Origin of the sequence: Streptomyces sp. NPDC058678 (assembly GCF_042714835.1) — a bacterium.
GTDB lineage: Bacteria > Actinomycetota > Actinomycetes > Streptomycetales > Streptomycetaceae > Streptomyces.
On record NZ_JBHXSG010000017.1, the window covers coordinates 55,466 to 113,136 of the forward strand.

At 70.8% G+C, this 57,671-nt stretch carries 44 protein-coding genes, 1 other RNA gene and 1 pseudogene (2 of these 46 running past the window's edge); 20 read left to right on the forward strand and 26 right to left on the reverse strand.

All coding sequences use genetic code 11. The features are described 5' to 3' along the window. From ACFWWR_RS17830 to ACFWWR_RS17875, 10 genes are all read right to left on the reverse strand, one after another. A protein-coding gene (locus ACFWWR_RS17830; protein WP_383859513.1) for a HelD family protein crosses the window boundary here: on the reverse strand, positions 1–545 show its 5' end (the start). It extends 1,882 nt beyond the left edge of the window; 545 of the gene's 2,427 nt are visible here — the first part of the coding sequence; the start codon lies at positions 543–545; its stop codon lies beyond the left edge, outside the window. An 80-nt stretch (positions 546–625) separates the two neighbouring features. Then, a complete protein-coding gene (locus ACFWWR_RS17835; RefSeq protein WP_383859515.1) occupies positions 626–1,456 on the reverse strand; it encodes an anti-sigma factor family protein in 831 nt (276 codons plus the stop codon). After that, the gene (locus ACFWWR_RS17840) at positions 1,456–1,977 is read right to left on the reverse strand and encodes a sigma-70 family RNA polymerase sigma factor (protein ID WP_010039908.1); all 522 of its coding nucleotides are present in this window, start codon (positions 1,975–1,977) and stop codon (positions 1,456–1,458) included. Before ACFWWR_RS17840 ends, ACFWWR_RS17835 begins: the two co-directional genes overlap by 1 nt. A gap of 319 nt (positions 1,978–2,296) precedes the next feature. After that, positions 2,297–2,890, reverse strand: coding sequence for a CGNR zinc finger domain-containing protein (locus tag ACFWWR_RS17845; RefSeq protein ID WP_383859520.1), 594 nt, complete (start codon positions 2,888–2,890; stop codon positions 2,297–2,299). Positions 2,891–3,042: 152 nt separating this feature from the next. Beyond that, positions 3,043–4,194, reverse strand: a complete 1,152-nt coding sequence (locus ACFWWR_RS17850) for a uroporphyrinogen-III synthase (protein ID WP_383859523.1) — start codon at positions 4,192–4,194, stop codon at positions 3,043–3,045. A 120-nt stretch (positions 4,195–4,314) separates the two neighbouring features. After that, positions 4,315–5,700, reverse strand: a complete 1,386-nt coding sequence (locus ACFWWR_RS17855) for a nitrate/nitrite transporter (RefSeq protein WP_383859525.1) — start codon at positions 5,698–5,700, stop codon at positions 4,315–4,317. 203 nt (positions 5,701–5,903) lie between these two features. Next, positions 5,904–7,097 carry an acyltransferase gene (locus ACFWWR_RS17860; RefSeq protein WP_383859528.1) on the reverse strand — a complete coding sequence of 398 codons (1,194 nt, stop codon included), beginning with the start codon at positions 7,095–7,097 and terminating at the stop codon, positions 5,904–5,906. Beyond that, positions 7,094–9,286, reverse strand: a complete 2,193-nt coding sequence (locus ACFWWR_RS17865; protein ID WP_383859532.1) for a glycosyltransferase — start codon at positions 9,284–9,286, stop codon at positions 7,094–7,096. The genes ACFWWR_RS17860 and ACFWWR_RS17865 overlap by 4 nt, the downstream gene beginning before the upstream one ends. Positions 9,287–9,436: 150 nt before the next feature. Further along, on the reverse strand, positions 9,437–10,576 hold the full coding sequence (locus ACFWWR_RS17870; RefSeq protein ID WP_383859535.1) for a hypothetical protein: 1,140 nt from the start codon (positions 10,574–10,576) through the stop codon (positions 9,437–9,439). Between the two features lie 146 nt (positions 10,577–10,722). After that, complete coding sequence (locus ACFWWR_RS17875) at positions 10,723–11,697, reverse strand: LysR family transcriptional regulator (protein WP_383859538.1); 975 nt, start codon at positions 11,695–11,697, stop codon at positions 10,723–10,725. Positions 11,698–11,814: 117 nt separating this feature from the next. Here ACFWWR_RS17875 and ACFWWR_RS17880 point away from each other — a divergent pair, with 117 nt between their 5' ends. From ACFWWR_RS17880 to ACFWWR_RS17905, 6 genes are all read left to right on the forward strand, one after another. Continuing rightward, positions 11,815–13,092 carry an MFS transporter gene (locus tag ACFWWR_RS17880; RefSeq protein ID WP_384304127.1) on the forward strand — a complete coding sequence of 426 codons (1,278 nt, stop codon included), beginning with the start codon at positions 11,815–11,817 and terminating at the stop codon, positions 13,090–13,092. Positions 13,093–13,394: 302 nt separating this feature from the next. Continuing rightward, positions 13,395–14,690, forward strand: coding sequence for an ABC transporter substrate-binding protein (locus ACFWWR_RS17885; RefSeq protein WP_384304131.1), 1,296 nt, complete (start codon positions 13,395–13,397; stop codon positions 14,688–14,690). Further along, positions 14,687–15,655 (forward strand): carbohydrate ABC transporter permease, encoded by a 969-nt coding sequence (locus ACFWWR_RS17890; protein WP_384304134.1) that lies wholly within the window; start codon positions 14,687–14,689, stop codon positions 15,653–15,655. Before ACFWWR_RS17885 ends, ACFWWR_RS17890 begins: the two co-directional genes overlap by 4 nt. Continuing rightward, the gene (locus ACFWWR_RS17895) at positions 15,652–16,476 is read left to right on the forward strand and encodes a carbohydrate ABC transporter permease (protein ID WP_383859551.1); all 825 of its coding nucleotides are present in this window, start codon (positions 15,652–15,654) and stop codon (positions 16,474–16,476) included. Before ACFWWR_RS17890 ends, ACFWWR_RS17895 begins: the two co-directional genes overlap by 4 nt. An 11-nt stretch (positions 16,477–16,487) precedes the next feature. Beyond that, complete coding sequence (gene yicI, locus ACFWWR_RS17900) at positions 16,488–18,737, forward strand: alpha-xylosidase (protein WP_383859554.1); 2,250 nt, start codon at positions 16,488–16,490, stop codon at positions 18,735–18,737. After that, complete coding sequence (locus tag ACFWWR_RS17905) at positions 18,737–19,744, forward strand: LacI family DNA-binding transcriptional regulator (RefSeq protein ID WP_384304137.1); 1,008 nt, start codon at positions 18,737–18,739, stop codon at positions 19,742–19,744. The genes yicI and ACFWWR_RS17905 overlap by 1 nt, the downstream gene beginning before the upstream one ends. A gap of 21 nt (positions 19,745–19,765) precedes the next feature. On the opposite strand, the gene ACFWWR_RS17910 is transcribed toward ACFWWR_RS17905, so the two are convergent. The 8 genes from ACFWWR_RS17910 to ftsE all read right to left on the reverse strand — a co-directional run bounded on the left by ACFWWR_RS17910 (position 19,766) and on the right by ftsE (position 30,534). Next, a complete protein-coding gene (locus ACFWWR_RS17910; protein ID WP_384304139.1) occupies positions 19,766–20,761 on the reverse strand; it encodes an alpha/beta hydrolase family esterase in 996 nt (331 codons plus the stop codon). A gap of 131 nt (positions 20,762–20,892) precedes the next feature. Beyond that, the gene (locus tag ACFWWR_RS17915; protein WP_383859563.1) at positions 20,893–21,495 is read right to left on the reverse strand and encodes a contact-dependent growth inhibition system immunity protein; all 603 of its coding nucleotides are present in this window, start codon (positions 21,493–21,495) and stop codon (positions 20,893–20,895) included. A 14-nt stretch (positions 21,496–21,509) separates the two neighbouring features. Further along, positions 21,510–25,880, reverse strand: a complete 4,371-nt coding sequence (locus ACFWWR_RS17920; protein WP_384304214.1) for a ricin-type beta-trefoil lectin domain protein — start codon at positions 25,878–25,880, stop codon at positions 21,510–21,512. 647 nt (positions 25,881–26,527) lie between these two features. Further along, positions 26,528–26,914: a transfer-messenger RNA gene (gene ssrA, locus ACFWWR_RS17925) on the reverse strand. 117 nt (positions 26,915–27,031) lie between these two features. After that, entirely contained in the window at positions 27,032–27,574 is a 543-nt protein-coding gene (gene smpB, locus ACFWWR_RS17930) for an SsrA-binding protein SmpB (protein WP_383859569.1), read from the reverse strand. Positions 27,575–27,639: 65 nt separating this feature from the next. Beyond that, on the reverse strand, positions 27,640–28,812 hold the full coding sequence (locus tag ACFWWR_RS17935) for a S41 family peptidase (RefSeq protein WP_384304142.1): 1,173 nt from the start codon (positions 28,810–28,812) through the stop codon (positions 27,640–27,642). 67 nt (positions 28,813–28,879) lie between these two features. Then, on the reverse strand, positions 28,880–29,800 hold the full coding sequence (ftsX, locus tag ACFWWR_RS17940; RefSeq protein WP_383859575.1) for a permease-like cell division protein FtsX: 921 nt from the start codon (positions 29,798–29,800) through the stop codon (positions 28,880–28,882). A 44-nt stretch (positions 29,801–29,844) separates the two neighbouring features. After that, positions 29,845–30,534, reverse strand: coding sequence for a cell division ATP-binding protein FtsE (gene ftsE, locus ACFWWR_RS17945; protein WP_217238635.1), 690 nt, complete (start codon positions 30,532–30,534; stop codon positions 29,845–29,847). Between the two features lie 223 nt (positions 30,535–30,757). Here ftsE and ACFWWR_RS17950 point away from each other — a divergent pair, with 223 nt between their 5' ends. Next, the gene (locus tag ACFWWR_RS17950) at positions 30,758–30,949 is read left to right on the forward strand and encodes a hypothetical protein (RefSeq protein ID WP_217238634.1); all 192 of its coding nucleotides are present in this window, start codon (positions 30,758–30,760) and stop codon (positions 30,947–30,949) included. A 98-nt stretch (positions 30,950–31,047) separates the two neighbouring features. Here the strand turns inward: ACFWWR_RS17950 and ACFWWR_RS17955 are convergent, their stop codons facing one another. From ACFWWR_RS17955 to ACFWWR_RS17970, 4 genes are all read right to left on the reverse strand, one after another. Then, the gene (locus tag ACFWWR_RS17955) at positions 31,048–31,710 is read right to left on the reverse strand and encodes a hypothetical protein (RefSeq protein ID WP_384304145.1); all 663 of its coding nucleotides are present in this window, start codon (positions 31,708–31,710) and stop codon (positions 31,048–31,050) included. A 303-nt stretch (positions 31,711–32,013) separates the two neighbouring features. Next, a complete protein-coding gene (gene prfB / locus ACFWWR_RS17960; protein WP_217238632.1) occupies positions 32,014–33,120 on the reverse strand; it encodes a peptide chain release factor 2 in 1,107 nt (368 codons plus the stop codon). Positions 33,121–33,276: 156 nt separating this feature from the next. Continuing rightward, positions 33,277–34,518, reverse strand: coding sequence for a serine/threonine-protein kinase (locus tag ACFWWR_RS17965; RefSeq protein ID WP_383859583.1), 1,242 nt, complete (start codon positions 34,516–34,518; stop codon positions 33,277–33,279). Between the two features lie 125 nt (positions 34,519–34,643). Beyond that, on the reverse strand, positions 34,644–36,329 hold the full coding sequence (locus ACFWWR_RS17970) for a serine/threonine-protein kinase (RefSeq protein WP_384304148.1): 1,686 nt from the start codon (positions 36,327–36,329) through the stop codon (positions 34,644–34,646). Between the two features lie 439 nt (positions 36,330–36,768). Between ACFWWR_RS17970 and ACFWWR_RS17975 the strand changes: the two genes are divergently transcribed. From ACFWWR_RS17975 to ACFWWR_RS18005, 7 genes are all read left to right on the forward strand, one after another. After that, positions 36,769–40,461: an FHA domain-containing protein gene (locus ACFWWR_RS17975; RefSeq protein ID WP_384304217.1), complete on the forward strand. Its 3,693-nt coding sequence runs from the start codon at positions 36,769–36,771 to the stop codon at positions 40,459–40,461. Between the two features lie 246 nt (positions 40,462–40,707). Next, entirely contained in the window at positions 40,708–42,084 is a 1,377-nt protein-coding gene (locus ACFWWR_RS17980) for an ABC transporter substrate-binding protein (protein ID WP_383859588.1), read from the forward strand. A gap of 4 nt (positions 42,085–42,088) precedes the next feature. Then, entirely contained in the window at positions 42,089–43,432 is a 1,344-nt protein-coding gene (locus ACFWWR_RS17985; protein WP_383859591.1) for a carbohydrate ABC transporter permease, read from the forward strand. After that, positions 43,429–44,337: a carbohydrate ABC transporter permease gene (locus tag ACFWWR_RS17990; RefSeq protein ID WP_383859594.1), complete on the forward strand. Its 909-nt coding sequence runs from the start codon at positions 43,429–43,431 to the stop codon at positions 44,335–44,337. Before ACFWWR_RS17985 ends, ACFWWR_RS17990 begins: the two co-directional genes overlap by 4 nt. Before the next feature lie 151 nt (positions 44,338–44,488). Continuing rightward, positions 44,489–46,933 carry a CDP-glycerol glycerophosphotransferase family protein gene (locus ACFWWR_RS17995; RefSeq protein ID WP_384304151.1) on the forward strand — a complete coding sequence of 815 codons (2,445 nt, stop codon included), beginning with the start codon at positions 44,489–44,491 and terminating at the stop codon, positions 46,931–46,933. A 247-nt stretch (positions 46,934–47,180) separates the two neighbouring features. Further along, positions 47,181–48,467 (forward strand): hypothetical protein, encoded by a 1,287-nt coding sequence (locus ACFWWR_RS18000; protein ID WP_383859695.1) that lies wholly within the window; start codon positions 47,181–47,183, stop codon positions 48,465–48,467. A gap of 58 nt (positions 48,468–48,525) precedes the next feature. Beyond that, positions 48,526–48,702 (forward strand): hypothetical protein, encoded by a 177-nt coding sequence (locus ACFWWR_RS18005; protein WP_383859600.1) that lies wholly within the window; start codon positions 48,526–48,528, stop codon positions 48,700–48,702. 70 nt (positions 48,703–48,772) lie between these two features. Here the strand turns inward: ACFWWR_RS18005 and ACFWWR_RS18010 are convergent, their stop codons facing one another. Further along, complete coding sequence (locus ACFWWR_RS18010) at positions 48,773–49,186, reverse strand: organic hydroperoxide resistance protein (RefSeq protein ID WP_383859603.1); 414 nt, start codon at positions 49,184–49,186, stop codon at positions 48,773–48,775. A gap of 119 nt (positions 49,187–49,305) precedes the next feature. Here ACFWWR_RS18010 and ACFWWR_RS18015 point away from each other — a divergent pair, with 119 nt between their 5' ends. The 4 genes and pseudogenes from ACFWWR_RS18015 to ACFWWR_RS18030 all read left to right on the forward strand — a co-directional run bounded on the left by ACFWWR_RS18015 (position 49,306) and on the right by ACFWWR_RS18030 (position 51,490). Continuing rightward, complete coding sequence (locus tag ACFWWR_RS18015) at positions 49,306–49,815, forward strand: MarR family winged helix-turn-helix transcriptional regulator (protein WP_383859606.1); 510 nt, start codon at positions 49,306–49,308, stop codon at positions 49,813–49,815. Between the two features lie 169 nt (positions 49,816–49,984). Then, positions 49,985–50,977, forward strand: coding sequence for a UDP-glucose 4-epimerase GalE (galE, locus tag ACFWWR_RS18020; RefSeq protein WP_383859609.1), 993 nt, complete (start codon positions 49,985–49,987; stop codon positions 50,975–50,977). Between the two features lie 240 nt (positions 50,978–51,217). Further along, a pseudogene (locus ACFWWR_RS18025) lies at positions 51,218–51,283 on the forward strand (hypothetical protein); the annotation flags it as partial. 33 nt (positions 51,284–51,316) lie between these two features. Further along, complete coding sequence (locus ACFWWR_RS18030) at positions 51,317–51,490, forward strand: hypothetical protein (protein ID WP_384304153.1); 174 nt, start codon at positions 51,317–51,319, stop codon at positions 51,488–51,490. A gap of 220 nt (positions 51,491–51,710) precedes the next feature. Here ACFWWR_RS18030 and ACFWWR_RS18035 read toward each other — a convergent pair whose 3' ends face one another. Then, a complete protein-coding gene (locus tag ACFWWR_RS18035; protein ID WP_383859615.1) occupies positions 51,711–52,355 on the reverse strand; it encodes a LuxR C-terminal-related transcriptional regulator in 645 nt (214 codons plus the stop codon). A 49-nt stretch (positions 52,356–52,404) separates the two neighbouring features. Then, on the reverse strand, positions 52,405–53,031 hold the full coding sequence (locus ACFWWR_RS18040; RefSeq protein WP_383859618.1) for a TetR/AcrR family transcriptional regulator: 627 nt from the start codon (positions 53,029–53,031) through the stop codon (positions 52,405–52,407). 185 nt (positions 53,032–53,216) lie between these two features. On the opposite strand from ACFWWR_RS18040, the gene ACFWWR_RS18045 reads away from it, so the two are divergent. Together ACFWWR_RS18045 and ACFWWR_RS18050 are read left to right on the forward strand one after the other, a co-directional pair. Continuing rightward, a complete protein-coding gene (locus ACFWWR_RS18045; protein WP_383859621.1) occupies positions 53,217–54,140 on the forward strand; it encodes an ABC transporter permease in 924 nt (307 codons plus the stop codon). Next, positions 54,133–54,975: an ABC transporter ATP-binding protein gene (locus ACFWWR_RS18050; RefSeq protein WP_383859624.1), complete on the forward strand. Its 843-nt coding sequence runs from the start codon at positions 54,133–54,135 to the stop codon at positions 54,973–54,975. The genes ACFWWR_RS18045 and ACFWWR_RS18050 overlap by 8 nt, the downstream gene beginning before the upstream one ends. Before the next feature lie 161 nt (positions 54,976–55,136). Here the strand turns inward: ACFWWR_RS18050 and ACFWWR_RS18055 are convergent, their stop codons facing one another. After that, a protein-coding gene (locus ACFWWR_RS18055) for an NAD-glutamate dehydrogenase (protein WP_383859627.1) crosses the window boundary here: on the reverse strand, positions 55,137–57,671 show its 3' portion. It continues 2,397 nt past the right edge of the window; the window shows 2,535 of its 4,932 coding nt (coding positions 2,398–4,932); its start codon lies off the right edge, out of view; the stop codon is at positions 55,137–55,139.

The window sequence follows — 57,671 nt, forward strand, 5'->3', positions numbered from 1 at the left end:
CCCTTGGAGCGGATGACTCGGCGGCGGACGACCCGCCCCGGGTCGACCGGGGTGGAGCGGTAGAACGGGGCGGCCGCGGGGGCCCGCCAGTCGATGACGAGCGGGGCGTAGTCCTGGTCGAGGACGCCGATGCGGCCGATGTGCAGGGTCTCGGCGATGTCGGCGGTGTTGTCCGGGCGGACCGCGCCCTCCGCCGGTTCCACGGCGGTGTAGGCGCCGTCCGGCCCCTTCTTGCCGTCCTTGCCGAGGAGCAGGTCGATACGGCCGAAGAGGAAGTCCTCGAACTCGTTGTTCAACCGGTTCAGGTGGATGCCTGCCCGGAAGACCTGGGCGTCGCGCTCGGCGAGCGCGCCGGGGGTTCCGACCTGGCCGCGCTTGGCCGCGTCGTTCATGAGGAACTCGGCCTCGTGGATCTTCTCCTCGAGGCGCAGGTACACCCGGTCGAGGTGTTCCTGTTCGACGCTGATCTCTCGGTCCCGCACGGAATCGTGCGCGGAATCCTGAACCGAGTCGACCGCGATTACCTGCTGAGCCTGAGCGGCCACCGGGCCCCCTTCTGACGTGCTGGGCAGCCGTCAACCGTACGCGAAGGGGGCCCCGAGAAGCTATGTGCGCGCCCAGTCGATCACACGTTGCCCTTGACGATCACGTCGCCGTCGAGGGTCATGACCTCGAAACCCTTCATCTGGTCCGGGGTGAAGGACGCGCCGCCGACGATGTAGAGCGGGTTCTTGGCCTTTTCGGTCTTGCCGTCCGGGAGGCCGTACCCCCAGGCCGGGACGGACCAGTTGGACGCCGTCACCCGCTCGCCGTTCTCGCCGATGAAGATCAGGGAGCACTTGATCGGGCCCTTGACGCCCTTGAGCTCCAGGACCGACTCGGTGCCCCAGTCCTTCTTCGCCAGGGCCACGGTCGCGCTCACGCCCGTCGACGGGTCCGTCGCCGTGACCTTGTCGTCGATGGTGTTGAAAAGATCCTTGGCGGGGGTCGCCGAGAGGGTCACGCCGTTGGTGCCGCCACCGCCGGAGTCGTCGCCGGTCGCGCCCATCGCGACGATCGGGCCGCCGATGATCAGCGCGGCCGCGGCCGCCACCATGTAGAAGCCGCGGCGGCGCTTCTGGGCGCGTCGCTCGGCGACCTCGTCGACGAGCCTGTTCACCACCCGCGGGCTGGGCTTGGCGGACAGCGACTCGCCGATGGCCGGTGTGCCGGAGCCAGGCAGGTCCGCGAGCGCGGCCAGCATGGGCTCCATCCCGGCGAGCTCGTCGAGTTGCTGGGCGCACCATTCGCAGGTGGCGAGATGGGCCTCGAAAGCGGTGGCTTCGGCGTCGTCGAGGATGCCGAGGGCGTAGGCGCCGACGGTCTCGTGCTCGTTCGGACCCGGAGATCCCATCATGGGGCCAGACATACCCGCACCACCTGTACCGAATCCCTGGTTTCCCCCGTACACACTCATCACGCCGTCACCCCCCGCTCCTCCAGTGCCAGCTTCATCGAGCGCAGTGCGTAGAAAACTCTTGAGCGCACGGTGCCACTGGGTATGCCCAGGGTCTCGGCCGCCTCGTTGACCGTACGCCCCTTGAAGTACGTCTCGACGAGCACCTCCCGGTGGGCCGGGGTCAGGTCGTCGAGCGCGTCGGACAACGTCATCAGCCACAGCGCCTTGTCGATCTCGTCCTCCGCGGGGATGACCTCCAGCGGCGACGGATCGACCTCCTGCGGCCGGGCCTGCCGGCTGCGGTGGCCGTCGATGACGATGCGCCGGGCGACCGTCACCAGCCAGGGGCGTACCGATCCGGTCGCTCGATTGAGCTGGCCGGCGTTCTTCCAGGCACGGATGAGCGTCTCCTGCACGACGTCCTCGGCACGTTGCCGATCTCCCGCGACAAGGCGGAGCACATAGGCGAGCAGGGGTCCGGCGTGTTCTCTGTAGAGCGCACGCATGAGCTCCTCATCAGGTTCCGAGGGCTGGGACATGCGATGTCGGGCCCTCGATCCACGTTCATTGGCCACGACAGAATCCTTGCGCACGCCCACCTCCGATGTCCGGGGGTTCCCCCAGTCGGTCGCTCGTCCACGGGTACGGACGCGGAGAGTTGGATGTTCAAAGGGAGGCGACAGTTTTCTTGTGAGTGACGTGACGAGGCCGGACATGGGCGCACATACCCACCGCGCGATCTTTACATTTCCGCCACAGTGGCAAGATCACGCCGACTGCCCTCGGGCCGCCGAAGGTAAACGGCATGTAATCGAAATCACTTCGACAGCCGCTCCACAGAAGCAACATAACGGGCACTCAGGCGCGCGGAAGCGCCGCCCGACGCCGGTGCCGGGCCACCCGTTCGCGGTTCCCGCACACCTCACTGGAGCACCAACGCCTCCTGCGCCCCCGCGATGTGTCGACATAGACGATCGGGCAGTTGTCCCCTTCGCACTGCCGCAGTCCCGCCCGCGCGACCGGATCCGTGAGCAGTTCCACGACGTCCCGCGCGACCGCGCCGAGCAGCGCCGCGCACTCGGGCGGCCCGTCCAACTCCCGGACGAGCGTGCCGTCTTCGCAGGTCACGGCACGCGGAGCGGGAGGAGCCGCGCGGGCGATCTCATTGACGTGGGCGAGCGCGAGATCGTACGGCCGCTCCTCGGGCGCGAGCCCTCCGGGCACCAACTGCCCTATAAAGTCGCGCAGTTCACGGAAGCCGACGAGCCAGGACGCGTCGGCGTGCGCCAGTTCGGTGCTCGCCGGGACGAGTCCCGAACCGGCGATCCAGGCGCGCAGCACCCCTACGGAGTCGAGGCGTTCGTCGGGGTGGGTGGTCGCGAGGAGATCCAGACAGATCCGCCCGGCATCGAACCGCAGCTCGTACGCGGCCGTGGCCGTACCCAGTGCCATGTGCCTGTCACCGCCTAGCAGTCACACCGGTGAGGAACCGTTCCCTCTTACAGTGCCTGCCCGCTCGTGCGGCCGGAACCCCTCGTACCGGCGGTAAGCGGCGTGGGGCGTCCCTTCGTGACAGCGGGCGGGGCGATCGCCCCGCCGCCGCGTCACGCGTCGGCGTACTTCGTGTCCGCCGCCGGGTCCAGCGCCAGCCGGTAGCCGCGCTTCACCACGGTCTGGATCAGCTTCGGCGCCCCCAGAGCCGTACGCAGCCGGGCCATCGCGGTCTCCACCGCGTGCTCGTCACGTCCGGCACCCGGCAGGGCCCGCAGCAGTTCGGAGCGGGCGACCACCCAGCCCGGGCGTCGGGACAGGGCCCGCATCAGGGACATGCCGGCCGGCGGTACGGGCTTGAGGTCGCCGTCGACCAGGACCGCGTGGCCGCGGATCTCCACCCGGTGCCCGGCGATCGGCAGGGAACGCGCCCGGCCGGGGAGTTCCTGGCACAGGAGCTGGACGAGGGGGCCGAGCCGGAAGCGCTCCGGCTGGACCGTGTCGATGCCCTGGGCCTGCAGCGGCAGCGCGGTGACCGGGCCGACGCAGGCGGGCAGGACGTCGTGGTTGAGGGCGGCGAGCAGCTCGGGCAGCAGGCGACGGTCCTCGGCGCGGGACAGCAGGGAGGCGGCGGCCGGCGCGCTGGTGAAGGTGAGCGCGTCCAGGCCGCGCGAGACCGCCGCGTCCAGCAGACGGTCCACCGGCGCGATGTCCTCCGGCGGCATCCACCGGTAGACGGGAATGCCCAGGACCTCGGCGCCACCGGCCCGCAGCGACTCCACGAAGCCGGGCAGTGGTTCGCCGTGCAGTTGGATGGCGATACGGCGGCCCTCGACGCCCTCCTCCAGGAGCCGGTCGAGCACCTCGGCCATGGACTCGGACGACGGCGACCACTCCTCCGTGAGGCCGGCCGCACGGATCGCGCCCTTGACCTTCGGGCCGCGCGCGAGGATCTCCACCTCGCGCAGCCCGTCGAGCAGGGTCTCGCCCAGGCCCCAGCCGTCGGCGGCCTCGATCCAGCCGCGGAAGCCGATCGCGGTCGTGGCGACCACGATGTCCGGGCTCTGGTCGATGATCTCCTTGGTCGCCGCCAGCAGTTCGCTGTCGTCCGCGAGCGGCACGATCCGCAGGGCAGGGGCGTGCAGAACGGCGGCTCCGCGCCGCTGCAGAAGCGCGCCCAGCTCGTCGGCCCGGCGCGCGGCCGTCACTCCCACGGTGAACCCGGCGAGGGGTCCATGGTCAGGTCGCTGCTGTACCTCGTACATAACTCTCGTTCCCGCACTCGAGTCGTTGCATCTACCACCAGGTGATGGCACCCGCATGCCGACCGAGCCTGTCAACGGCTCGTGACAGGCTCGGTTCGGCTTCATGTCGCTGGTGTTACGTCACACCTTCGCGTAGCTGAGCTCGGGCTTTGCCTCCGAGGTGGTCGTCGCGGCCTGGGTGCGGGCCGCCGAGCGGCGAAGGTATACGGCCCAGGTGACCACGAAGCAGGCTGCGTAGAAGGCCAGGAAGGCGACGAATGCGCCGGTGCCGGAGCCGTAGGAGAGGAAGGACTGCCGGAAGGCGAGGTTGATGCCCACGCCGCCGAGCGCGCCGACCGCTCCGATCAGGCCCATGGAGGCACCGGAGAGGCGACGCCCGTAGGCGGCGGCTGCTTCGCCCTCGAGCCCCTTGGCCAGCGCCTTCGCCTGGAAGATGCCGGGGATCATCTTGAACGTCGAGCCGTTGCCGAGGCCGGTGAGGACGAACAGCACCACGAACGCGACGGTGAACAGGGCCAGCGACTTCTCCATGCTGGCGGCGATGAGGACCGAGGTCGCCACGCCCATGCCGACGTAGTTGTACAGCGTGATCTTCGCGCCGCCGTACTTGTCGGCCAGCCACCCGCCCAGGGGGCGGATCAGGGAGCCGAGCAGCGGGCCGATGAAGGTGACGTACGCCGCCTCCAGCGGGGTCCGGCCGAACTGGTTGGTCAGCACCTGCCCGAAGGCGAAGCTGTATCCGATGAAGGAGCCGAAGGTGCCGATGTAGAGGAAGGACATGATCCAGGTGTGCGGGTCCCTCGCGGAGTCCTTGGCGGCGCCGGTGTCGTTCTTCACGGACGCGATGTTGTCCATGAAGAGCGCGGCGAGGACGGCGGCGATGACGATCAGCGGGATGTAGATGCCCAGCAGTACCCGGGGGCCGCCGCTCGCACCGATGATCGCGAGCGCCACCAGCTGGATGACCGGCACTCCGATGTTGCCGCCGCCCGCGTTCAGGCCGAGCGCCCAGCCCTTCTTACGAAGGGGGAAGAAGGCGTTGATGTTGGTCATCGAGGAGGCGAAGTTGCCGCCGCCGATACCCGCCAGCAGGCCGATCAGCAGGAGGGTGTTGAAGGAGGTCCCCGGTTCCATCACCGTGAACGCGGCGACGGTGGGGATGAGCAGGAGTGCGGCGGAGACGATGGTCCAGTTCCGGCCGCCGAAGATCGCGATGGCGAAGGTGTAGGGGACCCGGACGACGGCTCCGACCAGGGTCACCACCGAGGTGAGCAGGAACTTGTCCGCCGGCGTGAGCCCGTACTCCGGGCCCATGAAGAGCACCAGCACGGACCACATGGTCCAGATCGAGAACCCGATGTGCTCGGAGAGGACGGAGAAGAAGAGGTTGCGGCGGGCGACCTTCTCTCCGGTCTCCTTCCAGAAGGTCTCGTCCTCCGGATCCCACTGCTGGATCCAGCGGCCGCCCCTGCTGGGGGGTGCGGGGGCTGTGCTAGGGGCTGTCATGACGCCTCCACGGTGTACCGGGGCTCGGGTGGTTCGAGGGAGTGGCTGAGTCCCGACGGTAGGGAGGGCGCGTTTCCGGTCTGTGGCACTGGGTGACCGGAAGGGAACTTTGCTCTCACCAAGAGTGGAGGGGGGATGAGAGGTTTCGGAACCTCATGTGACCCGGTTCATATGTGAGCGAAAATGGGCAGGACGGAAGCCGGTCACCGGTGCTTGCCGCTACGGCCCCGCTCCGCCCCGTCCGGCCACAGCTGTGGCCGGCGTTTCGCCGCCACGTCCTCCACCCAGCCGAAGGCGAGCACACAGGCGCCGATGAGGAGCCAGGCGAGGGCCAGGACCGGCCAGGGACTCTCCAGGAGCCCGGAGTACTGCTCCGACAGGGTGTCGACGCTCCACAGGTGGTCCCAGAGGGTCGCGGCGATGAGGATGCACGTGTTGTGCCACAGGTAGATCGTCACCGCGCGGGAGTTGAGCAGGGTGATCGGTCGCGCCCAGCGCCGCAGTCCGCCCGGCCACTGGGACCAGGACGGACTGATGTGCAGGAGCAGCATCACCGTGGCGAAGGACCACAGGGACTGGGCGAAGGGGATGTCGTCGAGGTCGTGGCCCGTCTTGAAGCCGTGCGTCACGGCGTACCACAGGCCCAGGCAGGCGATGGCCGGCGCGACGGAGGGGACGACGTAGCGGGGAAGCCGCTGCAGGACGCCCTCCTGGCGGGCCATGCCGAGGATCCAGCAGGCGCCGAACGTGCTGAAGTCGGTCAGCGCCGAGGGGAACCGCTCGCCGGGCAGCGTGAGGAAGCCGAACTCGAAGGCCGCCGCCAGGACGATCGGCGACAGGATCGTCATCAGGGGCAGCGCGCGCAGGGCCTTCAGCAGGAAGGGGGACAGCACGACGAACCAGAGATAGGCGCGGATGTACCAGAGGGGTCCGGCCAGTTCCGCCGCCCAGTCCTCGCCCAGCACGCCGTGCACCCCGGACAGGCCCTCGGCGTACGGCGGGTCGCTCAGCGGCAGGATCCAGTAGGTGAGGTGGAGCCACCACCAGCCCGGGTGCCCCTCGTCGCTCGGCCCCCAGCCCTGCGCCAGCATGCCCGTCACGCCGATCGCGCCGAGCAGCCACAGCGGGGGCAGCAGGCGGCGCATCCGGCCGCGTACGACCTGGAGGGCGGGGCGGCTTCCCAGGGAGCGGGCCATGAGGTTGCCGGCGAGCGCGAACATCACGCCCATCGACGGGAACACGAGCGGGAGCCAGGCCCAGCCCATGAGGTGGTAGAGGACGACCCGGAAGAGGGCGAGGGCCCTCAGGAGGTCGAAGTAGCGGTCGCGGACGGGAGCCGCCCGCTCGGGGGCCTTGGGCTCGTCCCGCGTGACGGGCTGCACGGGTGCGGTACTCATCCCACCGGCCTCTTTTCCGTGACCTGCCGGCCCTGCGCGGGCACATTCGGCGGGGCCGACACCCCGCCCATGCGCCGCAGCTTCTGCCAGCGCAGCCGGCCGCCGGTGAGGGCGGTGATCCAGGACTGGAGCAGGACGACGTACATCAGCTGGCGGTAGAGGATCTGCTGCAACGGCAGCGAGATCAGCGGGGTCAGTCGCTCGCGGTCGAGGACGAAGGCGTAGGTCGCGCAGGCCAGCTGGATGGCCAGGACGCCGAACCAGGCCACGATCGTCTTCTCGGTGGGGCCGAAGACCAGGCCGTAGACGAGGAACACGTCGATCAGCGGGGCCAGCAGCGGGGCCAGGACCATGAACAGGGACACGAGCGGGAGCCCGACCCGGCCGAAGCGGCCCGAGGGGCCACGGTCGAAGACGGCACGGCGGTGCTTCCAGATCGCCTGCATGGTGCCGTACGACCACCGGTAGCGCTGGGACCACAGCTGCTGCACGGACTCCGGGGCCTCGGTCCAGGCGCGGGCGTTCTCGGCGTAGACCACCCGCCAGCCGTCGCGGTGGATGGCCATGGTGATGTCGGTGTCCTCGGCGAGCGTGTCGTCGCTCATGCCGCCGACCCGTTCCAGGGCCGTGCGGCGGAAGGCGCCGACCGCGCCCGGGATGGTGGGCATGCACTGCAGGACGTCGTACATACGGCGGTCCAGGTTGAAGCCCATCACGTACTCGATGTGCTGCCAGGCGCCGATCAGGGTGTCCTTGTTGCCGACCTTCGCGTTGCCGGCGACCGCGCCGACGCGGGGGTCGCCGAAGGGCTGGACGAGTTCTCGGACGGTGGACGGTTCGAAGACGGTGTCGCCGTCCATCATCACGACGAGGTCGTGCCGGGCGTTCGCCACACCCCGGTTGAGGGCGGCGGGCTTGCCCGCGTTGAGCTGACGGACCACGCGGACGCCCGGCAGGTTCAGGTTCTCCACGATGCGTGCCGTGCCGTCGCTGGAGCCGTCGTCGATGACGATGATCTCGACGGGGTGGTCGCTCTCCATCAGGGAGCGGACGGTGTTCTCGATGCACTTGGCCTCGTTGTACGCCGGGACCAGCACCGACACCGGTTCGGTGATCGGCGGCCCCCAGCGGAAGTCGCGGCGGCGCACCCGGCGGGCGTGGAGGACGGAGAGCAGCAGCATCAGGCCGAAGCGGGCGATGACCAGGAAGCCGATGACCGCGAGGCCGACCACCAGGACGGCCGTGATGTTGTCCGAGGCCTGCACCAGGAAGACCCAGGCCTTGCCCTTCCACAGGTCGACGCCGGTGGCCTCGGTGTGCGCGCTGGGGGCGTCGAGCGCCTCGGTGAGGTTGTCGAACGTGTAGCCCTTGGCCTTCATCTGCGGCAGGAACCGGTCCAGCGCCTCGACCGTCTGGTGGCGGTCGCCGCCGGAGTCGTGCATCAGGACGACCGCGCCCTTGCCGCCCTTGGGCGTGACGTTGCGGATGATCCGCGCGGCGCCCGGCTTGCGCCAGTCCTCGCTGTCGACGCTGGTGACGACGGTGATGTAGCCGCGGCTGCCGATGTACTGGGTCACCGGCCAGGACCTGTTGTCCATGGACGCGGCGTACGAGGAGTAGGGCGGCCGGAAGAGCGAGGTGCGGATGCCGGCGGCACCGGTGATCGCGAGCTGGTTCTGGGACAGCTCCCAGTCGATGCGCTTCTTCGACTGGAGGGAGAGGTCGGGGTGGTTGAAGGTGTGCAGACCGATCTCGTGGCCCTCGGCCACGATGCGCCTGACCAGGTCCGGGTAGCGCGAGGTCATGGTGCCGGTGACGAAGAAGACGGCGTGCGCCTGGTGCTTCTTGAGCACGTCGAGGACCTTGGGGGTCCAGATCGGGTCCGGGCCGTCGTCGAAGGTGAGGACCATGTGGTGGTCGGGCACCTTGAGGCTGGTGGTGCGTTGGCTGCGGGTGTCGATGACGGGGCCGCCGTCGATGATCCCCTCGGGCACCTGGTCGGCGGAGGCCTCGGCCTGGATGCGGTGGTCCGCGAGGATCTCGCTGTGCACGTAGCCGCGCAGCATCAGCATCGCCATCAGCGCGGCGAGGAACAGCACGGGCAGCAGCAGGCGCATGGGCAGGCGGCGACGCCGGGAGCCGTTGGCGGCTCCGGTCGCGGCCCCGGGACGGCGGGTGCGGGTTGCCATCAGAGGTTGTGCTCCGGGGACGGGGATGCCATCGGGTGGATGTGCATCAGAAGGAGGTGCATCAGAAGGAGGTGCACACGAGCGGGGCGTGCACCGGGAGACGGGGCGTGCCGAGAGGCCCTCGCGAAGAGAACGTCCCGGCGCCGCCCCTCAGACGGTCTGCGCCGACGGCGACGGCGACGGTGCGGGCCCGGTGTCGTTCGGCTCCGTGGCGATCGGAGTGGGATCGCTGGGTCCGTCGGCCACCGTGCCGGTGCCGGGTCCGCCGGTGTCGCCGGGGCCCGTGGTCTCGGTCGGGGTGGCCGTGGGGCCGGGGTCCGTCGGTGTCGGGTCGGGCGGCGGGGTGGTGACCGGCGGGTCCGTCGTCGGCGTCGAGTTGGGCTTGGTCGGCTTGGTGCCCGGGCCCGGGACGGTGGCCGTCGGGCTCGGCGAGGCGTCGGCGGACGCGCCGGGCTTGCCGGGGCTCGTGCCGGCGCCGGGTGCGGTGGCACTGGCGCCCGGGGCCGGGGCCGTGCCGTTGCCGGCCGTCGGAGTGGGACCCGGCGAGACGCCGGCCGTACCGGAGGGCGGCGCCGACTCGGCGGGCAGCGGCGAGGTGTCGATTTTGCCGGCCGGCTGGGCCTCCTGCTGGCCCGGCACGGGCAGCCAGGGCGCGTTGGAGTTGCCGGACAGCAGTGTGGCGACGATGACGACGGCGTAGACCGCGCAGGCCGTGCCGGCGGCGATGCCGATACGGCGGTACCGGCGGCTGCGGCGCCCCGACTCGTCGACGAACACGGGCCCGTCGGAGCCGTCCTGGCCGGCGGCCGGAGCTGCGTCGGGCTTGCCGCCCTTGGCCTGCCGTACCAGCAGGTCCTCCAACTGCTGCCCGATGCCGTCGAGTTGGACGGTCACCTCGTGCGGATCGTTGGCGGGGTCACTGCCGTCGCCAGACCCTTGGCCTGAACCTGACGCGCCGGTCTCCTCCCAGGGGTCCCGGACGGCGGTGGTCCGGGCGGCGGCCTCCGGACGGCTCCAGGTCTCGGGCGTCGACGGCGGGGCGTCGGTTCCGTCGGTCCCGAGGGCGTCCGCGAGCGACCTTCCGGCTCTGCCGGGTTTCGCGGTCGCGTCGGCTTCGACGGGGGCGCGGTCGGCCCCGCCCGGGATTCCGGTTCGTCTCGGGAATCCGGCTCCGATGGTCTCCGGGAACGCCTGAGCGCTTTCCCCCGCAACCGAGAGCTCTTCGGTCGATGTGACCTCGGGCCATTCCGGTTGGGCGTCTTCCCGCCACTTCTTCACGTGCACGCACATCCCCCCACGGGACAGTTCCGGGTGCGCGTACGACTCGAGCACCCGTCGTCGGAACCGAGCCCCCACCCGGTCCGAGCGCCCCCTTTATCACACTGTGCTCAGGCCAAGAATGTAGCGCACAAGGAGGTTCTGTGCTTGCCAGGTGCTCAATTGTTGACACTCATCAGGTGCACGTCAGTGGCTGGAATCCATCCCCCCACAGGTCGGCGCAGCCATCCCTGCTCGACAGAGAGTTCGACCACAGCCCGGCGCAGTGCGTCGAATCCCGGGTGTACCAGCCCCTTCCGCCACACCAGCGACACGGGTGACAAAGGAACGGGATCGACCAAGGGACGCAAAACAGTCACCGGCATGGCCGGAAAATCCACCACAACGAGGATCGGGTTCCGCGTCTTCGCCATGATCCGCTGGAACTCCTCGTCCCCGACGGCGAGGGGCGCGGGCGGCGCGACCTCGATGCCGCGCCCCGCGAACAGCCGGCGCGCGAGGTCCGTCCACTCCGGCGTACGCGGGTTGCCGGCACCGGCGTACACGCACTCACCCGCGAGCGCGTCGAGCGGCACCTCCTCCAGCGCCGCCAGCGGGTGGTCCTCGGGCAGGAGGACCGCCATGGGCTCGTAGCGCACGGGCTGGTGGTCCAGGCCCGACCGCAGCGCCGGGTCGAGGCCGGCGAACCGCCCGAAGGAGGCGTCCAGCCGTCCCGCGAGCAGCTCGACCGCGGCATGGGTCAGGCCGCTCTCGTAGCGGGCCATCAGCTCCAGCTCGGGGGCGAGTTCCCGGGCCCGGTGCAGGACCCGGCGGCCGGTGGCCAGACCCGGCGAGTTCAGGTCCACGAGCAGGGGCCGGGCCTGCCCGAAGGCGGCGAGCAGCTCGTCCTGCGCCTGGAGCGCCCGGCGGGCGTACGGCACCAGCCGCTCGCCGTCGGCCGTCAGGGTCACCTGCCGGGTGGTCCGGACGAACAACTCGGCGCCGAGGTCCCGCTCCAGGCGCCGCACGTCCCGGCTGAGCGCCTGCTGGGCGACGTAGAGCCGGGCCGCGGCGCGTGTGAAGTGCAGCTCCTCGGCGACGGCGAGGAAGGCGCGGAGAAGACGGGGGTCGAGGTGATGGCCGGTGGCGGGCATTGCGGGAACTTACAACGGGGGCGCGTCAATCGGTACGGCCCATTCACAACAGGGGTGCGTCAATGGGTGCGGAGAAGGTGTTGGACCCCTTGATCGGCCGCGGGCGACGGTGGACCCATGCCGCGACCGACCCCAAGGAACACCCCCCTCTTCACCGTCACCGCCGACACCCTCGTCGCCGTCGACTTCAGCCCCCGTACGACCGAACACCCCGGCCCCTACCGCCGCCTGTTCACCGTCCCCGGCACCCGCGCCTTCACCGTCGGGAACCTGCTGGCCCGCGTCCCGATGGGCATGTTCGGTGTGAGCGCGGTCGTCATGATCGCCGGTGCGCGGGGCTCGTACGCCCTCGCCGGAGCCGTCGTCGCGACCGGCCTCGCGGCGACCGCGGTGGTCGCCCCGTGGACCGCGCGGCTCGTCGACCGGTACGGACAGGCGCGGATCGCCGTGCCCGCCACCCTGCTCGCCGCCCTGGGCTCGCTCTCACTGCTGCTGTGCGTACGGCACGGAGCCCCCGCCTGGACCCTCTTCGCCTCCTACGCCGCCACCGCCACGACCCCCAACCTCGGCGGCATGTCCCGCGCCCGCTGGGCCCACCTGCTGAAGGACGACCACGAGGCGCTGCACACCGCGAACTCCTTCGAACAGGCCGTGGACGAGCTGTGCTTCATGCTGGGCCCGGTGCTCGCGGCCTTCCTGTGCGGGACGTTCTTCCCGGAGGCGGGCACGCTCGCGGGCGTGGTGCTGCTGGTGACGGGCATGCTGCTGTTCGCCGCGCAGCGCGCCACGGAACCCCCGGTGACGCGGCGGGCGCCGACGAGGGCCACGGCCCTGTTCCGCGCGCCCGGCATGCCCCGGCTGCTGTCCGTGTGTCTCGCCATGGGCGTGGTGTTCGGGGCGATGGAGGTCGTCACCATCGCCTACGCGGACGCACAGGGACACCGCTCGGCGGCCGGCGCGGTGCTCGCCCTCCAGGCGGCCGGTTCGTGCGCGGCGGGCCTGCTGTACGGGGCGGTGAAGCCGGCCGGACCCGCGGCGAACCGCTACCCGTGGTGCGTCGCCGCCATGACCGCGCTGCTCACGCTGCCGTTGCTCGCCGCCGCTCTGACCGGGTCACTCCTCGCCCTGGCGGGCGCGCTGCTGGTCGCCGGGATGGCGACGGCCCCGACGATGATCACCGGCATGACCCTGGTCCAGGAACGCACGCCGGAGGGCCGTATCAACGAGGGCATGACCCTCGCGGTGACCGGCCTGCTCGGCGGGATCGCCGCCGGCAGCGCCCTCGGCGGCCGGCTGGCGGAACACGCCTCGCCCCCGGCGGGGTTCGGGGTGCCGGTCGCAGCGGCGGCTGTGGCCCTCATGATCTCCCTCACCGTCCCGGCGAGGAACGACTGACGCCGGTTGCTGTGAGCCCCTGAACACACGAGACGTTCCCCGCCCGAGGCTCGGATACGGCCGACGCGCCGCCGTGGAAGACCGGGAACCTCTGACGCCCCTCCCCGCCCACCCCCCAGGAACACCTGAGGCGTTCGACCGTTCGAACCCGAGCCGCAATTCCGGCGCGACCCATTGACGCCCCCACAGCCCGCACATACCTTCGCCCGTCGAAGCGCTTCGACGTCACGCATCGAACCGATTCGACGGACCCTGCGTGACGCCCGGGACCCAGCCGACTCCGACCCCCCTGGAGAAACTGGATGTTGACGGCACGAAGGCGTGTGACGGCCCTGGCCGCGGCGGCTCTGAGCGGGGCCCTGCTCCTGACCTCCTGCGGAGGATCGGACAGTGGCTCCTCCGACGGAAAGACGCTCAAGCTCTGGCACTACGAGGCCCCGAACAGCGCGATGGGCCAGGCCTGGGCGGAGGCGGTCAAGGAGTTCGAGGCCAAGCACCCGGGCGTGAAGGTGAAGTACGAGGAGAAAAGCTTCGCCCAGATGCAGAAGACCGCGCAGATGGTCCTCAACTCCTCCGACGCGCCCGACCTCATGGAGTACAACAAGGGCAACGCGACGGCGGGCCTGCTCTCCCGGCAGGGGCTCCTCACGGACCTCACCGCCGAGGCGACGAAGCGCGGCTGGGACAAGAAGATCGGCGCGGGCGTCCGTACCACCAGCCTCTACGACACGAGCGGCGTGATGGGCTCCGGCAAGTGGTACGGCGTGCCCAACTACGCCGAGTACACGATGGTCTTCTTCAACAAGGACCTCTTCGCCGAGCACGGGATCGCCGAGCCGAAGACGTTCGACGAACTGACCGCCGCGATGGACAAGTTCGCCGCCGCCGGCATCACCCCCCTCGCCAACGGCGGCGCCGAGTACCCGGCCCACCAGTACCTCTACCAGCTGGCGCTGTCGAAGGCGGACCGCGCCTGGGTCGACGCGTTCGAGCTGTACAAGGGCAAGGTCGACTTCCACGACGCCGCCTGGACCTACGCCGCCGAGACCTTCGCCGACTGGGTGAGGAAGGGCTACGTCAGCAAGTCGTCCACCGGCGCGAACGCCGAGCAGACCGGCGTCTCCTTCCTCCAGGGCAAGTCCCCGATCCTGTTCTCCGGCAGCTGGTGGTACGGCCGCTTCCAGGACGAGGCGAAGTTCGACTGGGGCACCTTCCTGTGGCCCGGCTCGAACCTCACTCTCGGCTCCGGCGGCAACCTCTGGGTCGTCCCCAAGGGCGCCGATAACAAGGACCTCGCCTACGACTTCATCGACATCACCATGTCGAAGAAGATCCAGAACCTGCTCGGCAACAAGGGCGGCGTCCCGGTCGCGGCGGACGCGAGCGCCATCACCGACCCCAAGTCCAAGACCCTCATCGGCAACTTCAACACCCTCTCCCAGCGCGACGGCCTCGCCTTCTACCCCGACTGGCCGATCGCCGGCTTCTACGACGTCCTCGTCTCCGAGACGCAGAAGCTGATGACGGGCAGCGCGAAAGCGGACGACTACCTGGACGCGTTGCAGAAGGCGTACGACAAGGACGCGCCGAAGCAATGACGGTCACCGTCGAACGCGGCGCGCGGGTGACCGGCAAGCAGGACCGCACCCGCCACCCGCGCCGGCGTCCCCGCGACTCGTACGCCCTGTTCCTGCTCCCGGGCGTCCTCGCCTTCCTGGCCGTCATCGTCGTCCCGTTCCTGATGAACACGGGCGTGAGCTTCACCGACTGGGAGGGTGTGGGCGCCCCCGACTGGACCGGGCTCGCCAACTACCGGGAGCTGCTGGACGACTCCGAGTTCTGGGCGTCCTTCCGGCACAGCCTGTTCATGGTCGTCGCGATGGCGGCCGCCCCGACGATGATCGGGCTCGTCCTCGCCGCCGCCCTGTTCGACTACGTCGGCAAGCACTTCGGCAGCAGGATCACGGCGGTCCTCCGCGCCTGTTTCTACCTCCCCCAGGTGCTGCCGATCGCGGTCGCCGGCATCGTCTGGAGCTGGATCCTCGCGCCGGACAACGGCACCCTCAACGAAGTCCTCGCGTCCGTGGGCCTGTCGTCCTGGCAGCAGGACTGGCTCGGCGACCCCGACCTCGCCCTCTACAGCGTCATGGGCGTGATGGTCTGGGTCCAGCTCGGCTTCCCGCTGGTCGTCTTCATGGCGGGCCTGCAACGCGTCGACCCCCAGCTGTACGAGGCGGCCGAGCTGGACGGCGCCGGCTGGTGGCGCCGCTTCTGGCACATCACGCTGCCGCAGATCCGCCCGGAGATCTACGTCGTCCTCACCTGGTGCTCGATCGCCGCGCTCAAGGTCTTCGGCGCGGTGTACGTCCTGACGAAGGGCGGCCCGGGCGGGGCGACCAACGTGCCCTCCTACTTCTCCTTCACCACGTTCTTCGAGAAGACCCAGGTCGGCTACGGCGCCGCGATCTCCACCGTGCTGACCGTGATCATCCTGGCGCTCTCCCTGATCGGCCTCAAGCTCCAGACCCGCGCCGAGGACGCCGCGGAAGGGACCCGCGCATGACGACCGCCCTCCGCCGCTACCCGGTGCTCGTGGCCCTGTGCATCGCGGCCCTCTTCATGGTCGTGCCGTTCGCGATCGTCGCGATCAACGCGTTCAAGTCCCCCGCCGAGTACGCCCAGAACGGACCCCTCAGTCTTCCCGAGGGCCTCTACCTCGACGGCATCGAGGACTTCTGGGAACGCGTCGACTTCGGCCGGAAGCTGGTCAACTCGGTGCTGATCAGCGGCGCCGTGGCCGTGCTGGCGGTCGTCCTGTCGGTCCTCAACGCGTACGCGATCGGCATCGGCCGTATCAAGGGCCGTACCTGGGTCCTGGCCTTCTTCGTCCTCGCGAACATGCTGCCGCAGGAGGCGCTGGTCTACCCGATCTACTACCTGAGCAAGGAGGCCGGTCTCTACGACACCAGGCTCAGCGTGATCATCGTGTTCACGGTGATCCAGGCGGCCTTCGGCACGTATCTGCTCTCCTCGGTGCTCGGTCAGTTCCCCCGCGAGATCATCGAGGCCGCCCGCATCGACGGTGCGAACAAGTGGCAGGTGCTGTGGCGGATCGTCGTCCCCGTCAGCCGCCCCACCATCGGCGTCCTCCTGGTCTTCTTCTTCATCTGGACCTGGAACGAGTTCCTGCTCCCCCTGGTCATGCTGATCTCCAACGACAACCAGACCGTGTCGGTGGCCCTCGGCGTCCTCCAGGGCCAACGCCTGATGGACGCCACCATGACCAACGCGGCCGCCCTCCTCGGCGTCCTGCCCGCCCTCGTCTTCTTCCTCGTCTTCCAGCGAACCCTCACCCGCGGCATCGCCGTCGGTGCCGTGAAGTAAGGAACCCCCACATGAAGTTCACCGACGGCTACTGGCTGCTGCGCGAGGGCGTCGTCGCGGACCATCCCGCCGAGGTCCTCGACGTCACCGCGGCGGACGGCGTCCTGGAGATCCACGCGCCGTCCCGGCCCATCCGCAGCCGCGGCGACCTGATGACGGGACCGGTCATGACGATCAGCGCACACTCCCCCATGCCGGACGTCATCGGCGTCACCTTCACCCACTTCCGGGGCGAGCGGCCGGACGCGCCCGAATTCGAGCTGGCGAAACAGGAGTGCGGTGCGCAGACGTCGTACGACGACGAGCACGCGACCCTGACCTCCGGCGCCCTGTCGGTCAGGTTCGCCCGCTCCGGCCCCTGGCAGGTCGACTTCCTCGCCCACGGCAGGGTCCTCACCAGCAGCGGCACCAAGAGCATGGGCATCATGCGGGACGGATCCGGCGCCCACTACCTGCGCGAACAGCTGCGCCTCGGCGTCGGCACGTCCGTGTACGGCCTGGGTGAGCGGTTCGGCCCGCTGGTGAAGAACGGCCAGGTCGTCGACATCTGGAACGCCGACGGCGGCACCACCACCGAGCAGGCCTACAAGAACGTGCCGCTCTACCTCACCGACGCCGGTTACGGCGTCTTCGTCGACCACCCCGGAAAGGTCTCCTTCGAGGTCGGCTCGGAGGCGGTGTCGAGGGTCCAGTTCAGCGCGGAGACCCAGGAGCTGACGTACTACGTCATCCACGGGCCGACCCCGAAGGACATCCTCCGCAAGTACACGGCCCTCACCGGCCGCCCGGCCCTCCCGCCCGCCTGGTCGTTCGGCCTGTGGCTGTCGACGTCCTTCACGACGTCGTACGACGAGGAGACCGTGACCTCCTTCATCGAGGGCATGCGGGAACGCGAACTCCCCCTCTCCGTCTTCCACTTCGACTGCTTCTGGATGCGCGAGCACAACTGGTGCGACTTCCGGTGGGACCCCCGGGTGTTCCCGGACCCGGAGGGCATGCTGGCCCGGCTGAGGGAGCGGGGTCTGCGGGTGTCCGTGTGGATCAACCCGTACATCGCCCAGCGCTCCCCGCTGTTCGCGGAGGGCAAGGCGCTCGGACATCTCCTCAAGCGGCCGGACGGAAGCGTCTGGCAGTGGGACCACTGGCAGCCGGGCATGGCGTTCGTGGACTTCACCAGCCCGGCGGCCCGCGAGTGGTACGCGTCCAAGCTGGAAGGGCTGCTCGCCCAGGGCGTCGACTGCTTCAAGACCGACTTCGGCGAGCGGGTACCCCTCGACGTGGCCTGGTCCGACGGCTCCGACCCGGAGCGGATGCACAACTACTACACGTACCTCTACAACCGCACGGTCTTCGACGTGCTGCGCAAGCACCGGGGCGAGGAGGAGGCGGTCGTCTTCGCCCGCTCGGCGACGGCCGGGAGCCAGAAGTTCCCCGTCCACTGGGGCGGCGACTGCGAGGCGACCTACGAGTCGATGGCCGAGTCCCTGCGCGGCGGCCTCTCGCTGGGAATGTCCGGCTTCGGCTTCTGGAGCCACGACATCGGCGGCTTCGAAGGCACGCCGACCCCGGCGCTCTTCAAACGGTGGCTGGCCTTCGGGCTGCTGTCCTCCCACAGCCGCCTGCACGGCAGCTCCTCGTACCGCGTGCCGTGGCTGTTCGACGACGAGTCGGTCGACGTGCTGCGGCACTTCACCGGGCTGAAGCTGCGGCTCATGCCGTATCTGTACGAGGCCGCGCGCGTCGCCCACACCGAGGGTGTGCCGGTGATGCGGGCGATGGTCCTGGAGTTCCCGGACGATCCGGGGTGCGCGCATCTGGAACGGCAGTACATGCTCGGCCCCGACCTGCTGGTCGCGCCGGTGTTCTCCGACGAGGGGGACGTCTCCTACTACGTCCCCGAGGGCACCTGGACCCACTTCGTGACCGGGGAGACGGTGACGGGGCCGCGCTGGGTGCGCGAGCGCCACGACTTCTCGAGCGTGCCGCTCCTCGTGCGGCCCGGCGCGGTGATCCCGGTGGGCGCGGTGGCCGACCGGCCCGACTACGACCACGCCGACGGGGTCACCCTGCGGGCGTACGGCCTGGAGCGGGGCGCCCAGGTGACGGTACGGGTCGGGGACGTGACCTTCACCGTCGTACGCGAAGGGGACCTGCTGCGGGCGTCGTGCAGTGATCCCGCCGCGCCCTGGGGGCTTGCCGTGGGCGAGCGCGAGGTGCGGGCGCGGGCCGGGACCGGGTTCCTCACGGTGGAGTGGGCCTGATGGTGAAGATCACGGACGTGGCGCGGCAGGCCGGGGTCTCCCCCAGCACGGTCTCCTACGCCCTCAGCGGCAAGCGGCCCATCTCCGACGAGACCAAGCGCCGGGTGGAGGAGGCCATCCGCGAGCTGGGCTACCGCCCGCACGCGGGTGCCCGGGCGCTGGCCAGCAGCAGGTCGAACGTGCTGGCGCTGGTGGTGCCGCTGCGGGCCGGCATCCACGTCCCGGTGGTCATGCAGTTCGCGGTGTCGGTCGTGACCACGGCCCGCCGGTACGACCACGACGTCCTGCTGCTCACCCAGGAGGAGGGCGAGGACGGCCTGCGCCGGGTGGCCGACACGGCGTTGGTGGACGCGCTGATCCTCATGGACGTACAGCTGCACGACCCCCGGCTGCCGCTGCTGCGGACCCTGGAACGGCCGTCGGTGATGATCGGCTTCCCCGCCTCCTCCGAGGGCCTGACCTGCATCGACCTCGACTTCAAAGCCGCCGGGGAGGCGTGCGTGGAGCATCTGGCCGGGCTGGGACATCGGGTGGTGGCCCTGGTCGGGTCGCCGCCGGAGGTGTACGTCCGTCAGACCGCGTTCGCCCAGCGCGTGGTCCAGGGCTTCACCGCCGCCGCCGACCGGTACGGCCTCGCCTCCTCCGTCCACCCCTGCGAGGCCGCGTCCGGAGCCGCCCGCACGGTCGCCGAGCAACTCCTGCGCGAACAGCCCGCGTTGACGGGTGTCGTCGTCCACAACGAGCCCTTGCTTGAGCCGCTGATCGACGCCTTCGAGCAGCTCGGCCTGCGCGTCCCCGGCGACCTCTCCGTCACCGCCATCTGCCCCGACGAACTCGCCGAGTCGGTGCGCGTTCCGGTGACCTCCGTCGCCCTGCCGTCCGCCGAGGTCGGCGAGCGGGCGGTGGAGCTCCTGATGGAGAAGCTGGGCGGCACGGCCGTACCGGAGGCCACGCTGCTGCCGCCGCGGCTCACGGAACGGGCGAGCACGGGACGGCGTACGGCGTGACCTGCGAGGAGGTCCTGCGAGTCAGCCGAGACCCCAGGCCCGTCCGAGCCGGTACGCGGCGCACAGGTTCACGTCGAGGACGTGGGCCCCGGCGCTCCCGCACTGCTCGCTCCCGCTGCCCGGATCGACGGGCTGCCCGTGCCCCATGCCCGTGATGCCGTAGGTCTCCACGACGGCCTTTCCGCCCGCGTCCCGGAAGACCCGGTGCGGATACCCGGCGACCGTGTCGCTCAGGTCGGCCGCCTGGTCGGTCCCGTGCACCTCGGTCCACTGCTCGACCAGGTCCGTCATGTTGACGGGCTTCACGGTGTAGTCGGCCGTCCCCTGGAAGGCGATCAGCGTGGGCCGGGGGCCGGCGTACCCGGGCCGCGCGGCGCGCACACGATCACCCCACTGCCCCGCGGTCTGGGTGGCGCCGACGTACATGCAGACGTACGGCGACCCGGCGGCCTGCGCGCACCCGTACGGCAGCCCGGCGACGATCCCACCACCGGCGAACTTCTCCGGGTACGCCGCCATCATCACGGCCGTCATACCGCCCCCGGCGGACAGCCCGGTGACATAGACGCGCGAGGCGTCGCCGGTGACGTCGGCGAGCTGCCGGTCGGCCATCTGCGCGATGGACGCGGCCTCGCCCTGCCCGCGCTGCATGTCCCCGCTCTGGAACCAGTCGAAGCAGGAGGAGGCGTTGTTGGCGGTCTGCTGCTGCGGCAGCACGAGGGAGAAGCCCCAGCGGTCGGCGAGCTGGATCCACCCGCTGCCGGTGCCGTAGCCGGAGGCGTTCTGGGTGCACCCGTGCAGCGCGACGACGACGGGCCGGCCGGCGGGCAGCCCGTCGGGCACGTACCGGAACATGCGCAGAGCACCGGGGTTGGCGCCGAACCCGGTCACCTCCTGGAGGGAGGCGGCCTCGGCCCGGCCCGGCGTGAGGAAGGCGGCGAGAAGGGCGGCCACGAGGGTCGCGAGGAGGAGAGGGCGGCGGTCTGCGGCTCGGGGGCGTGTCCTGGTGTGTGTCATGGAGAGGGACCGTAGAAGCGTGAACTGCCCCTCGATATGGGGTGGCACACCACAAAGGGACGGGACACGCATGGGGGCCCGCACTCGGGTGAGTGCGGGCCCCTTTCACGCGTTCCGTGGCCGGAGAGCCGCTAGGGCTCCTCGACCAGGTACCGGACGCCGTCCACCACGTACTCGCCGTAGTGGAGAGCCGATCCGATGGTCTCCATCCTCTTGTACTGATCGGGGGACAGTGCCGCGCCGCGGGCGTTGGTCGTGGCCCTCAGCAGCACCCGGAACGCCAGGTCCGGAGTGCAGCGGTGAGCGCACTCGACGAGCGCCTCACGCACCTCGGCGTCCAGGAACGACGCCTGCCCGATCTCGGCGACGACCGCGTCCCGGTGAGCCGAACCGTCCTCGGTGTCGGCTCCGGTCAGCGGGCGTACGTCCGCCTTCGCGGACAGCCGGGCGTCGCACAGGGCGATGACCGTCCGCGTCCACTCGGATCCGGTGATCCGCTCGAAGCTAGGCAGATACTCCGCTCCGGCCGTCCACAGCACCTCGAGCGTCTCCGAGGGAAGGTGGTCGACGAGCGTCCGGGCGTCGCGGCGGACGGCCAGGACCTCCTCGTCGGCCTCCTTGGGGAAGTGGTGCGCGACGACCTCGGCCGCCGTGTCCCCTTCGTAGCTCCAGTCCTGGTGGAAGAAGCCCATCACCCACGAGACGCCGAAGTCGAACTCGGTGAAGCGCTGCACTGTCCGTCACCTCCTTACTTCGGGTAGCAGGTCTGCACGTAGTAGCCGGCCTTGTGCTTCACCGGCGATCTCACGATCTTGATGAAGAACTGGTTGGTGGAAGCTTTCTTGTCCCCGTTCCTCCAGTACACCGTGCCCAGGGGGGAGTCCTTTGGCCCGTGGGTGCCCGACCAGGACAGCTCGTTCGTCTCGTTCTTCCGGAGCCAGTTGCTGATCTTCTTGGCAGAGTCATTCAGCGCGGCGTCGACCACCTCCTGTGCCTTCGCCTGGTTCTCCCACACGCTGTTCGGCGTCTCTTGGCCGCGGGCGATCGTCTTCGCTTCGGCCAACTCCTTCGCCTTTTCCGCGTCCGGGCGCACATGGTCTCTGAGGGTGTGCGCCTGGTCGCGGAACACCGACTCGTCACCCGCGAGGTCGTTGCAGTTGTGGACCAGGACCGGGGTGCTGCCCGCCACGGCGTAGAACGTGTGCAGACCGGACACGGTCAGGTCGTACACGGTCCGGGGCTTGGACTCGTTCCGGTCGCGCAGCGCGGCCACGGTACGCAGGGCACCGTCCGGCACGCGCAGCCGGTCGCCGGTGCGCAGGTCCGAGGCGAGGGTCCAGCCGCGGTCGACGACGAAGAGCTGGTGACCCGGTGTGCTCGTGAGCCGGCCCCCGTCCGCCAGGGTGATCTCCAGCAGATCGGCGGCGGGGTGGGAGAACGTACGCGTGACCGGCTCGCCCCGCGTGGTTCCGGCGTCGGGGTCGGTGGCCAGCAGCAGGTCACCCAGGCGCACCTCCCGGATCGGCTTGCGGCTGCCGTCGGCCAGGACCACTTCGGTGCCGCCGGGGAAGCTGTTGATCCGGCAGGCCGTCCGCGTCTCCTCGAACGCGTCCACCGTCCGCTCGATGTCGGCGAGGGTGTCCGGGTCGACGTCCAGCTTCCTCAGCGCCTTCAGCGCGTCGGCAACACCGTCCCCGCGGCGCATGGCGGCGTTCAGGGCCCGGATCGCGTCGGCGATCAGGCCGTAGGCCTTGCCCGGGATGAAGTTGGACGCTGCCCAGGCACAGTCGCCGTAGCTGCCCCCGTCATCGGCGCTGGTGATCTTGTGGTAGCAACCGGTGAAGTCGCTGATGAGTGCCTCGAAGAGGCCCGTCCACAGTTGCTTGGTCGCGTCCCAGGACGACAGCTTGACCGTCTTGGACAGGCCCGGGAACGTCTTCGTGGTGAGGAAGAACGTGTCCTCGGCGGGGCAGCCGGACTCGGTGGCGGGCACGTCCGGGTTGGCGCACAGGTAGTAGCTGACGACCGCGTCGAACGTGACCTTGTAGACCAGGTCGCACGGAAGGCGCGAGCAGTCGTCGGGCAGACGCTGCGGGTCCCCCTTCTGCTTGAGGTCGTCGATGACGGAGAAGACCCCGCCGACCCCGGTTCCCGCACCCGTCTGGACCTGCTTGTTCGCGTCCTCGCGGCCGGCCTGGTCGGCCGCCGCTTGCGCCGAGTCCGCGTACTTCTTCGCGTCCTTCGCCGCCTCCTCGGCCGCGGTGGCCTCGACGTCGGCACGGTCGGCCGCCGCGCGGGCGTCCTTCGCCGCCTGCTCGGCCTCGGATGCCGCCGTGCGGGCGGCCTCCGCGTCCAGGGCCGCCTGGTCGGCGGAGGCGCGGGCGTCGGCCGCGTAGCCCTCGGCCCGGCCTGCCGCCTTGTCGGCGGCGGCCGCGTCCTCGGTGGCCTGGCGGTTGTACTCGATGGTGCGGGCCAGCGACTTCTGCGCGTCCGCCGCGTACTTGGCCGCCTCGGCGGCGTAACCCAGCGCCTCCTTGGCCGACTTGCGGGCGTCGGCCGCGAATCCGGCGGCCTCGGCGGCCAGCGTGTAGGCGGCCTTGGCGTCACCGGTCGCCGCGTTCGCGAGGCTCTGTGCCTGCGTGGCGTTCTTCTGGGCGTTGGCGGCGTGCGCCTCGGCCACGGCCTGCTGCTGCTCGGCGATCGTCTTCGACGACTGCCCGGTCAGGACGACGAGTCCGGCGGCGGAGTCGGTGGTGACGTACGGGGAGCCGAGCTGGATCGCGTCGTTCGCGGGAGCGGCGACCTGCTGCGCCGAGTTGCCGGCGTCCTGCGCCGCCTGGGCGGTGGTGTACGCGTGACCGGCGGCGTCCGCCGCTCCCGCGACCGCCTTGACGGCCTCGGCCTTGGACGCGTCGGCCTGCTTCTTCGCGTCGGCCGCGGCCCGGGACTCCTTGGCGTCGGCGTCCGACGCGTGGGCCTCGGCGTAGGCGTCCTTGGCGTTGGCCTTGGCGCGGGCGGCGTTCGACTTGCTCTCGGCGTCCCACGCGTCGTCGCGCTTGCCCTTCGCCCGGTCCCGGGCGGCCTCGGCGTCCTGGCGCTTGGTCCGGGCGGTGGACTCGGCGGTCTCCGCCCGGCCCTTGGCCTCGGTGGCGGTCTTCGCGTAGCCCTGGGCGTTCTCCTTGTGCTGGGCGGCCTCGGCCTGCTTCTGCGCGGCGGTCGCCTTCTCCGCCTTCGCCGTGGCCTCCTCCGCCTCCGCCGCGAGCCGCTCGGCGTGCGCGGTGGCGGCCGCGGACTTCGCGTCCGCCTCGGCCTTCAGCGTCTCGGCGAGCTTGAGCTTGGCGGTGTCACGGGCGGTCTTGGCGGTCTGTGCCTGTACGGCGGCCGCGTCGGCGGCGGCCTTCGCCTGCGCCCTGGCCTCGTTGGCGGCGGCCGTGCGGAACGCCGCCTTGGACGCGGCGGCCTGCGTCAGCGCGCGGGCGGCGATGGTGGCGCTGTCCCCGACCGAGGCTCGGGTGGCCGCGTACGCGGTGTCACCGGCCTTCGACAACGCCTCCAGCGCGGCCGACGACGCCTTGGTGACCTGTGCCTTCTGCTGTCCGACGAGCAGACCACGACCCCGGGGAGCACCGGCCTTGTCGGCGACCGCGTAGGCGGCCTGCGTGGCGGTGTCCGTGGTGGTGGCGGCCGTCTTCGCGGCCGTGGCCTGGGCCTTGAGCAGGTCGAGCTGCTTCTTCGACGCGGCCTGGGCGTCCGTGACGCCCTTCTTCGCCTTGTCGAACTGGGCCTTCGTCGGGTAGTCGATGTCGTCGGTGCCGTTGTGACCGGCCGGCGTGATGTCGAACTTCTGCGGGTCGGTGCCCTTGCAGTCCCACATCCGCGTGTCACGGCCGTTGACGTAGGTCGCGAGGTCCAGGCAGTTGCCGGTGCCCGGGTTGTACAGGCGCGTGGTCGCGTGGGTGGTGTACTCCCACTTCTGGGCGGCGGAGTCGTTGCACGTCCAGATCTGCAGCGTCGTGCCGTTCGCGGTGCCGGAGCTCTTGATGTCCAGGCACTTGCCGGAGTTGACGTTGACCAGCGCGCCGCCGCGGATCGACCACTTCTGGCCCGCGCTGCCGTTGCAGGTGTAGATCTGCACGGGCAAGCCGTTGGTCTTGCCGGAGGCGCCCACTTCGAGGCACTTGTCGGCGGCGCCGTGCGCGTGGATGGCCATGGGGCTGTCGCCGATCCAGCCGGGTCCGCCGGCGGACCAGTAGTCCTGCCAGCGGGCCAGCCGGTCGGCGATCCACGAGTGGCCCAGCATCTCGCCCAGCGCCTTGGAGCCGGTCGCGAGGGCCTTGGTGGCGCCGACGTTGGCGGTGAGGATCTGGTTGCGCTGGGTGGCCTGCGAGGAGATCTCCTGCTGCCACTCGGCGGAGGCGTCGGCGACCTCCTTGCCGAGAACCTTGTTCGGGTCGACCGGCCCGCGCCAGGCGCAGGAGGCGAACCGGGTCTTCAGGTCCTCGACGGCGATGCGGTGTTCGACGCTGCCCGGCTCGGGCGCGGTGCGCGGGAAGCCGCCGGAGCCCAGGAAGACACGGGCGTTGTCCGCGCCCGTGGGCTCCAGGGACCAGTTCACCAGGCCGTCCCAGGCCTGGTGTTCGGCGCGCGCCCGCTGCCACTCCTGACCGGGGAGCGACGGGTCGGGGTCGTTGCCGTAGAGCGGGGTGCCGAGGTCCTTGACCGCCTTGAGGGTGGCCTCGTCGGCGAGCGGGGTCGGGTCCTCGTAGAAGTCCTCCTCGCTCTTCCAGAACCGGTCCCAGATCCACTTGCTCAGACCGGTCTGCTCGAAGAAGCCCGGGCCCGTCCCGGTGGTGCCCGGCGGCCAGTGGAACCCGGTCACGGTGAACCCGGCCGGGGTGCTCAGTCCGTCGAGCGGCTTCTTCCAGACCTCCGTGTAGGCGTCGAGCGCTTCCCCCTCCTTGCTGGCGGTGGCCCGGTCCGCCTCGAAGGCCTTCGCCAGCGGGGTGTCGGTCCAGCGCTCACGGTTGGCCGCGGTGTGCAACTTGTCCGGGGTCTGGTTGAGCGCGTCCTGCGCGGTCCTGAACATGCCCGGACCGCCCATGCGCAGCACGTCGGCCATCAGGCACTGGTCCTGGCGGAGCTGCTCGGCGGCCTTGGTGTCGAAGCCGTCGTAACTGTCGGCCACCGGGCTGGCGTCGAGGGTCCGGTCGTCGATCGCATCCGGCTGCCCCGCGACGGTGGTCAGCACGGCGAGCGCGAGTACCGACGGAACAAGCCTCCGGAGGTGCCCCGTTTTTCGCTTCAAGGGCGCGAAGGGCCCTGGTCTGGAACGCAAGAGAGCATCCGTTCTTCATGGGGAGGGCAGGCGGGAGTGCCCGTCCGAAGACGTGGAGGCGCCATGAGGCGGTCAGGAATCCGTACGGCAGGAGCCGGTACGGCTCGAAGGCGTCAGGCCGGTCGCGGAACGTACGAGCCCGGCCGAGCGTGCCTGGGCAGCCGGAATCGCGGCATGACGATGAGCCCTCCCCGTAGCGACGGTGTCCCCCCGGTCGCTGGTTGACGTGCGCGGCAGTGGAGTGGTCAGCTCCGCCTACAGCACTACCGAACGGTAACCACTCTGTGGGACTCCTGTGAAGGGAGTATTCACAAGTGTTTCGCAACCGTGCTGAAGATGACCGGCCCGGCCCGGCCCGGGCACGACAAAGGCCCCGCCGCTCGGAAGCAACGGGGCCTGTGCCCACATGGGGTACCCGCTCAGGCGCGGGCGAGTGGAGATGGCGGGAATCGAACCCGCGTCCAACGGTGCAGAATCAGGGCTTCTCCGTGTGCAGTTCGCTGTGATTTTCTCGGCCCCGGCGATCACACGAACAAGTCGCCGACGGGCCCAGTCACTGTTTGATTTCCCATCGAACCCCGTGACCGGGCTCGATGGTTTAGTTCCCTAGATTATGCCAGGGTCCGGGTCGGGAACATCCCCGGTCTGACACCCGTAAGGGCCTTCACTCACTGCTTATTAGGCAGCGAGGGCGAAGGCGCGGGAATCGCTCTTGGAATTGGCGATTATTGGTTGCGACATATGGTTAACGAGATCATTGCCGCTTCCTCGACACGCTTCCCCTGCTTCGACAGCCGCTGTCGAAACCGATCATCCCCATGTTGTTTTTTCAATCCCCTCCGGAGACCGGAGAGGAGCACGCACCCGCTGTGAGGTGCAGTGCCATCGTACGTGAACAACGCACGACGATGCCACCGTATTCCCCGCGGCTCGCCCTACTGGGCCCGCTCCTTCCGCTTCACCGCCGCGATCGCACGGTCCGACTCCCGCCGGTCCTGCTTCTCACGGAGGGTCTGGCGCTTGTCGTACTCCTTCTTGCCGCGCGCGAGGGCGATCTCGGCCTTGGCCCGGCCGTCCTTGAAGTACAGGGCCAGGGGCACGATCGTGTGACCCGTCTCCTGGGACTTGGCCTCCAGCTTGTCGATCTCCTCGCGGTGCAGGAGCAGCTTGCGCTTGCGGCGCACGGAGTGGTTGGTCCAGGTGCCCTGGCTGTACTCGGGGATGTGGGCGTTGTGCAGCCACGCCTCGTTCCCGTCGATCTGGACGAAGCCGTCGGTCAGCGAGGCGCGTCCCTGGCGCAGCGACTTCACCTCGGTGCCGCTGAGCACCAGCCCGGCCTCGTAGACGTCGATGATCGCGTAGTCGTGCCGCGCCTTCTTGTTCTGGGCGACGATCTTGCGCTTGCCGTCCTTGGCCTTCGCGGGCCCTGAGCCCTGCTTGGGCTGGGACTCCTTCGGTACGTACATTCCCTTGCTCATAGTGTCGTCCATTTTCGCACTACGGACGGGGTCCACGGGAAGCGGATTACCGCGCGCGCCACCTGCTACCGGCCGAGGCCGCTCAGCACGGTCTCCGCCCGCTCCAGCACCTGCCGGTCCGCCTCCAGGTCGGGCGTGATGCCGTGCCCGTCTACCCCGCGCCCGGAGGGGGTGCGGTAGTGCCCGACGGTCAGCTCGGCGACGGAGCCGCCGGGCAGCCGGCTCGGCATCTGGACCGAGCCCTTCCCGAAGGTGCGGGAGCCCACGACGACCGCGCGGCCGCGGTCCTGCAGGGCTCCGGTGAGGAGTTCGGCCGCGCTCATGGTGCCGCCGTCGACGAGCGCGACCAGGGGTCGGGTGGTGTCGCCGCCGGACTCGGCGTGCAGGGCGCGCTGCTCGCCCTCGACGTCGTACGTGGCCACGAGGCCGCCGTCGAGGAAGGCGGAGGCGGCGGTGACGGCCTCGGTGACCAGGCCGCCGGAGTTGCCGCGCAGGTCGAGGACGATCCCGGCGCCGGCCGGGGCCCGCCGTACGGCGGTGCGGACCTTGTCGCCGGCCCCCTTGGTGAAGGCGGTGATCCTGATCACCGTGATGCCGTCGGCCGGTGTGTGGACGGTCACGTCGTCCGTGGAGAGGCGGGCCCGGCGCAGTGTCTCGCTCCACGCGCGCGTGCCGCGTTCCAGGCCCAGGCGGACGGTCGTACCGGCAACCGCGTCCGTGGCGTCGCCGCGCAGTAACGAGACGACCTCGGTGACGGGCCGCCCGTCGACCTTCCTGCCGTCGACGCTGCGCAGCCGGTCGCCCTTGTGGATACCGGCGGCGGCCGCGGGCGACCCGGACCGCACATTGGTCACCTCGATACGGCCGTCCCGCTCGCGCCGGGCCCACAGGCCGACGCCGGTGTACCGGCCGTCGAGGGCCTCCTCGAACTCCTCGTACTCTCCCTGGGAGTAGACCGCGCCCCAGCGGTCCCCGCTGCGGCTGACCGCGCGTTCGGCGGCCTCCATGGGGGACTCGCCGTCGGCCATGGCCTTCTCGGCGGCCTTCTCCACGTCCTCGTGGCGGCCCGCCGCGGCGGCCGCGATGGTCGGGTCGGAGGACAATTTCCGGTCGCGGCCGTCGACTTCGGGGAAGGAGCCGGTCGCGGCGCCGGCGACGAGGACGCTCGTGAAGACCAATGTCAGGGCGGCCCCGCGGCGGATGCGACGGGGCTGACAGAACAGGTCTCGGCCTGACATGCGGGTGAGTCTAGGACAACGCGAAGGGCCGCACGGTCGGTTGACCGTACGGCCCTCTTGGCATGCGTCACACCTTCAAGTACTTGCGCAACGCGAAGAACGCGGCCAGCGCGGGCATCAGCAGACTCGTCGCCAGGATGAGCGGCAGCTTCGTCAACACGGCGTCCCAGCCGATGAAGTTGATCAGGTTCAGCTTCTCGGACAGGGCCAGGCCGTGGTCGATGAGGAAGTACCGGGCGACCACCAGGAAGCCGCACGCGACCGTCCCGCCGATGAGTCCGGCGACCGCGGCCTCCATGATGAACGGCGCCTGGATGTAGAAGCCCGAGGCGCCGACCAGGCGCATGATCCCGGTCTCGCGCCGCCGGCTGAACGCCGAGACGCGCACGGTGTTGACGATCAGCATCAGCGCGACGACCAGCATGAGGGCCATCACCGCGCGCGCGGCCCAGTTCATGCCGTTCAGCAGCCCGAAGAGGTTGTCGAGGATCCCCTTCTGGTCCTGCACCGACTGCACGCCGTCACGGCCGTCGAAGGCGGTCGCGATGACCTGGTACTTCTCCGGGTCCTTCAGCTTGATGCGGTACGACTCCTGCATCTGGTCCGGCGTGAGGGAGCTGGCCAGCGGGGAGTCGCCGAACTGCTCCTTGTAGTGCTTGTACGCCTGGTCCTGCGACTCGTAGGTCACCTTCTGCACGACCGACGTCATCTTGTCGAGGTCGGAGAGGATGTCCTTCTTCTGGTCCTCGGTGACCGCGCCCTTGGCGCAGTTCGGATCGGACTCGGCGTCGCTCTTGTTGCAGAGGAAGACCGAGACGTTGACCTTGTCGTACCAGTAGCCCTTCATGGTGTTGACCTGGTCGCTCATCAGGAGCGACCCGCCGAACAGGGCGAGCGACAGGGCGACGGAGACGATGACCGCGAAGGTCATCGTCAGGTTGCGGCGGAGACCGACACCGATCTCCGACAGAACGAACTGGGCGCGCATGGCGTGTTCTTCAGGCCTTTCCGTGGACGGTCGTCAGACAGCGGTCAGTGCTGGTAGCCGTAGACGCCGCGTGCCTGGTCGCGGACGAGGCGGCCCTTCTCCAGCTCGATGACGCGCTTGCGCATCTGGTCCACGATGTTCTGGTCGTGCGTAGCCATCAGCACGGTCGTGCCGGTCCGGTTGATCCGGTCGAGCAGCTTCATGATGCCGACCGAGGTCTGCGGGTCGAGGTTGCCGGTGGGCTCGTCGGCGATGAGCAGCTTGGGACGGTTGACGAAGGCTCGCGCGATGGCCACACGCTGCTGCTCACCACCGGACAGCTCGCCGGGCATCCGGTCCTCCTTGCCGCCGAGCCCGACGAGGTCGAGCACCTGCGGCACGGACTTGCGGATCTCGCCCTTCGACTTGCCGATGACCTCCTGCGCGAAGGCCACGTTCTCGGCGACCGTCTTGTTCGGCAGGAGCCGGAAGTCCTGGAACACCGTCCCCAACTGTCGCCGCATCTGCGGCACCTTCCAGTTGGTGAGGCGCGCGAGGTCCTTGCCCAGGACGTGCACCTGACCGTGGCTGGCCCGCTCCTCGCGGAGGACCAGCCGCAGGAAAGTGGACTTTCCGGAGCCGGAGGACCCCACCAGGAACACGAACTCGCCCTTCTCCACTTCCAGGGAGACATCCCTGAGTGCGGGGCGGGTCTGCTTGGGGTAGACCTTGGATACGTTGTCGAATCGGATCACGGATGCACCACGGGTAGCCGGGGGTAGATGAGCGTGACCATACGCGAACCGGGTGCGCAAGCGCAGGCACCGGTTGGGGTTGCGTGACAGATGTGCGTTTTGTGCCTGCCACGGCTCCACGGGACCCCGCGCTGAATCGCGGGGAACCTGGCACAGTGGAGGGGGAACGTTCGGGTTCCCGCAGGCGTTGTGTACGTGGAACCGGTGCTAGGAGGGCGAGCGCATGACGTACGACCGGCTGGTGTGCGCGAACTGCGCGGCGCCCGTGATCGAGGGCCGGTGCCATGTGTGCCGCGCGAACCGCGAGCGGCTGCAACAGGACAACCTTTTCGCGGGTCTGAACCCCATGGCGCTGATCACATTGCTGGCGGTACTGATCGCGGCGGTTGCGCTGCTGGCGCACCAGACCGCGTAGGGCGCGGTCCCAGGACATACGAAAGGGCCCGGAGCGATCGACCGCTCCGGGCCCTTCACCGTGCGGCGAGCGCACGGTCCGTGAACAGACGGCTACCGTCAGGCGGCCGCGCCACCCCGGCCGCTCATCAGGCGCGGCAGGATGCGGAAGCCGACACCGCCGGCGATCATCGTGGCGGCGCCGATCACCAGGAAGGTGGTCTGCGCGGCACCGGTCTCGGCGAGCTGCTCACCGCTGCCCTGGGCCGACGTGTCGGACGAGGTGTCCGTGCCGGTGTCGGTGAGGGACGAGGAGCCCTCCTCCTGGGCGGAGTCGCCGGAACCGCCGTCGGGGTCGGTGTTGCTATTGCCCCCGCCGGTTCCGTTGCCGTTTCCGTTCCCGTTTCCGTTCCCGTTGCCGTTGCCGTTTCCGTTCCCGTTGCCCGGGTCGGTCGGGTCCTCGGTGGGCTCGGTCGGCTCGTCGGTGGGCTCGGTCGGCTCGGTGGGCTCCGTCGCGGTCGGCTCCGGGTCGGTCGGGATGCCCGGGTCGGTCGGGAGGCCCGGGTCCGTCGGGTTGGGCTCGGTCGGGATGCCCGGGTCCGTCGGGGCCGGAGGCGTCTCGTCGCCGAGGCCGGGGTCGACGTTCACGCCGACACCGCTCTCGTCCACGGTCACGCCGATCTCCAGCGCGGAAGCGGCGCCGGCGGCGGTCAGCGAGGCGCCGGCCGCGATCACGGCACCAGCGGCTATCCGCGCGATCCGGATCCGCGTCTTCTTGGTCATCTGGTTGCTACCCCCAGTAGCTCATCGTCAGTGAGGCGGCGCTCGGGGGCCGTGATCGACGGAGGAGGTAGCTGCACTTGGGCCCCCCGGTTCACATGCGCCCCAGAGATACGCATGCCACGCTTTACCCTTCCCATTTTTCAAAGCAACGTCAAGGCCATTGCGCGCGCATTGTCCAACTAAGCGATCAATGCCGGACATTGAAGTGTGTGAGTGTGATGTAAAACCCAGACATCGGGCACACATCCGGGCACGCAAAAGGCAACTGCCGCCGGAGGGGCGGCAGTTGCCTTGTCGACAAACTTACTTCTCCTGCTGCTTGCGCCAGCGAATTCCGGCTTCCAGGAACCCGTCGATCTCGCCGTTGAACACGGCCTCGGGGTTTCCGACCTCGAACTCGGTGCGCAGATCCTTGACCATCTGGTACGGGTGCAGGACGTACGAACGCATCTGGTTGCCCCAGGAGTTGCCGCCGTCGCCCTTGAGGGCGTTCATCTTGGCCTGCTCCTCCTGGCGGCGCCGCTCGAGGAGCTTGGCCTGGAGCACGTTCATCGCGGTCGCCTTGTTCTGGATCTGCGACCGCTCGTTCTGACAGGAGACGACGATGCCGGTGGGGAGGTGGGTGAGCCGCACCGCGGAGTCGGTGGTGTTCACGCCCTGGCCGCCCGGTCCGGACGACCGGTACACGTCCACCCGCAGCTCGGACTCGTCGATCTCGATGTGGTCGGTCTGCTCGACCACGGGAAGGATCTCCACGCCCGCGAAGGAGGTCTGACGCCGCCCCTGGTTGTCGAAGGGCGAGATGCGCACGAGCCGGTGCGTGCCCTGCTCGACGGAGAGGGTGCCGTAGGCGTACGGGATCTGCACGGCGAAGGTGGTCGACTTGATGCCGGCCTCCTCGGCGTACGACGTCTCGTAGATCTCGGTCTTGTAGCCGTGCTGCTCGGCCCAGCGCAGGTACATCCGCTGAAGCTTCTCGGCGAAGTCGGCGGCGTCGACGCCACCGGCCTCCGCGCGGATGTTCACGAGCGCCTCGCGGGCGTCGTACTCACCGCTGAGCAGCGTGCGGACCTCCATCTCGTCCAGTGCCTTCTTGACGGCGACGAGCTCGGACTCGGCCTCGGCCTTGGTGTCCGGGTCGTCCTCCTCCTCGGCCATCTCGAACAGCACGGAGAGATCGTCGATCCGTCCGCGCAGCGTCTCCGCCTTCCTGACCTCGGCCTGGAGGTGGGAGAGCTTGCTGGTGACCTTCTGCGCCTCGTCCGGGTTGTCCCACAGGGACGGCGCGGCCGCCTGCTCCTCGAGCACGGCGATGTCTGCCCTCAGCTTGTCGAGGTCCAGAACGGCCTCGATCGACTCCATGGTCGAGGAGAGGGACTTGAGCTCTTCGGATACATCGACGACTGCCACGCCTCCAGCCTAACGGCTCCGCCAAGCGGGGGGCGCCGGTGCGGCCGTCGACTGGGGGCTCCGCCCCCCGACCCCCGGCCTCAGCCCGGCAGCCACCCGTCTCGGTGGGTCGAAAGGCGAGGTGGCCGGGGTCCAGGGGGCGGAGCGCCCTGGGCGTCAGGGTGTCGCCGGGGACGAGTTCTGACTGTCCGGGGGCGTGCCGGGGTCGTCGCCCGAGGTGGCCGCCCAGGTGCCGACGCCGGCCGCGGCGACCAGGACCACCGCAGCGACGCCCAGCACGACACGCCGCCGCCGCGTGGCCGCCCGGTGCCGGGCAGAACCGGGCCGGGGGGCGCCCGCGGCCCTTGGCGCACGGGCGGTGCCCCGCGCGCCCCCGGCCAGCTCGTCCGGCGCCGGAACCCGCATCGACGTGTGCGTGTCCCGGTTGGAGTCGGCCGGCTTCGCGCCCGGTACCAGCGGCACCGCGCCCCGCCGCCGTACCGGCGTGGGGGACACCGGCTCGTCCGAGGGCGGGGTCTCGCCCTGCTCCTCCTCGGACTCGGTGTCCGGCTCGTCCACGTCCAGCGGCGGCATGCCCGCCAGCATCGGCAGCAGCTCCCGCAGCCGGGCGCCCAGCTCGGAGGCCCGCAGCCGGGAGGCCGGCGCCTTGGCCAGGCACTGCACGATCAGCTGCCAGAGCTCGTCCGGGATCCCGGGCAGGGGGACGACCGTCTCCGTGACGTGGCGGCGCAGTACGGCACCGGGGTGTCCCCCGCCGAACGGCGTGAAGCCCGCCAGCAGCTCGTACAGGACCGTGGCCAGTGCGTAGATGTCCACCGAGGCCCTCGGCGGCAGGCCCTCCACGATCTCCGGCGCCAGGTAGTCCGGCGTGCCGATGATCTTCGTGGCGCGGGTCCGGCGCGGGGAGTCGATGAGCTTGGCCACGCCGAAGTCCGTCAGCAGCGCCGGATGGGACCCGCCGGGGCCCAGCGGGCCCTGCATGTCCAGGAGCACGTTCTCCGGCTTGACGTCCCGGTGGACCACCCCGGCCGCGTGCGCCGCCGCCAGCCCGTCCGCGACGTCCGCGACGATCGCGACGGCCGCCTCGGGCGCGAGCCGCTTCTCCCGGTCGAGCCGGGTGCGCAGGTCGGTGCCCCGGACGAGGTCCATGACCAGCGCGAGGTCGTTGCCGTCGACGACCAGGTCGCGCACCGAGACCACGTGGGGGTGCTCCAGGCCGAGCAGGGCCGTGCGCTCCTGCACGAAGCGTCCGACGAGTTCCTGGTCGGACGCGAGGTCCTCGCGCAGCAGCTTGACGGCGACGGGGCCCTCGGGTCCCTCGCCCAGCCACACCGTGCCGGCGCTGCCCCGCCCCAGGATCTGGTGAGCGGTGTACCGGCTGCCGATCTTCCGTGCCAAGGCTGCTCCTACAGACGCGTGTTGCCGATAAAGCTACGCGCCGGAAGAGCCAACCTTCACCGCCGAGACGGAAATCACCCGCTGGGTGTCGACAAATCCCCAGAGTCACTCCGGTTCCGGAGTCGTTACTGGCCGGAGGAGCTCCCGCTCAGGTCCCCGATCCATCCGGAAACCGTGTCGAACATGTCGCCGATCTGCTGCCAGTAGCTCTTGCCCGTGCCGATCCACTCCTGCAGCGGGCTCAGTTCCCAGACCAGCCAGCCCGCCACGAACAGGATGACGATCGTGAACAGGCAGCCCTTGAGGCAGCCGAGTCCGGGGATCTTCATCGGGTTGGCGCTGCGCTGCCGCGGCTCACGGGGCTCACGCGCGGGTCGCTGGGGCTCCGGCTGCGGGGGCGGCGCGTACCGCTGCGGCTGCGGCTGCTGACGGCGCTGGGGTTGCTGGGGTTGCTGCTGCGGGGCGTACTGCTGCGGCTGTTGCTGCTGCGGGTTGCCGTAGCCACCGGGCTGCGGGGGCCGCTGCTGCTGGGGGCGTGGCTGCTGCTGTTGCGGCCGGGCGACCGGCCGCTGGGGGCGTCGGCGCAGCGGGTCCTGGCTGGGGTCGAGGTACTGGACCTGCGTCTGTTCGTTGCGGTCGCGGGCCGCGCGCAGCTGGTTCTGCCAGGGGTGCGGGTCCTCGGGCTGGCCGGGCTGCCGGCCCTGCTGCCCGCCCGGCTGGTGCTGCGGCATGACGGCGGTGGGGTCGGCGGCGCCCAGAGGCGCCCCCGGGCCGCCGGTGTGCGGCATGACGCTGGTCGCGGCGTTCGGGTCGTAGGCGTTCGGGTCGTAGGCGCCCGCACCGTGCTGCAGCACCTGCGTCGGGTCGGCGGCGCCGGCCGCGCCCGGGACGGCCGCAGGGGCCGGGTCGGGTGCCAGCAGCGCGCCGACGGCCTCGGCGGCGGCGATCTGCGCGGAGTTCGCGTGCACGCCGATGCCCTCGGCGACGGTGCGCAGGGCGCGCGCGAGGTTCTCGGCGCCGGGGCGCTCGCCGGGGCTCTTGCGCAGGCAGCGCTCGATGACCGTCCAGAGGGGGTCGGGGACCGTGGACGGGCGGCGCGGTTCGGCGCTGAGGTGCTGGTGGAGAACTTCGAGGGCCGAGCCTCCGCCGAACGGGGGACGGCCGGTGACCAGCTCGTACATCAGGATGCCGGCGCCGTAGATGTCGACGGCGGAGGTCTGCGGGCGGCCCTCGGCGGACTCGGGCGCGATGTACGCGGGCGTGCCGACGAACTCGTGGGTGCGGGTGAGGCCGGGCGAGTCGGCGAGGCGCGCGATGCCGAAGTCGGTCAGCATCGGGTGCATCTGGCCGCCGTACTGCTTGAGCAGGACGTTCGCCGGCTTCAGGTCGCGGTGGACGACACCGTCGGCGTGGCTGGCGGCGAGCGCGTCGGCGATCTGGGCGGTGAGCAGGGCGGCGCCGACGGGCGTGAAGGGGCCGTTCTCGCGCAGGTAGCGGTGCAGGTCGGGGCCCTCGACGAGGTCCATGACCAGGGCGAGCAGATCGCCCTCGACGACCAGGTCGCGCACCCGCACGATGTTCGGGTGGGTCAGGCGGAGCAGGACGGAGCGCTCCCGCAGGAACCGCATCACGATGTCGGGATCGCTCGCGAGTTCCTCCTTGAGGACCTTGATCGCGACGGTCTCGCCGGGCTGGCCCTGTACGGCCGCCTCGGCTCCCGCGGTCTCGCGCTGGCGGGCTCGCCAGACGGTCCCCGTGGCGCCGCGTCCGAGCGGCTCCTCGAGGAAGTACTTGCTGCCTACCGGCCGCACGTCATGCGCTCCCTGTTGCTGGCTTACCTGCTTGCTTACCTGGCACCTACACCGGTGTCCGGCGTGCTATGGGTGTTCCGACCCACTGTAGTGCCGTGGTCCGGAGCATCGCGGTGTCGTCTTTCTGTGCGTCTTACGTACCGCTCGCCGTGCACGTTCGAAGGAAAGACGCTCGACTCGATCCCGTTGGTTGCCACAGCCGCGCGTGAGCGATCTCAAGTGGTCACGGGTCGGGCACTGGTCAGGCACTTTTGCGGGCAGAGCCGACCAATCAAGATCATTTGACGATGGGCGGCGGGCGCGTTGTCAGTGGCAGGTGCGAGGATGCCTCCAGTACTGGCCGACGTGCTCGTGGTGGTGGGGGAAGTCCGTGGCGTGGGACCGCGGAGCGGCTTCGTCCTCGTCCCGGGTGCCCGCGCAGAAGGGACCGCTGACGGCGATGCAGATCCGGCTGACCGTCGTAGACCCGCTGGGCCCGCCCGACCGCGCCCAGGGCCGCGCCGCGAGCTGCGACGTGCTGGTCACCGCGCCCGCGGGCACGGCTCTGGCCGCGGTGGCGTCGGCGCTCGCCTCGGCGGTCCCCGCGGACGCGGGAACCCCGCTGGAGCGGAGCCGGGAGGTCGGCGGCGGCCCGGTCGTGCTGTACGCCGGTGCGGAGCGGCTCGACGCCCAGCGCTGCACCCTGGGCGAGCCCCCGCTGATCGACGGCGCCGTGCTGTCCCTGGGCGCCCCCGGCGAGCCGGAGGCGCATCCCGAGCTGGACGACGCGCCGACCCAGCTCCATGTGGTCGCGGGCCCGGACGCGGGCGGGGTCCATCTCCTCCACGGCGGCCGGATCCACATCGGCCGCTCCGCCGACGCCGACGTCCCGCTCGACGACCCGGACGTCTCCCGCCTGCACTGCGCGGTGACCGTCGACCCCGACGGCCGCGTCTCGGTCGCCGACCTCGACTCCACGAACGGCACCTCGCTCGACGGCACCCGCGTGGGCGCCCGCCAGGTCCGCTTCACCCCGGGCGCGCTGCTGCGGATCGGCGAGTCGGCCCTGCGGCTGACCCCGGCCGGCGGGCCGGGGGCGCGGGTGCGGACGACTCCCGACGGTGAGGGGCAGGTGCGGGTGCCCACCGGCGGCGGCGCCGGGGCCGGACCCGCCCAGGCGCCCGTGTCCGACGGCGCACCCGTCCCGTCCGGCCCTTCCGGCAGGACGCATCACGCGTACGGCCCGTCCGGCTGGGGCGCCTCGGCGGGCGCCCCGGGCGCCCAGGGCCACGACCCCGTCGAACCACCGCTCGTCGTACCGGGCCAGGGCGGAGCGCCGCACATCGAGACCAAGGGGGCCCAGCCCTACGGCCCGACGAGCGCCGTCCCTCGGGAGGACTCCGGCGGCAGCGGGGCGACCCACGCCGGGCGGTTCGGGGTGGGTGCGGAGGGCAGCACCTCCGGCGCGATCTCCGGAAACGGCGGACGGACCCACGCGGGCCCGTCCGGGGCCGCCGAGCAGGGCACCCATGTGAGCGACGACACCCGGTACCCCCAGGGCGCCGCCCAGAGCCCCGGCCCCGGCGAGGCGATCGACGGCACGGACCCCGCCGCCGCCCCGTCCCCCGGCGCCGGCCGCCGCAAAGGAACGCCCCTGCGAGGGACCGACGTACCGCCCGGCCTGCGTAAACGCGGCGGGCTCTCGGCGTGGGCGCGGCGGCTGACCGGCGGGCGTGGCGAACCGGAGCCGGCGGGACGCGAGACGTACGACGAGACCGAGGACAGCGTCTCCCCCGCGGCGCGGACGGCACCTCCGCCCCCGCCCTCCCAGGCCCCGGAGACCTGGCCGGACCCGGCGGCGCTGCTGCTGACGGCGCTGGGCCCCGGGCCTCGGCTGTGGGAGCGCGGACCGGGCCACCCGGAAGCACTCACGGTGCGGCTCGGTACGGCGGACCGGGCGGCGCCCGACGGCTCGGGCCTGCTGCCCGCCGTGCCGGTGACCGCGGATCTGCGTGAGGCCGGGGCACTGGGGCTGGCCGGACCGCGCGAGCGGCTCGCCGGGCTGGCCCGCGCGGTCGTCGCCCAGCTCGCCGCGCTGCACTCCCCCGACGCCCTGGAGATCGTCCTGATCAGCGCGGACCGCTCCCGCCCGGCGGCGGAGCGCACCGCCGAGTGGTCCTGGCTGGGCTGGCTCCCGCATCTGCGCCCGGGACACGGCCAGGACTGCCGTCTCCTCCTCGCCTACGACCGCGAACAGGCCAAGGTCCGCACCGACGAACTCCTCCGCCGCCTTGAGGACCACCTGGACCAGCTGAGGGAGCCGGCCCCCGGCCCCAGGCCGACGCGCACGAGCACCGACCCGCGGGCGGACGCCACCGGGGCCGGTGACAGCGGCAGCGACATCGACATCGAGGGCCCCGGCTCCGAGGCGAACGGCTCCGGGGACCGCCGGCAACCGCCCCGCGGTGCGAGCCGGCGCCCTTCCTGGGCCCAGGACGACACGGACCAGGCCAGGGTCGGTTTCCCCGGGCCGTACACCGTGGTCGTCGTGGACGGCGATCCCGGCGGCGCCGCCGTCCGCGAGTCGGTGGCGCGGCTGACGCTGGAGGGGCCGCGAGCGGGCATACACGTCGTGTGCCTCGCCGAGACGGCACCCGCGTCGCCCGCCTCACCGGTGACGGAGACGTACGAGGCGGCCTGCGCGGCGGCACCGGCGTTCCGCGAGTGCGGTGCCGTGGCCCTGCTCAGCGGCGACGTGGCGACGGCCCTGCGGCTGATGCGAGTGGCGCGGGCCACGACGGACGGTTCCGCCACGCCCGCCGACCCCACCACTGCCACCGCCACGTCCTCCACCCCCGTCGGCCCGGTGGGCCACGGCACCGTCGCCGCCGTGGACGCCGTCTCGCTCGCCTGGGCCGAGCGGTTCGCGCGTGCGCTGGCACCGTTGCGGGCGGAGGGCACCGCCGGTGAGCGGCACGCGCGCGTGTCGGCGCCGCTGCCCCAGGCGGCCAGGCTGCTGGACGAGCTGGGGCTGGCCCGGGCCACCCCGGCGTCGCTGATGACCCGCTGGGCGGACGCGGCCGACGACACGGAGTCGCTCGGCGGGCGGGCCTGGGCCGTCCTCGGGGCCGGACCGCGCGGCCCGGTCTGCGTGGACCTCGCGCTGGAGGGCCCGCACCTGCTGATCGAGGGACCGTCGGGCAGCGGACGTACGGAACTGCTGCGGGCCGTCGTCGCCTCGCTGGCCGCCGCCGAGCGTCCCGACCGGCTGAGCGTGGTGCTGATGGACGGCCGGGACAGCGTGGGCACGGACACCGGCGGGCACGGCGAGGGCCTGCGTGTGTGCACGGACGTACCGCATGTCACCACCCACCTCACCGCCAACGACCCCGTGCGCATGCGCGAGTTCGCCCAGTCGCTGAGCGCCGAGCTGAAGCGGCGCGCGGAGCTGCTCGGGCGGTCCGACTTCGTCGAGTGGCACACCGGGCGCGAGGTGTCGGGCCGCATAGTCACCCAGCGCACGGCGAAGGCCCGCGGGGTGTCCGGCGCCGGAGAGCACACCGGGGACCTGGACGCCCCGTCCAGCTCCACCATCCGGCTGCGTCCGGCGGCCGCCCGGCGGCAGGCGGAGGCCGTGGTGCCGCTGCCCCGCCTCGTCGTGGTCGTCGACGACCTGGACGCGCTGGTCTCCCCCGCGCTGGGCTCACCGGGCAGGCCTGCGGCGGGTTCGGTGATACGCGCCCTGGAGGCCGTGGCCCGCGACGGCGAGCGGCTCGGGGTCCACCTGGTGGCCGCGGCCGGCAGCGGCGGCCGTACGGCCCAGTCGGACCCCGCACGTCTGGCCACCCTTCGCGTCACGCTGGACACCCCGACCCCGGGTCCCGACGAACCCGCCCCCGGGCGTGGCCGCCTGACCTGGTCGGACGGCCGGGTGACCCCCTTCCAGGGAGGCCGCGTCACGGGCCGCATCCCGCGCACGGCGACCCTCCGGCCGACGGTCGTCCCCCTGGAGTGGGACCGGATGGGCGACCCTCCGACCCGACGCCCGGTGCGTGAGCTGGGCAACGGCCCGACGGACCTTGCCCTGCTCGCCAGTGCGCTGGAGCGGGCGGCCCGCGAAGTCGCGGCGATCGAGGTGCCGTCACTCCTGTAGCGCCGGTTCGGCACAACTTCAGCCCGTCCGGCGCTTGAGGACAAGGCCGTTCACGCCGATAGCGGGGGTCCGGGGGCAGCCGCCCCCGGCGGACGCGAGCCACAACCGCCCGCACCTGGTCACGAGGGGGTCACGATCCCCGGCTTGACACGCGATGCGCTCTTGCCGCCCCCAACCCGTCAGGCGTAGACCAGATCCACGGGACAGCGCTCGAACGTTCGATGAGGCACGAAGAACGGGGCAGTGATGCGTAGCACGAGCAGTACGAACCGGAACAACAGGGCCGCGAAAGCCGCAGCCACCCTTCTGGCGGGAGCGCTCGCACTCTCGCTCACCGCCTGCGGCAGCGACGACGACAAGGGCAGCGACAGCGACACCACCACCAAGGAGACCGGCACCAGCGTCGCCCTTCCCAACCTGGACGGACAGAGCCTGGAGGTGGCCGCCGTCTGGACCGGTGCCGAGCAGGCCAACTTCAAGAAGGTACTTTCGGAGTTCGAGAAGCGGACGGGCGCAAAGGTGACCTTCGTGCCCGCCCAGGACCCGATCGTCAACTTCCTCGGCTCGAAGATCGCGGGCGGCCAGCCGCCGGACGTCGCGATGCTCCCGCAGCCGGGCGCCATCAAGCAGGCCGTCGACAAGAAGTGGGCCAAGCCCCTCGGTGCCGACGGCCTGAAGGAACTGCAGAAGAACTACTCCCAGGGCTGGCAGGACATCGGCAAGGTCGACGGCAAGCAGTACGGCGTCTACTACAAGGCCGCCAACAAGTCGCTGATCTGGTACAACGCCAAGGTCTTCGAGAACGCGGGGGCCACCGAGCCCAAGACCTGGGCCGAGCTCTTGACCACCGCGCAGACCGTCTACGACTCCGGCGTCACGCCGTTCTCGGTCGGTGGCGCGGACGGCTGGACCCTGACCGACTGGTTCGAGAACGTCTATCTCTCCCAGGCGGGCCCGGAGAAGTACGACCAGCTCGCCAAGCACGAGATCAAGTGGACGGACCCGTCCGTGAAGGACGCGCTGACCACGCTGGCGCAGGTCTGGGGCAAGAAGGACTATGTCGCGGGCGGCGCGACCGGCGCACTGCAGACGGACTTCCCGGCCTCGGTGACGCAGGTCTTCACCGGCGGTGACCAGCCCAAGGCGGGCATGGTCTACGAGGGCGACTTCTCGCAGGTCAACATCGTCCAGGCCGGTGCGAAGGTCGGCACGGACGCGAAGGTGTTCCCGTTCCCGGCGGTGGGCGACATCGCGCCCGTGGTCTCCGGCGGTGACGCGGCGGTGATCCTGAAGGACTCCAAGGCGGCGCAGGCGCTGGCCACCTTCCTCGCCTCCCCGGACGCGGCGACCGTCCAGGCGAAGCTCGGCGGCTACCTCTCGCCGAACAAGAACGTGCCGGACTCGGCATATCCGAACGCGGTGCAGCAGAAGATGGCCAAGGCGCTGATCGCGGCCGGTGACGACTTCCGCTTCGACATGTCCGACCAGGCCCCGCAGGCCTTCGGCGGCACGCCCGGCAAGGGCGAGTGGAAGGCGCTGCAGGACTTCCTGAAGAACCCGACGGACATCGCCGGCACCCAGCAGAAACTGGAGGCCGACGCGGCGGCGGCCTACGGCGGCTGACGCGATGACGTCTGCCACAGCGGCAGGGGGCACCCCGCCCCCTGCCGCACCCAAGTCGCGCAAGAGCGTGACCGGCACCCGCAAGAGCGTGGCCGCGCTGTTCCTGCTGCCCGCTCTCGTGCTGCTGGGCGCGCTCGTGGTCTACCCGATCGGGTACTCGGTCGTCCGCAGCTTCTACGACCAGTCCGGCAACGGCCTCGCCGGATTCGACAACTACGAGGCACTGTTCACCGACGAGGGCATCCGCACCGCCCTGAAGAACAACGTCATCTGGGTGGTGTTCGCCCCGACCATCGCCACCGCGCTCGGCCTGATCTTCGCGGTGCTGACCGAACGGGTGAGCTGGGGCACGGCGTTCAAGCTGGTCGTCTTCATGCCGATGGCGATCTCGATGCTGGCGGCGGGCATCATCTTCCGCCTCGTCTACGACCAGGACCCGGACAAGGGCGTGGCGAACGCGGTGTGGGTGGGCGTGCACGACACGTTCGCCGAGGCGTCCGCGTTCCCGAAGGCGCACCCGGGCCGCGATTCGCCACTGATAGCGCAAGGGGGGAGCTTCGTCACCAAGGCGACGGTCCGCGCCGGCGACACCGTCACGCTGCCCCTCGTGGGCGTCGCACCCGACCAGATGCCCGGCGACGCGAAGAAGGCCGTGGCGCCGCAGGCCGAACCGGGGAAGATCACCGGCACGACCTGGCAGGACTTCACCCGCGGCAAGGGGGTCGGCACGCTCGGCGCGCCCGACCCGACCGAGGTCGGCTACCCCGGCATGAAGATCGAAGCGGTCAAGGACGGCAAGGTCGTGGAGTCCACGAAGGCCGCCGACGACGGCACGTTCACCTTGTCCGAGAAAGCCGACGGGGCCCGGCTGAGGCTCCCCGCGAGCAACTTCGCGGAGGCGTACAACGGCCTGGACTGGCTCGGCCCCTCGCTGGTCACGCCCGCGATCATCGGGTCGTACATCTGGATGTGGGCGGGTTTCGCGATGGTGCTGATCGCGGCCGGGCTGGCCGGCATGCCCCGTGAGCTCCTGGAAGCGGCCCGCGTGGACGGTGCGAACGAGTGGCAGGTGTTCCGGCGGGTCACGGTCCCGCTGCTCGCGCCCGTCCTCGCGGTTGTCGCCGTCACCCTGATGATCAACGTCCTGAAGATCTTCGACCTGGTCTTCATCATCGCCCCGGGCTCCTCGCAGGACGACGCGAACGTCCTGGCGCTGGAGCTGTACCGCAAGGGCTTCTCCGAGGACCAGCCGGGCATCGCGAGCGCCATCTCGGTGTTCCTGCTCCTCCTCGTCATCCCGGTGATGTGGTTCAACATCCGCAGGCTCAGGCGGGAGGTGCGGCGATGACCACACATGCGGACAGGGTCGGCAAAACAGAGCCGGTCGAGAGCGTGAAGGCCAAACGGTCCCTCGGCGCACGCCTCGCGGAGGGCGTCGGCGGCGGTCTGATGCGCGTGTTCCTCATCATCGTCGGCCTGTTCTGGCTGGTGCCGACGATCGGCCTGCTGATCTCCTCGCTGCGCCCGCCGGAGGAGATGACCGCCAACGGCTGGTGGAACGTCTTCGCCGAGCCGTCCCAACTCACCTTCGAGAGCTACGACAAGCTCCTGCAGAACAGCGACATCACCAACTCGCTCGTGAACACCGTGCTGATCACGGTCCCGGCGACGGTCCTGGTCGTCGTCATCGGCGCCCTCGCGGGTTACGCGTTCGCGTGGATGGAGTTCCCGGGCCGCGACTGGTGGTTCCTGGGCGTGGTCGGCCTGTTGGTCGTGCCGGTGCAGGTGGCGCTGATCCCGATCGCCGAACTCTTCGGCAAGCTCGGTCTGTTCGGCTCGATCTTCGGCGTGGTCCTCTTCCACACGGGCTTCGGACTGCCCTTCGCGGTGTTCCTGCTGCGGAACTTCTTCGCGGAGATCCCCCGGGAGCTGCTGGAGGCGGCCCGGCTGGACGGCGCCGGTGAACTGCGCCTGTTCGCCCGGGTCGTGATGCCGCTGGGCGCACCGGCGATCGCGAGCCTGGGCATCTTCCAGTTCCTGTGGGTGTGGAACGACATGCTGATCGCGCTGGTGTTCTCCGACTCCGGCAGCCAGCCGATCACGGTCGCGCTGCAGACGCAGGTCCGCCAGTTCGGCAACAACATCGACGTCCTGGCACCCGGCGCGTTCATCTCCATGGTGATCCCGCTGGCCGTGTTCTTCGCGTTCCAGCGGCAGTTCGTGTCGGGCGTGATGGCGGGCGCGGTCAAGTAGGCAGCACGGAAAGTCACTTCAGGGGGCGGACCACACCGGTCCGCCCCCTTCGTCCACCCACCGTCCCCCACATGCCGTAACACTTCGTAACCAAATCACCTCATCGGCCGTTCCCGGGCAGAACGCCCGCGACGACCCATGGATGTCCCCCATGCCCAGGTTCAGTGTCATCGTCCCCGCGTACAAGGTTCAGGCCTACCTGCACGAATGCCTGGATTCAGTGCTCTCCCAGTCGTATCCGGATCTGGAACTGATCGCGGTCGACGACGGCTCGCCGGACGCCTGCGGCGCGATCATCGACGAGTTCACGGCCCGTGACCCCCGCGTGCGGCCGGTGCGGCTGCCGAAGAACCAGGGCCTGGGCGCCGCCCGCAACGCCGGACTGCGCGTGGCGACCGGCGACTACCTGCTCTTCCTGGACGGCGACGACACCCTCACCCCGCACGCGCTGCGGGCGATCGCCGACCGCCTGAAGGAGACCGGCGAGCCGGACGTCCTGGTCCACGACTACGCCCGCGCCGACTGGTCGGGCCGGACCGTCCGCAACCAGGCCGCGATCCATCTCACCGAACGCGGCCCGGCGTCCTTCGGTCTGGAGGACCGCCCTGGCCTGCTCAAGCTGTTGACGGTCGTGTGGAACAAGACGTACCGCCGGGAGTTCGTCGAGCGCGAGGGCTTCACCTTCCCGTCCGGCTTCTACGAGGACGTCCCGTGGACGTACCCGGTCCTCATGGCCGCCGAGTCGATCGCCATCCTCGACCGGGTCTGCGTGCACTACCGGCAGCGCCGGCGGGGCAGCATCACCCGTACCACCAGCCGCCGCCACTTCGATCTCTTCGAGCAGTACGACCGTGTCTTCGCGTTCGTCGAGCAGCGGCCCGAACTGGCGCGCTGGCGACCGGTGTTGTTCCGCCGCATGCTCAACCACGTGACGGCGGTCTTCGCCCACCGCGACCGGCTGCCGCGCGAAGCGCGGGCCGAGTTCCTGCGCCGGGCCCGCACCCACTGCCGTCGCCACCACGCCCCCGGCCATCCGGTCCCGCTGCGCTCCCGGCTGCGGCACACCCTCGTCCGGCTGGGCCTGCACCGCACGTTCCGCACCCTGCAGCGGGCGTCGGTCCTGCGCCGCCGTACGGTCAAGGCCCTGACGCGCCTGCTGAAGACCCTGCGCATGGGCGCGCTCCGGCTGCATTACCGCGTCCAGCGCCGCCTCCCGCTGCGCGCCGACCGCGCCGTCTTCACGGCGTACGACGGCCGCGGTCACGGCTGCAATCCGGGCGCCCTGGAGAACGCGTTCCGTACGCACGCCCCGCACATCCGCACGTCCTGGGTCGCCCGCCCCGAGCACCACCACACGATCCCGTCCGCGACGCGTCGCGTCAGGCCCGGTACGGCCGCCTACTGGACGGCTCTCGCCCGCTCCAAGTACCTGGTCGGCAACGTCGACTTCGACCGGCGCCTGGTCAAGCGCTCCGGCCAGATCCTCCTCCAGACACAGCACGGCACCCCGCTGGGGCACAAGGGCCTCGACCTCCAGGAGCGCCCGGCGGCCGCCCGCGACACGGACTTCGCGGAGTTGCTGCGGGGCGTCGACACCTGGGACCACGTCCTGTCCGCCAACCGCCACTCCACCCTGACCTGGGAGCGGGTGTTCCCCGGCCGCTACGGCACGCTCGAGTACGGCCAGCCCCGCAACGACGTCTTCCAGCGGGCGACCTCAGCGGACGTGTCCCGGCTGCGCCAGACGTTCGGCATCCCGGAGGGCTCGGTCGCGATCCTGTACGCGCCGACCCACCGCGACCACCTCCGCAGCCAGCACCCGGCCCTCGACCTGGAGCGGGTCCTACGCAGTCTCGGTCCCCGGTACGTCGTCCTGGCCCGCGCCCATCACGCGTACGGCGAGCCCCTGACGGCCGGACCGGCGGAAAGGGTCATCGACGTCACCGACCACCCGAGCGTCGAGCAGCTCTGCCTCGCCTCCGACGTCCTGGTCACGGACTACTCGTCGATCATGTTCGACTACGCCAACCTCGACCGGCCGATCGTGCTGCTCGCGGACGACCAGGAGGCGTACGAGGCGGCCCGCGGCACCTACTTCGACCTGCGGTCCTTCGCGCCGGGCGCGGTCGCGCGCAGCGAGGACGAGCTGATCGACATCTTCGCCACCGGCCACTGGCGCGGCTCACGCTCCGCACAGCTGCGGTCGGCGTTCCGCGAGCGGTTCTGCCCGTACGACGACGGGCGCGCCGCCGAGCGGGTCGTACGCCATGTGGTGCTGGGGGAGACGGACCTGCCGCCGGTCGTGCCGCTCGACAAGCGTCACCCCGTGCCGTCCGCGGCGGCGGCTCTCGGGCACACCCCGCCGGCCGGCGTGCCGCGGCCGGCCGGTCCGCCGACCGTTGATCCGCAGGACTTCGAACCGCGGGCAGGCGTTCCTCAGACCGCCGTTCCGCAGGGCTTCGAATCGCGGACAGGCTTTCCGCAGGCCGTCGTTCCGCAGGACTTCGAACCGCGGGCAGGCGTTCCTCAGACCGTCGTTCCGCAGGACTTCGAACCGCGGGCAGGCGTTCCGCGGGCCGTCGTCGATCGCGTCTGAATGCCGTTTCGCTCCGGGGAGTTGGTATGCCCTCCAGTCCTTCGCGGCCTACCCCGACCCGGCCGTCCACGTGGCGCCCGGCAGGACGGCCCGGCCGTCAGGTCGGCGAGGTCGTGGGCCGGCTGACCGCGATCCCGATCGGCGCAGCGACCGGCTTCCCCGGGGCGTACGGGTGGGTGCCGCCCGGACCGGCGGTGGGCCGGGCGGTGTCGGGGGCCGCCGCGGGCCGTGACCTGGCGGCGTGCTCATGAGGCCGCGCACCTGGGTGCTGGTGCTGGCCGCGGTGTTCGCCGTGCTCCAGCTCGCGAACGTCACCGGCCGGGACACCCCCGACACCAAGAACTACCTGTCGTACGCCCTGGACCTGCGCGGCGACAGCAAGCGGGAGGCGGCGGCCGCCACCATCGAGTACGCCTGCACGGGCCGGGCGTCGACGGCGTACCGCCGGCAGAAGGTGGACGTCGTGCGCTTCCGAGCGCCGGACCCGCGTCGGCAGGTCAGGACGGAGTGCCGGGCCACGGCCTGGCGGGAGGTGGACGCGCGGATGCGGGCGGGGCAGACGGGCGGGCACACCGCGCCGTTCAGTTCCGAGCGGTTCCTGCGGATCTTCGAGGCGCGGCCCGGATACCCGGTGTTCCTGCTGCCGTTCGTCACCGTGCTGGGCGTGATCTGGGGGGTGTGGGCGGCGAGTGTCGTCATCACCGTCGCGGGCGGCGTCCTGGCGTTCCTGATCCTGCGCACCCTGTCCGTGCCGGTACCGCTCGCGCTGACCGGTCAGGCGCTGTACTACGTGCTGCCGTGCGGCACGACCGCCATGCGGCCGATGACCGAGGGCCTGCTGCTGGCACTGACGCTGGCGGCGGTGTGGGGGTGCGCGCTGGTGCTGCACGGGCATCGGACGCGGGCCGGTCTGGTGCTGGTGGGCGGCTCGCTGGCGGCACTGTTCACGGTGAAGCACTCGCAGGCGCTGTTTCTGGGGTTGTGTCTGGCGGGGGCGGGGCTGGTGGTCGGCGTGAGGCGGCGGGGGCGGGAGCGGGATCGGGATGTGGGGCGTGGGGCCGTGGCGCTTGCGGGCGTGGGCTGTTGTGCGGTGGTCGGGACGCTGCTGCTGGCGAAGGTGCTGCGCTACCCGTCCGCGTCCGAGAGCCTCCAGGATCTGCTCGCCAACCACTTCACCCGCCCCGACCGGACCCGGCCGTGGCCGGAGTTCCTGCGCCTCGAGGCCAACTTCTGGACGGAGTGGCTGCGCCGGCAGCTGTGGCAGCCGCTGTTCGTGGCGGCCCTGGCGGCGGGGGCGTGGGGCGCTCTGCGGGGGCACCGCCGGGCGTTCGGCGGGTTCCTGGTGGCGGCTGCCTTCACCGGGGTCCTCACACAGGCCGGGCACCCGGACATCAACATCTGGGGCGACCGGCTGATGGTGCTGGCGTGGCTGCTGCCGGTGATGGGGGTGCCGCTGCTGCTGGAGCGTTTCGTCCGGGAGCCGGTGGCCCTGCCCACGCAGGACCGCTCCGAACGGGCTCACTCGCTGGGGTGACGAGCCGCCGGGTCCGGCGCCCCACCCGTACCAGGTCGTCCAGTTCCCGTTCTGGCGGGTGATGTCGCCGGCGTACTGGCAGGTGCCCCGCTCGCCCGGACGCGGCGCCCGTAACGGGCCGGACGCGGCCCTCGACGAGCGGGCGTGGGCGAGGCGGCTCGCGGACGTCCGCGCCGGCCTCGCCCAGACGTCGACCCGCGCCGAGCGCACCGCCGTCGTCCGCCCCACCTGGTGATGGCGTGGAGCGGGCGGACGGGGCACGTGCCGGCGCGGGTCGGGTGCGGCTCTGTGTGTCCGACCGGGGATTACTCGATGACGAGGTCGACCTCGATGTTGCCGCGGGTGGCGTTGGAGTAGGGGCAGACCTGGTGGGCCTGCTCGACCAGCTTGCGGCCGGCCGCCTCGTCCACGGTGTCGGGCAGCTCGACGCGGAGGGTGACCTTGAGGCCGAAGCCCTCGCCCTGCTTGCCTATGCCGACCTCGGCGGTGACGGCGGCGTCGCTGACGTCGACCTTGGCCTGACGGCCGACCAGGCCGAGGGCGCTGCCGAAGCAGGCGGCGTAACCGGCGGCGAACAGCTGCTCCGGGTTGGTGCCCTGCCCGTTGCCGCCCATCTCCACCGGGATGCCCAGCGCGAGGTCCAGGGTGCCGTCGGAGGAGACGGCACGGCCGTCCCGGCCGTGCGTGGCGGTGGCGACAGCGGTGTAGAGCGCGTCCATGGAAATCCATCCCTCTCGAGTCACGTCTCGGCGGCCTGTCCGGCCGCCGTACGACCACTAGTAGAGCACACAATTCAGTTGTGCACAATTGAATGGCTCGCAAGAGCTATCCTGGAGACATGACCCGCACGCCGACCCCCTCCAGCGCATCAGCTGCCCCATCAGCCCCGGAAGATGACTGGCTGCGCCTCGACGGCCAGATCTGCTTCTCCCTGCACGCCGCCTCGCGTGCGTTCAACGGCGTCTACCGCGTGATCCTCAAGGATCTCGGGCTGACCTACCCGCAGTACCTGGTGATGCTGGTCCTGTGGGAGCAGGGCGAGACGCCCGTGAAGAAGCTCGGCGAACACCTGCGCCTCGACTCCGGCACGCTGTCGCCACTGCTCAAGCGCCTGGAGGCGGCCGGCCTCGTCCGACGGGAGCGCAGCACCCGCGACGAGCGCTCCGTGGAGGTGCGGCTGACCGACAAGGGCGCCGCGATGCGCGAGCCCGCCCTCCAGGTGCCGCGCCGGATCTTCCAGGCGACCGGCTTCGACCTCGACGAACTCCGCGAGCTGCGCGAACGCCTCGACCAGCTCACGTCGACACTGGATTCGGCGGCGCTGGAGGAGAGGCCGGACCGACGGTAGCCCGGACGCCCGGCCCGGCACGGGGAGTCGCCGACACTCCACGCGGAGTCATCACACTTGCCCGCGCCGGACTCCGCCGCCTGCTTCACTGATGACGGGAGCCGAATCGCACACGACACGCAGACGCGACACGGACCACCAAGGCCAACTGACGAGGGGACGGCCGCACATGACCTGGCTGATCACCGGCGGCGCCGGTTACATCGGGGCGCATGTCGTACGGGCGATGACCGAGGCGGGCGAACGGACGGTGGTGTACGACGACCTGTCCACCGGCACCGCCGGCCGCATCCCCGAGGACGTACCGCTGGTGGTGGGCTCGACCCTGGACGGCGAGCGCCTCGCCCGCACTCTCGCCGACCACGAGGTCACCGGTGTCGTCCATCTGGCGGCGAAGAAGCAGGTGGGCGAGTCGGTGGACCTGCCGCTGCACTACTACCGGGAGAACGTCGAGGGCCTGCGTGTCCTCCTGGAGGCCGTGTCGGAGGCGACTGTGCCGTCCTTCGTCTTCTCCTCCTCCGCGGCCGTGTACGGCATGCCGGACACCGAACGCCACGGCGGCCTGGTGACGGAGGAGACGCCCTGCGCCCCCATGTCGCCGTACGGCGAGACGAAGCTGGCCGGCGAGTGGCTGGTCAGGGCGACGGGCCGGGCGACGGGACTGTCCACGGCGTCGCTGCGCTACTTCAACGTGGCGGGCGCGGCGCGCCCCGAACTCGCGGACGCCGGCGTCTCCAACCTCATCCCCATGGTCTTCGAGAAGCTCACGGACCACGCGCCCCCGCGCATCTTCGGCGACGACTACGAGACGCCGGACGGGACGTGCGTACGCGACTACATCCACGTCGTCGACCTCGCCGAGGCCCATGTCGCGGCGGCCCGCGCCCTCCAGGCCTCCCCCGGTCGTGCCCTCACCCTCAACATCGGCCGCGGGGAAGGGGTTTCGGTCCGCGAGATGATCGACCGCATCAACGCCCTCACCGGCTACGACCGTCCCCCGACGGTCAGCCCCCGCCGCCCCGGCGACCCGGCCCGCGTCGTCGCCTCCGCCGACCGAGCCGCCGCCGAACTGGGCTGGAAGGCCAAGCACGACGTCCAGGACATGATCATTTCCGCGTGGGAGGGCTGGGTACGACTGCACCCGGAGGCTGCCCGCGGCTAGCCGCGGCCGTGGGCGGCGCCGCCTGTGCCGTCACCGGCGCCGCCCACGGCTCACGAGCGGGTCGGCACTCGCGCGAATCGGGCCCCGCGCACACCGGACTCACTGAACTCGCCGGCCGGTTGAGCACCTGGACGCCCACGATCGGAGCGCGCCGCTGTCGTCGCCCCAGGGCCGTCCCCAGCAGGACCGGCTGACGGACACCGGCACTGCCCGTGCGAGGCCCGACTCGCGGCCTGGCTCCTGGAGCGGACGGCAGCTGAGCGGCCGGTCGGCACGGTCGTCGCCCTGCCCGGCGGTCGGCGCGAACCGGCCGACCTGCTGGGCGTCACCCGCGTCCCGGTGAACCGGGCACTGTCCCGGCTCCGCGTCCCGGTGAGCCGGGCACTGTCCCGGCTCCGGCGGGACGGCCTGGTCCGGTGGACCGAGGGTGGCCGGAGCGAGGTCGTCGCCCCGGAACTCCCCGCACTGCGGGCCGCCCCCCGGACGCCGACGCTTGCCGCTGGGGCCGACTAGGGCCTGTCCGGCGGATCAAGTCGCAGGAAATCCGCGGCGCCTCATCGACGCAGGTGAGCGGGGCCTGGTGCGTCGAGCTGCAAGGCGGAGGAGAGCGTCGACGCGATGGGGGTCCCCCCGCTCGAGCGAAGTCGAGAGTGGGGGAGTCGGCAACCGACGACAACGCCGCAGACCGGCGTGCCAGGCCCCGCGTCTGCGGCATGATCCGCCGGACAGGGCCCTAGACGTTGTTCAGGTACGTCAGGACGGCCAGCACCCGGCGGTGCCCGCTGTCGCTCTGGGGCAGCCCCAGCTTCAGGAACACGTTCCCGATGTGCTTGTGGACCGCCCGTTCCGTGACGACCAGGGTCTTCGCGATGGTGGCGTTGTCGTGCCCCTCCGCCATCAGCTTCAGCACCTCACTCTCGCGCGGCGTCAGCGAGTCGAGCGGGGTGTCCCGGCGCCGGGTCAGCAACTCCGTCACCACCTCCGGATCAAGGGCCGTCCCCCCGGCCGCGACCCGCTCCAGCGCATCGAGGAACTCATCGACCCGCCCCACCCGGTCCTTGAGCAGATAACCCACCCCACTGCTCCCCCCGCCCAGCAGCTCGGCGGCGTACGACTCCTCCACGTACTGCGAGAGCACCAGCACCGGCAGACCGGGCATCTCCTTCCGCGCGGCGAGCGCGGCACGCAGACCCTCGTCACGGAAACCGGGCGGCATCCGCACATCCAGCACCGCCACGTCCGGCCGGTGCTCCAGCAGCGCGGGCAGCACCTCGGGCCCGGTGCCGACGACGGCCGCCACCTCGTGCCCGGCAGACGTCAGCAGGAGGACGAGGCCCTCCCGCAACAGCGCGTTGTCCTCAGCGATCACGAGTCTCATGGCACCCATGTTCCTACGGGTCCGGCGGGCCGTTCCCGGCGAGGCCCGCTCACAGCGCCTTGAGCGCCTCCGCGGTGCCCCGCGCCAGCCCTCCCAAGTACCCCTTCGGGAGCTTCGGGCTGCGGATCACCACCGACCGCCAGTACAGCGGCCCCGAGATCAGGTCCAGGGCCAGGTCCTCGTCGAGCCCCTCACGGACCTCGCCGCGCTGCCGTGCCGCCGCCACGATCTTGCTGGCGACGCCCTCCTGACCCTCCCGCAGGGTCTTCTGCATGGCCTCGGCGATCTCCGGGTTGCGCGCCGCCTCGGCCTGGAGGTCGGGGATGACCTGCGAGGCCACGGGGTGGCGCAGGGCGCGGGAGGTCACCTCGTACAGCATCCGCAGGTCGCCCTCGAGCGAGCCGGTGTCCGGCGCCGGCAGGCCCATCACCGCGAGCGCCGAGACGACGTCGAGGACGAGGTGCAGTTTGGAGCGCCAGCGGCGGTACACCGCGGTCTTGCCGACGCCCGCGCGGCGCGCGATCCCCTCGATGGACATCCGCGCGTACCCGACGGCCGCGAGCTCCTCGAAGACGGCCGCCCGGATGGCCTCCGTCACATCCTCACGGAGTACGGCGGCACCCGCTGGGGCCCGGCGGCGCGGACGCGTCTGCGGCTCGTCGGCGTTCGTCGTCATGCGGTCCAGCATAGGGGCGTTACGACGAAACGGTTGCGTTCCGACGTCAACTCGGCCTACGCTCACGTTGCGACGATACGGTCCCGTCCCGACGTAAGAAAACGTGAAGAGAAGCGTAAGGAAACGCCGGGCGACGGGCCCACCCAGCCGCACGCACCCCCACCCCCCGAGTGAAAGCAGCGGATGTGAGCCAGGTCCTCCACACACCGCCCCCGACGACGGCGACCGCCCCGGCCGAAGACGACCTCGCGGCCCTCGCCGCCCGCTACGGCCTCTCGGTCAGCGGCGCCCGCCCTTCCCTGCGCGAGTACGTCAGCCAGCTGTGGGCGCGGCGCCACTTCATCACCGCCTTCTCGACCGCCAAGCTCACCTCGCAGTACAGCCAGGCGAAGCTGGGCCAGCTCTGGCAGGTGATGACCCCGCTGCTGAACGCGGCGGTCTACTACTTCATCTTCGGTGTGCTGATGGGCACCAAGAAGGGCGTGCCGGACTACATCCCGTTCCTGGTGACGGGCGTGTTCGTCTGGACGTTCACGCAGAGCTCGATCATGGCGGGCACCCGGGCGATCTCCGGCAACCTGGGCCTCGTGCGGGCCCTGCACTTCCCGCGGGCCGCGCTGCCCATCTCCTTCTGCCTCCAGCAGCTCCAGCAGCTGTTGTTCTCGATGGCCGCCCTGGTCGTGATCCTGCTCTTCTTCGGCGTGCCGGTGTCGGCGTCCTGGCTGCTGGCGATCCCGGCGCTGACGCTGCAGTTCACCTTCAACGCGGGCATCGCGATGATCCTGGCGCGGCTGGGCGCGAAGACGCCGGACATCGCGCAGCTGATGCCGTTCGTGCTGCGCACATGGATGTACGTCTCCGGCGTGATGTGGAGCCTCGATCACCTGCTCAGCAAGCACAGCGACCTGCCGTTCTGGGTCTCGCCCGTGCTCCGGGCCAACCCGGCCGCCGTCTACATCGACCTGATGCGCTTCGCGCTGATCGACAGCTTCCACGCGAGCCAGCTGCCGGCCCACGTATGGCTGATCGCGACCGGCTGGGCCCTGCTCGCCGGAGTCGGCGGCTTCATCTACTTCTGGAAGGCTGAGGAGACGTACGGCCGTGGCTGACAAGACCGAGAACATCTACGACGGCGAGAAGATCCCCACCGTCGTCGCCGACGGCGTCGACATCGTCTACCGGGTCAACGGCACCGGCGCCGGCCGCGGCTCGGCGACCGCCGCCCTCAACCGCATGCTGCGCCGCAAGAAGGCCGAGAAGGCGGCCGGGGTGCGCACGGTGCACGCCGTGAAGAACGTGTCGTTCGTCGCGTACCGCGGCGAGGCGATCGGCCTGATCGGTACCAACGGCTCGGGCAAGTCGACGCTGCTCAAGGCGGTCGCCGGCCTGCTCCCGGTGGAGAACGGCCGCATCCACACCGACGGGCAGCCCTCCCTCCTCGGCGTGAACGCGGCCCTGATGAACGACCTGACCGGCGAGCGCAACGTCTACCTCGGCGGCCTCGCCATGGGCATGTCCCGAGAGCAGGTCAAGGAGCGCTACCAGGAGATCGTCGACTTCTCCGGCATCAACGAGAAGGGCGACTTCATCACCCTCCCCATGCGCACCTACTCCTCCGGCATGGCCGCCCGCCTGCGCTTCTCCATCGCCGCCGCCAAGGACCACGACGTCCTGCTCATCGACGAGGCGCTGGCGACCGGCGACCGTTCCTTCCAGAAGCGTTCCGAGACCCGCATCCGTGAGCTGCGCAAGCACGCGGGCACGGTGTTCCTGGTCAGCCACAGCAACAAGTCGATCCGCGACACCTGCGACCGCGTGCTGTGGCTGGAGCGCGGCGAACTGCGCATGGACGGGCCGACGGAGGAGGTCCTGGAGGCGTACGAGGCGTTCACCGGCGGCCCCGACAAGGCGAAGGCCAAACCGCAGGTGCCGGTCTCCTCCTGACGAGGCCTCTCAGAATCCTCGCTCGTGACGAGGCCTCTCAGCATCCTCGTGGGGCCCCGACGAATCCTCGTGACGAGCCGCACAGGATCCTCGTGACGAGCCCCGCAGAACAAGGGCGCCCCGAGCCTCCACGGCCCGGGGCGCCCTGCTGCTCGTACGGCCTACGAATGCGTCCGCAGCAGCGTCCGCATCGTCCGCATGGCCACCGACAGGTTCGCCAGGTCGAACGTCTCCGAGCCCTGGATCTCGTCCAGAGTCGTCCGCGCCCGCCCCAGGATCGCCGCGTTCTTCTCCTCCCACGCCTTGAAGCGCTGCTCGGGAGTCGAGGTGCCGTTGCCCACCGCGAGGACGTCGGCGGTCAGGGCCGCGTGGGCCGCGTAGAGGTCCTCACGGATGGAGGCGCGGGCCATGGACTGCCAGCGGTCGGCGCGGGGCAGCTCGATGATGCGGTCCATGAGCTGGGTGATGTGGAGCCGGTCGGCGAGGTCGTAGTAGACCTCGGCGACGTCCAGTGGGTCCCGGCCCATGCGATCGGCCACCGAGACGATGTCGAGCGTGGGGAAGGCGGACGAGAACCCGGCGACGCGCGTGGCGACCTCGTCCGGCACGCCGACGCCCGCCAGCTCGTCGTAGATCTTCTGGTACCACTCCAGGTCCGCGCCCCGCAGCTGCTTGGGCAGCTGCGACCACACCTGCTCGACCCGGTCGGCGAAGAACTCGACGGTCTCGGCGAGCTGGAGCGGCTGCGGCCGGTTGTTGAGCAGCCAGCGCGTACCGCGCTCGACCAGGCGCCGCGAGTGCAGCCGGATCCGGGTCTGGACGGCGGCCTCGACCTTGTTGTCGAGCGCTTCCACCGCGTCCCACACGACACCGGAGCGGAAGATCGCTCGGGCCGCGGTCTGCGCCCGCACGATCTCCTCCAGCGAGGCGCCGGTCTCCTCGCGCAGCCGGTGCAGGTAGGTCGTACCGCCCGTGTTGACCGTGTCGTTGACCAGCACGGTCGTGGTGATCTCGCGCTGCAGCGGGTGGCCGTCGATGCGTTCTCCGAACGCCTCGCGCAGCGCGCTCGGGAAGTACGCGTGCAGCAGGGTGCGCAGGTACGGGTCGTCCGGCAGCGAGGTGTGCAGCAGCTCCTCGGCGACCGTGATCTTCGTGTAGGCCAGCAGGACGGCCGTCTCCGGTCCGGTCAGGCCCTGTGCGGCGCCGAGGCGTTCGCGGATCTGGCGGTCGGTGGGCAGGAACTCCAGCGCCCGGTCCAGCAGGCCCTCGCGCACCAGGTGACGCAGGTACCGCTGCTGGGCGTGGAGCATGTCCTTGGACTGGGCGAGCGCGTTGGCGATGGCCGTGTTCTGCGCGTAGTTGTTGCGCAGGACCAGGTGGCCGACCTCGTCGGTCATCTCGGCGAGCAGCTTGTTGCGCTGCTTGATCGTCATGTCGCCGTCCGCGACCAGGCCGTTGAGCAGGATCTTGATGTTCACCTCGTGGTCGGAGGTGTCCACGCCCGCGCTGTTGTCGATGGCGTCCGTGTTGATCTTGCCGCCGTGCAGCGCGAACTCGATCCGGCCGAGCTGGGTCAGGCCCAGGTTGCCGCCCTCGCCGACGACCCTGACGCGCAGGTCGGCGCCGTCGACGCGGATCGGGTCGTTGGCCTTGTCGCCGACGTCCGCGTGCGTTTCGGTGCTCGCCTTCACGTACGTACCGATGCCGCCGTTCCACAGCAGGTCCACCGGCGCCTTGAGGATCGCCTTCATCAGGTCGGCCGGCGTCATCTTGGCGACCTTGCCCTCGATGCCGAGGGCCTCGCGGATGTGCGCGTTGACCGGGATCGCCTTGGCCGTACGGGGGAACACGCCGCCACCCGCGGAGATGAGCGCCGTGTCGTAGTCGGCCCAGCTGGAGCGGGGCAGCTCGAACACGCGGCGGCGTTCGGCGTAGGAGGTGGCCGCGTCGGGCTTCGGGTCGATGAAGATGTGCCGGTGGTCGAAGGCGGCGACCAGGCGGATGTGCTCGGAGAGCAGCATGCCGTTGCCGAACACGTCACCGGACATGTCACCGATGCCGACGACCGTGAAGTCCTCGGCCTGCGTGTTCACGCCCAGCTCCCGGAAGTGCCGCTTGACGGACTCCCAGGCACCGCGGGCGGTGATGCCCATGCCCTTGTGGTCGTAGCCGGCGCTGCCGCCGGAGGCGAAGGCGTCGCCGAGCCAGAAGTTGTAGGTCTCGGCGACCCCGTTGGCGATGTCCGAGAAGGTCGCGGTGCCCTTGTCGGCGGCGACGACGAGATAGGTGTCGTCCTCGTCGTGCCGGACGACGTCGGCGGGCGGGACCACTTCGCCGGCGACCATGTTGTCGGTGATGTCGAGCAGCGCCGAGATGAAGGTCTTGTAGCTGCGGATGCCCTCCGCCAGCCACGCGTCCCGGTCCACGGCCGGGTCGGGCAGCTGCTTGGCGACGAAACCGCCCTTTGCGCCGACCGGCACGATGACGGTGTTCTTCACCATCTGCGCCTTGACCAGGCCGAGGATCTCGGTGCGGAAGTCCTCACGCCGGTCGGACCAGCGCAGCCCGCCTCGCGCGACCTTCCCGAACCGCAGGTGCACGCCTTCCACCCGCGGCGAGTAGACCCAGATCTCGAAGGCCGGGCGCGGCGCCGGCAGATCGGGGATCATCTGCGGGTCGAACTTCATGGAGACGTA

Bases quoted from the DNA above. Each gene is read 5' to 3' on its own strand.
- ACFWWR_RS18015 (WP_383859606.1), top strand. From the start codon at position 49,306: ATGACCCGCACGCCGACCCCCTCCAGCGCATCAGCTGCCCCATCAGCC.
- ACFWWR_RS17840 (WP_010039908.1), bottom strand. From the start codon at position 1,977: ATGTCCCAGCCCTCGGAACCTGATGAGGAGCTCATGCGTGCGCTCTAC.
- ACFWWR_RS17845 (WP_383859520.1), bottom strand. From the start codon at position 2,890: ATGGCACTGGGTACGGCCACGGCCGCGTACGAGCTGCGGTTCGATGCC.
- ACFWWR_RS18010 (WP_383859603.1), bottom strand. From the start codon at position 49,186: ATGGACGCGCTCTACACCGCTGTCGCCACCGCCACGCACGGCCGGGAC.
- ACFWWR_RS17920 (WP_384304214.1), bottom strand. From the start codon at position 25,880: ATGGCCGACGTGCTGCGCATGGGCGGTCCGGGCATGTTCAGGACCGCG.
- ACFWWR_RS17910 (WP_384304139.1), bottom strand. From the start codon at position 20,761: ATGACACACACCAGGACACGCCCCCGAGCCGCAGACCGCCGCCCTCTC.
- ACFWWR_RS17955 (WP_384304145.1), bottom strand. From the start codon at position 31,710: ATGACCAAGAAGACGCGGATCCGGATCGCGCGGATAGCCGCTGGTGCC.
- ACFWWR_RS17890 (WP_384304134.1), top strand. From the start codon at position 14,687: ATGACGGTCACCGTCGAACGCGGCGCGCGGGTGACCGGCAAGCAGGAC.
- ACFWWR_RS17980 (WP_383859588.1), top strand. From the start codon at position 40,708: ATGCGTAGCACGAGCAGTACGAACCGGAACAACAGGGCCGCGAAAGCC.
- ACFWWR_RS17850 (WP_383859523.1), bottom strand. From the start codon at position 4,194: ATGTACGAGGTACAGCAGCGACCTGACCATGGACCCCTCGCCGGGTTC.
- ACFWWR_RS17885 (WP_384304131.1), top strand. From the start codon at position 13,395: ATGTTGACGGCACGAAGGCGTGTGACGGCCCTGGCCGCGGCGGCTCTG.
- ACFWWR_RS17880 (WP_384304127.1), top strand. From the start codon at position 11,815: ATGCCGCGACCGACCCCAAGGAACACCCCCCTCTTCACCGTCACCGCC.
- galE (WP_383859609.1), top strand. From the start codon at position 49,985: ATGACCTGGCTGATCACCGGCGGCGCCGGTTACATCGGGGCGCATGTC.
- ACFWWR_RS17975 (WP_384304217.1), top strand. From the start codon at position 36,769: ATGCAGATCCGGCTGACCGTCGTAGACCCGCTGGGCCCGCCCGACCGC.
- ACFWWR_RS17950 (WP_217238634.1), top strand. From the start codon at position 30,758: ATGACGTACGACCGGCTGGTGTGCGCGAACTGCGCGGCGCCCGTGATC.
- ftsX (WP_383859575.1), bottom strand. From the start codon at position 29,800: ATGCGCGCCCAGTTCGTTCTGTCGGAGATCGGTGTCGGTCTCCGCCGC.
- yicI (WP_383859554.1), top strand. From the start codon at position 16,488: ATGAAGTTCACCGACGGCTACTGGCTGCTGCGCGAGGGCGTCGTCGCG.
- ACFWWR_RS17865 (WP_383859532.1), bottom strand. From the start codon at position 9,286: ATGGCAACCCGCACCCGCCGTCCCGGGGCCGCGACCGGAGCCGCCAAC.
- ACFWWR_RS17835 (WP_383859515.1), bottom strand. From the start codon at position 1,456: ATGAGTGTGTACGGGGGAAACCAGGGATTCGGTACAGGTGGTGCGGGT.
- ACFWWR_RS17870 (WP_383859535.1), bottom strand. From the start codon at position 10,576: ATGTGCGTGCACGTGAAGAAGTGGCGGGAAGACGCCCAACCGGAATGG.
- ACFWWR_RS17935 (WP_384304142.1), bottom strand. From the start codon at position 28,812: ATGTCAGGCCGAGACCTGTTCTGTCAGCCCCGTCGCATCCGCCGCGGG.
- ACFWWR_RS17990 (WP_383859594.1), top strand. From the start codon at position 43,429: ATGACCACACATGCGGACAGGGTCGGCAAAACAGAGCCGGTCGAGAGC.
- ACFWWR_RS17860 (WP_383859528.1), bottom strand. From the start codon at position 7,097: ATGAGTACCGCACCCGTGCAGCCCGTCACGCGGGACGAGCCCAAGGCC.
- ACFWWR_RS17985 (WP_383859591.1), top strand. From the start codon at position 42,089: ATGACGTCTGCCACAGCGGCAGGGGGCACCCCGCCCCCTGCCGCACCC.
- ACFWWR_RS18035 (WP_383859615.1), bottom strand. From the start codon at position 52,355: ATGAGACTCGTGATCGCTGAGGACAACGCGCTGTTGCGGGAGGGCCTC.
- ACFWWR_RS17875 (WP_383859538.1), bottom strand. From the start codon at position 11,697: ATGCCCGCCACCGGCCATCACCTCGACCCCCGTCTTCTCCGCGCCTTC.
- ACFWWR_RS17995 (WP_384304151.1), top strand. From the start codon at position 44,489: ATGCCCAGGTTCAGTGTCATCGTCCCCGCGTACAAGGTTCAGGCCTAC.
- ACFWWR_RS17855 (WP_383859525.1), bottom strand. From the start codon at position 5,700: ATGACAGCCCCTAGCACAGCCCCCGCACCCCCCAGCAGGGGCGGCCGC.
- ACFWWR_RS17905 (WP_384304137.1), top strand. From the start codon at position 18,737: ATGGTGAAGATCACGGACGTGGCGCGGCAGGCCGGGGTCTCCCCCAGC.
- smpB (WP_383859569.1), bottom strand. From the start codon at position 27,574: ATGAGCAAGGGAATGTACGTACCGAAGGAGTCCCAGCCCAAGCAGGGC.
- ACFWWR_RS17895 (WP_383859551.1), top strand. From the start codon at position 15,652: ATGACGACCGCCCTCCGCCGCTACCCGGTGCTCGTGGCCCTGTGCATC.
- ACFWWR_RS18000 (WP_383859695.1), top strand. From the start codon at position 47,181: ATGAGGCCGCGCACCTGGGTGCTGGTGCTGGCCGCGGTGTTCGCCGTG.
- ACFWWR_RS18040 (WP_383859618.1), bottom strand. From the start codon at position 53,031: ATGACGACGAACGCCGACGAGCCGCAGACGCGTCCGCGCCGCCGGGCC.